This is a genomic window from Nocardioides panzhihuensis (assembly GCF_013408335.1).
Taxonomy (GTDB): domain Bacteria; phylum Actinomycetota; class Actinomycetes; order Propionibacteriales; family Nocardioidaceae; genus Nocardioides; species Nocardioides panzhihuensis.
In genome coordinates this window covers 4,239,193-4,294,465 of sequence record NZ_JACBZR010000001.1, presented here as the reverse complement: position 1 = coordinate 4,294,465, position 55,273 = coordinate 4,239,193, and the positions used below count along the sequence as shown (strand labels likewise).

The window sequence follows — 55,273 nt, the reverse complement described above, 5'->3', positions numbered from 1 at the left end:
CTGCTCAGCAAGGTCATGTTCTCGGGGGCGAGCCTGGATCCGTCAGGGGACCTCGCCATCTTCGCCGGCCTGACTGCCATTGCCGGTCTGCTCACGGGGCTCTTCGGCCGTGCGGTCACTCGTGGCGTGCGGATCCGGGCGCTGCGTACTCCTGAGACCTTCGTCTACTTTGCGGTGGCGGGAACGCTTGTGTCGGCAGCTCGATTCGTGATGGTGGAAGAATGGAACCAAGCCGGGCCGTGGATCGCCCTGCTCTGCGCGTTCGTAGGCTTCGTCGGTGGCGGCATACTCGGTCTCGTCCTGATCGGCTACAACCTGCTCGTCACCAAGGAGCCCGCCGCAGAATGAACCCCACCAAGGCCAAGCTGATGTCGGCGGTGACCGACCTGCTCAAGGAGGACGGCATCGCGGGGCTCTCGGCGCGGGCGATAGCGACCCGCGCGGACGTCAACCAGGCGCTGGTCTTCTACCACTTCGGCACCGTCACGGACCTCGTCGACCAGGCGTGCCGGGCGACGTCGGACGAGGCGGCGGCGTCCTACCGGGACGAGTTCGCGGAGGTGGCCTCGCTGAGCGAGCTGCTGGAGCTCGGCCGGGGTCTCCATGAGCGGGAGCGGGCCGCGGGCAACATCACGGTGATGGCCCAGCTCCTGGCCGGCGCGCAGCGGGACGAGACGCTGGCGGAGACGGCGCGCTACGCGTTGGGTCAGTGGAACGGCGAGATCGAGGCCGCGGTCGCACGTGCGTTGAAGGGAAGCCCGGTCGAGGACGTCGTGGACGCCCCCGGCCTCTCGCGCGCGATCAGCGCAGCATTCATCGGCCTGCTCATGTACGACGGCGTCGACCGCCCCGGCGCCGACTCGGCCTTCTCCTCACTGGAGCAGCTCGGCGCGCTCGTCGAGGTCATCGAGAACCTCGGCCCGGCCTCCCGGCTCGTCCTCCGCTCCCGGCTCAAGGGCCGCGGCTAGCGCGACTCGAGCAGGCCGGGATCCGTGAACGAGACCGGCTTGCCGGTGGCGCGGGCATAGGCGATCTCCCTGCTCGTGGAATCCCCGATGTAACCACCCGGGTTGGCCACCAGAACCCGGTCGGCCAGGTCGATCTTGCGCAGATGGAGAGCGTCCAGCAAGGACTTCTGCTCGTCGGTGATCTCTTCGCTTGCTTCGCCGGCTTCGCCGGGCGCGAGGACGATGACGCCGGCGAAGGTCAGATCACGGTTCGCCGCACGCATCTCCTCCACGAACCGCATGGCGCAGATGCAGACGATCTCAGGTCGTTCGGGCACGTTCAGTCCTTCGGTCGAACGGAAGCTGTCAGTGTGCATGCTGGCATCGCGGCCATCGGGCTGAGATCCGGCAGCCTCTACGTTCGTCTGGTGAAGCGGATGTCGCCGTTGGGTAGGCGTTCATGGAGGTAGGCGGGGTCGTGTGCGCGGTGGTGGTGATGGCTGCAGAGCAAGGCTGCGTTCTCAAGATCAGTTGCCCCGCCTTGTGCCCAGGCGAGCCAGTGGTGGGCTTCGGCCCAGGTGCCGGGGATGTCGCAGCCTTCGGCTTCACAGGTCGCTGACCTGAGCAGGAGAGCTCGGCGTTGCGCGGCGGTGAAGAAGCGTTCCTTGCGGCCGAGGTCGAGAACCTCGGAGGCACCGCCGAGCACGGCGGGGACGATGTTCGCGGTGCAGGCCAGGCGCCTGGCTTCGGCCGCGGTGATCGGGCTGCCGCCCACGATCTGGCCGATGCCGGCGTCTTTGCGGAGCTGGTCGAGTTCGATGGTCACGATCACCGTGGTCGCGTCCCCGCCGTGGATCGGGAGCCGAGTCGGGTCGAGGGTCTCGAGCATCTGGCAGAACGCTCGTCCGAGCCTGCGGTCATAGGGCAGGTAGTCGCCGGTCTCGGTGCGGGTGCCGTCATCACGGCGCGGTGAGGTGAAGGCTTCGAGGTTGGTGGCGAGCCGGTCCGCGGCCGCATCTGGGATGACGGCGGAGATGCGGGTGGTGCCGTCCCCGATCCGGCGCATGGCCAGGCGGGTCTTCTTGCGGGCGTGAGCCTCCTCGGCCGCGAGCCGCTTGGCTTCTTCGGCCTCGGCGATCTCGGGGGCGATGAGATCCAGGATCCGGCGCCCCAGGCGGCGCAGCCGGGCGGGGTCGAGCTGGGTCGCGTAGCCGACCAGAGCCTGTTCGGCTTTGGACTTGATCTCGGGGTCGAGGTCGCCCGGCAGTTCGTCGAGAGCCGCCACGATCACCTCGGCTTGGGCGAGGTTGCAATCCCCGGCGCGCATCGCCGCAGCGACCCGGCCATAGGTCCGATCCAGCGCGGCCGCGAGCCGCAGGTCGGCACGCAGGGCATCTGGGCGTTGGTGGGTGTGGTGATGCAGCCACGCGGCCACATCACGAGCAGCGCTGTCCGCCGCCACATCATCAGCAGTCGCCATCACGCGTAGCTCGAGCTCAGCCAGCTGCGCCTTCGCCCGGGCGATCTCGACGAGTGTGGCAGCCTTCTGGTCGGTGGCCATGAACGTGGGGTTCGCGTCCGCGACCTCATCGAGGGAGTCGGTGATCGCGACCACAGCCTTGAGCACAGGATGCTGTGGCTGTTGCAGCGTGGTCATGGCGATCACCTCCCGACGTACGAACTCAAAGGGCTTCCTGCTGATGCAGAATCCCTACTTGGTTCGCTGGTCCCGGAGGCCCGCCAATCACGGGCTATTACTTACCCTCGCAGCTCAGCGCTCACGCCCCTGGATCCCCTGGAATACCCCACGCCCGTTGTCTGCCGGGCGGAGAGGCACGCCTCTGTCGAGGTGGTCGGCCTTCACGTTCACGCCTACCCCCACCATAACATATTATGTGATTGGAAGCACGCGGAACCTGGAAGAAAAAAGGTCGAGAACCCAGTCAGGGACAGGTATCCCAAACCCAACCCAGACCGCTGCTGGAAGCCCGCAAGACAGGTAAATGGCACCCGCCCAGACACCCTGCTTCTAAATCTCCCAACCCAGACAACGTATTGGCCCCACCCGTGCTGGAACCAGACACGAGACCAAACGGACACACATCCAGCCGACCCACACGGAGGCGGCCAGCGAGATCCGGACCGATCCTCAGCCACCCACCACAGCCCGAGCCATCACAAGCCGATCGGCGCAACGTACAGGCATCGTCTTCCAGTAATACGGGAACGTCATCACGGCGATGAACAGCGCCCACGCACGCGCACGGAGCCAGGTGTCATCGTCGAGACCAAGGATCGTCCGGAACTCCTCGCGTCCGTCACCGTCGAGCAGCTCCCAGGCGCAGATCAGGTCGACGGTCGGGTCGCCGACGGAGAGGGCACCGAAGTCGAGTACGGCGACGAGGCTGCCGTCGCGAGAGAGGAGGTTCTCCGCAAGCAGATCACCGTGGAGCCAGCGCGGCTCGGGCAAGACCAACGGCAGCGCCATCGCCTCTTTCCAGATGCTCGCGACCGCGTCCAGGTCCAGATCGAGATCGGTGAGCTCGCGGCACTGCTGGAGCCAAGACCGGAAGTCGTTGTCGAAGGCGGCGATCGGCTTGCCGCGGTACCACCGCAGCTCGGGGTCGGCGAGAGCCTCCGGCGGGACCTCGGTCCGGCGCAGCCCGGTCACGACCTCGGCGAGATCCGCGGCGGTCACGTCCCCGCCGCCGGGGCGCGGCTTCTCGCCGTCGATCCAGCGCACGACACTCCAGCGCTCGGGGTAACCGAAGCCGGGTTCACCGACCGTCAGCACCTCGGGCGTCGACACCGGGAGCTCGGCCGCGAGGCCGGGAAGCCAGCGTGCTTCCTGCGTGATCGCGGCTGACCCGTTCGGCTGGCGGGGGAGGCGTACGAGCCGATCCTCACCCAGGCGGAAGAGCCGGTTGGTCGATCCGGTCGAGGTCAACGGGCGGAGGGGAAGGTCGGCGTACGCCGCCAGGTCCCGTCCCAGCAGGGAGCGCACCAGGTCCTCGTCGATCGTCAGCTCGTCGTCGTGCATGGGTTCGCTCATCGGACCGAGCCAACCACGCCGGTGGCCGACCGCGCGCGGGGTTTTCGCCGGCCGGGCGGGAGTCAGACGAGGGAGATCGAGACGACAGCGCGGTCGCCCACCTGGAGATCCTCCCGGCGGCGTACGTCCTTCTTGATCGGCAGTGCGTAGCCGTCCTGGCCAGGGAAGACCGAGGTCCTCCAGAGGGTCGTCCCGATCCGCGCCTCGACCTTCACCGATCCGAAGCCACGGGGCGGGCCGATCGCGATCGACGCCTCCCGGATGTCCTCGGTGACCTCGGGCGGAGCGGTCACGAACATCCAGGCGTCGGTATCGCCCTTCCACGGCCACAGCTCTGCCTCGAACTCCCAGGTCTCCACGCACTCATCCTGGCAGGAGACCGTCTGGAAATGATGGTTCGTCCCGCAGGGGCGGCGGCTAGGGTGCGGACATGGCTGACCCTCGCTCCCTGGCTCAGAGACTCGCTGACACCCGCGCCCGTCTGGAGAACGATGTCGACCTGTGGATCGCGTCGGCACACGAGGACCAGCCGTGGCTGGTGCCGATCTCGTTCGTGTGGTGGGAGGGCGAGATCTGGATCGCGAGCATGGGCGGGGCGCGTACGCAGGGCAACCTGACGGCCTCCCCGGTCGTGCGCCTGGCGCTCGGTGAGCTGCGGGACGTGGTGATCATCGACGGTCGTGCCGAGGTCGGGCCGATGGACCGTACGCCGAAGAAGGTGCTCGAGATCTATGCCGAGAAGCAGGGCGGGGATCCGAGCACGTGGGCGGACAGCCTGATCCGGGTCCGGCCGGCGAAGGTCCAGGCGTGGCGCGAGTCGAACGAGCTCGACGGCCGCCACCTGATGCGCAACGGCCGCTGGCTGGACGAGGACGAGCCGGATGGGTCCTGAGGTTCCGCTGACCGAGGACACGTTCCGTGCGCTCGCTCGCTCGTCGCCGTGGCGCTTCTCGAGCCTGCACTTCACATGGCGCACGCAGTCGTACGGTGACGTCGAATGCTGGCTGCGTAGGCCCGGCCGCCTCCGGGTGCGTGACGGCTCGGGGGACCGTGTCATCGACGACGCAGCGACGACGGATCCGGCGCCGGCGCCGGTCCTGCGCGCCGATGGTCTCGTCGCGAGCCGGCCGAGGGCCTACACCCACGACATCGACGACCCGATGTGGAACACCTACTGGTTCGTGTCGATGCTCGATCCCGAGGAGCTGTCGGCAGACGTGACGCTGAGTGAGCTGCGCTCAGGACTGCGAGCGGGCCGGGAGACCTGGTGGGCGAGGGCCGTGCCAGAGGCTGGGTACGAGCCGCGGTGCGGGTGTTGCCCGCTGCTGTGGTCCCGGGTCACCGACTGGGCTGAGTACGGCGATGACGAGCCGGGTTGGGAGCCGCCTGCGGGGACGGTCTACCCCGAGGCGTACGAGGTGGCGTTGGACGTGCTGACGGGTGTCGTGGTGCAGCTGTCTCCGGTCGGCGGCTCCCGGCCCGATCTCGCGTTCGAGACGGAGATCCACGAGGCAGAACTGTCGGTGGTCTCTGCTTAGGTGGAGCTGAGGACGACATCCGATCCAGACGGAGGAGATGTCATGACCATCAGTGCGACCATCGACGAGGAGATCGACCGGCTCGAGGAGGAGTTCACCGAGCGGCCGGCTTGCGAGTGCAGCTGCGGCAGCCCGGACAGCGACGTGGAGCCTTGCGGGGAGGTGGCGGCCTACGCCGTCACCGTGCTCTGTCCTGACGATCGCTGCACCCACACCTACCTGCTGTGCCAGGAGTGCCGGGACCAGTGGGTGCAGAACTGTCCACCACCCCACCGGCTCCGAGTCGCAGCGCTGGGCTGAGATCTCGGAGCCGGAGGGATGCTCGGTCAGGCCGTGCCTGGACGGCCGGGCCTCATCGTGTCGGCACCACCCACACGTCGGCGACCGACGGGTCGTAGTCGCCGCCGGTGTCCTGGAACCGGATCCGCGCGGAGCCGTCGGCGGTCAGGTCCGAGGGCTCCACCAGGAACTGGTGGGTCATCGTGCCCTGTCCTCCGACGGAGCGGCTCAGGTCGACGCTGTGCGCGACCTGACCGTCCAGCGTGACGTCGTAGGTCTTGCGCCTCGCGCCGTCGAACGTCTCGACGATGCGGACCACGAACGGTCGGTCCGTCGGCACCTCGGCGTCGAACTCGAACCATCCCCCGGGGTAGGAGGAGTGCGTGTACCGGCGGGTCAGCCCGGCCTCCTGGCTCGACCCTGACCGTTCGGAGGCCGTCAGCCCGTGAGCGGTCTCCGAGCTCGCGTTGCCCAGGTCGACGTGGTCGGTCGATTCGCCCGGCGGCGTCGCGAGCCCGACGGTCACGGTGGCCGTCGCTTGCTCCATGGGCGTAGCTCCGGTCGCGACGGTCAGCGCCGCGGGGCCGGCCACGACGTTCTGCGGCACGACGACCTCGACGTCGATCTCGGCGTCCTGTCCTGCCGAGATCTCGTAGCCGACCGGCTCGGTCGTCCAGCCGGTCGGGACGGTCAGCGACACCTCGCCACGCTGGGTGACGCCGCTGCGGTTGTGCAGCACGGCGGTGACGGTTGCAGTCTGGCCGCCGTCGACCGCCGCCGGGGCGCTCGAGGTCGCGGTGATCTCCACCGCGGACCCGACCATCAGGGTGCCTCCGACAGGAAGCACGGCGGTCCCGCCCGAGCGGGTGTAGGACACCTCGCCGGTCAGGTCCACGGGTCCGACCGCGGTGTCATCGGGCACCTTGACCTCGAAGACGTGCGCGACCTGCTCTTCGGCGGGCACCTCGTCGGCGGGTGTGCCGACCGGCTTCGCCGTCCAGCCTTCCGGTAGGTCGAGCGAGGAGACCACGTCGCTCAGCGGCTGCTTGCCGGTGTTGTCGACGCGCACCGACATCTCGACGACGTCGCCGGGGAGAACCTCCTCGGCCGGGAGCTGCAAGGTGGTGACCGCGCCGACCAACCGTGCCGACGCGCGCGAGAGGCTCTTCTCGACCGCCGTCAGCCGATCGCGCAGCTCGGCCGCGGTGGCCTCGGTGAGCAAACCGTTGTCCGTATACATCCGGATCGAGGTGTCCAGGCTCGCGGCCGCTGCGAGCCCGAGATGGACCGCCTCGGCGACGTCCTGCGCACCGGCGTCACCGGCCTCGAGTTCCCAGGCCGCGTCGATCTGGTCGCGCAGCGTCTCGGTCCGATTAGCGAGGTCGCGCTTGGCCGCTTTGCCGCCGGCGCCCTTCAGGGGCAGCGCGGAGACGTCCTCAGCTGTCGCGGAGGCCTCGGCCCGGGCGGCACCGAGATCACCGAGCGTCGGCGCGACCGCGAAGCTGTAGCTGCCGGAGCCGACCTCCAAGACGACCACGTCCTCGTCGTAGCGGACGAACTCGACGTGCTTCGAGTTCTCGATCGGCGAGCCGCCCTCGGTCACCGCCCACCGGTTGGCGGCCGGGATTCGCACCTCGGCGGTCGTGTTCGCGGGAACGGTGACGTCCAGGGTCATCGGCCCGTCGTCGGTGGCCCAGGCGCTCTTCACCGTGCCGTACGGGGTCTCGAGGCTGTAGTCGACGTGGTCGACGCCCTCGCCCGGCTCGGGCGCGATCCTCACCTTGCGGTAGCCCGGAGCGGCCTCCGAGACCCCGGCCATGGTGCGGTACATCCATTCACCGACCGCGCCGTAGGCGTAGTGGTTGAAGGAGTTCATGCCGACGTCGTTGAAGCTGCCGTCCGGGTTGATCGAGTTCCAGCGCTCCCAGATCGTGGTCGCGCCCTTGCCGATCTCATACCCCCACGACGGGTAGTCCTGGTGCTGCAGCAGCTTGTAGGCGATGTCGGTTCGACCGGCCTTGGTCAGCGCCGGCAGCAGTCCGTCGACACCGAGGAAGCCGGTGGAGAGGTGGTAGTCACGCCGTTCGAGCGTCTGCACGAACTGCTCATAGACCGCGTCGCGGCGGTCCTCGGGCTCGAGGTCGTTGGTCAGGGTGAGGATGTACGCCGTCTGGCTGTCGCCCTTGACCGAGCCGTCCGCGCCGATGAAGGCCTTCTGATAGGCCGCCCGGATCGCTTCGTAGCGAGCCTGGTAGGCCGCGGCGTCGCCGTCCCGGCCGACGGCCTTCGCCATCTGCGCGAACTCACGCGTGCTCTTCGCGACGAACGCCGTGTCCAAGACGTCCGCGGGCGTCGGGTCATCGAGGTTGAGCCAGTCGAGGTAGCCGCCGGCGGACCGGATGTGGCCGGTGGAGTCGGCGTCGAGGAAGTCGACGTACCGCTTCATCATGTCGTAGTTCTCCGTGATGACTCCGGTGTCGCCGTACGCCTGCCACAGGGTCCAGGGCACGTGCACGCCGGCGTCCATCCATCCCGCCGACTCGTAGCCGCCGTCGAAGCGACCCGGGACGACCGGGGCGACGCCGGGCAGCGAGCCGTTCGGGCGCTGGGTGTCGCGGAGGTCCTGCAGCCACTTGGTCAGGAACGACTCGGAGTCCATGTTGTAGACCGCCGTCCGGGCGAACACGTTGATGTCGCCGGTCCAGCCCATCCGCTCGTCGCGCGCCGGGGTGTCGGTCGGGATGGAGAGGAAGTTGCCGCGCATGCCCCAGACGATGTTGCTCTGCAGCTGGTCGACCATGTCGGAGCTGGTGTCCAAGGTGCTGGTGAGGTCACCGTCGGTGCCGACCACGACGCCCACGATGTCGTCGGCGTCGGGCGCCTCCTCCACGCCCGAGACCTCGATGTAGCGGAAGCCGTGGAAGGTGAAGGACGGTTCGAACGTCTCCGGGTCGTCGGAGCCGAAGGTGTAGGTGTCGGTCGCCTTCGCGGAGCGCAGGTTGGCGGTGTAGAGAGTGCCGTCCGGGTTGAGCACCTCGCCGTGACGGATCTTGACCGTCTGGCCCTTCTTGCCCTGCATCTTGATCCGGACGTGCCCGACCATGTTCTGGCCGAGGTCGTAGAGGTGGACACCGTCGGTCGGTGACTCGATCCGCTCGGCGGTCTCGAGCTCTTCGGTGACGCGTACGTCGACGGTCGTCTGCGGCTCGAGCACGTCGGTCGGCTCGTCCCGCACCGCGGTCGCGGCCCAGTCCTCGTCGTCGTATCCGGCCTCGTCCCAGCCGTCGACCGTGGCGGCGCGGCGGGCGTCGTACCACTCGCCGTCGAGCATGTCGGACTCGCGGGTCGGCCCGCCGGTCGTACGCCAGGTGTCGTCGGTGCGGATGACCTCGCTGGTGCCGTCGTCGTAGTCGACGACGAGCTCGGCGATCAGGGAGTTGTCGGTGCCGTAGACATCGGTGCCGAACATCGCGACCTTGCCGGTGTACCAGCCCGGGGCGATCTCGGCCCCGAGCACGTTCTCGCCCGAGGTGACCTGGTCGGTCACGTCGTAGGTCTGGTAGTCGATGCGCTTGTCGTACGCCGTCCAGCCGGGCGCGAGCTCGGCGTCGCCGACCCGCTCGCCGTTGAGGCGCAGCTCGTAGACACCGCGTGCGGAGGCGTAGATGCGGGCGCGGGTGATCTTCTTGTCGCCCAGGTCGGCCTCCTTGCGCAGCAGAGGCAGCGCGTCGTCGCGCCTCAGCCAGGCCTCGCCGCCGGAGCCGTCGACGCGGAGACCGTCGGCGGTGACGGTGCCTGCGCTGAAGGTGTGGTCGTCGGCCGGGAAGTCGGTGTCCACGAGGACCGTCCCGTCAGCACTCGTGACGGTCACGTCCTGGACCACGCCGGACTCCGCGCCGTGTGCGCGGAAACCCAGGACGCCGGGCTTCGAGAAGCTGGCGTCGGTGCGCCTATCGAGCTGCTGGCCGTCGATGGTGGTGGTAATCGTGTCGCCCGCGACGTTGATCGCGTAGTCGTGCTCGGCGGCGAAGTCGAAGCCGCCGGGGACGGGCTTCGAGGAGAGCACCGAGTATCCGCCGTTGCGCTTCACGTGCGGTCGGAGCGCATCGTCGGTCTCGCTGAGCTGCCACATGTAGGCGTTCTCCGTGTCCTGGCCACGGAAGTAGACGCCGAGGGCACCCTTGATGTCGGAGGCGGTGAACTCGATCGTGTAGTCGGTCCACTCCGCACCCAGCTCGGGTGTCTCCGGGCCGATCCAGTCGGCGGTCCAGGCCTGGTCGCCGAGTCCGGTGGCGAAGGTCGCCGGCTCGCTCCAGGCGGACGGAGCACCCTTGTCGTCCCATACTCGCACGGCCCAGGCATAGTCCGTACGAGGCTTCAGGGCCGGCCCGGCGTACGTGACGTCGACCGACTGGCTGGACTTCACCTTCGTGCTCTCCCACACGTCGGGCGAGGTGAGCTTCTCCTTCGTGGAGGCGACCCGGATCTGGTAGGCCTTCTGCGTCACGCCGCGACGGTCGGCGTCGAGCTGCCACCCGAGCTTCGGGGCGGTCGTCGGGATGCCGAGCGGATCGACCAGCGCGTTGGTGCGCAGCTCATCGACCACGGGGCGTGAGCCAGCGGCCTCCTGCGCGAGCGGCTGCGCCGCGCCGGCCATCGGCGGTGACACGGTAGGGACGAGGATGACCGCGAGACAGGTCGTTAACGACCCGGCGATGCGTCTGCGCACAGCGACTCCTGGGGGCGAGTAATTGAAACGGTTCAAGCAGTATGGCGTGCGTCACATCACTCTGCAATGAGTTTGGCTGCTTCCGGCCATGTGGGCCGGCCCAGACAGACAGAAACGATTCAACGGGCGTCGGCTGTGGCCCGGCGGACGGACCAGGCCGTGCTCAGGAGGTGAGGTCGCCGAGAGAGCCGGCGTCGACGATCCGGTACGCGTAGCCCTGCTCGGCCAGGAAGCGTTGGCGGTTCTGGGCGAAGTCGGCGTCGATGGTGTCGCGGGAGACGATCGTGTAGAAGTGGGCGGTCTTGTTGCCGTCGCCGGGACGCAGCAGCCTGCCGAGCCGCTGAGCCTCCTCCTGGCGGGAGCCGTAGGCCCCGGAGACCTGGATCGCGACCTCGGCCGAGGGCAGGTCGATGGAGAAGTTGGCGACCTTCGAGACGACCAGCAGGTCGATCTCGCCGGAGCGGAAGGCCTCGAAGAGCCGCTGCCGCTCCTTGATCGAGGTCTTGCCCTCGATCACCGGGGCGTCGAGCGAGGCGGCGATCTCGCCGAGCTGCTCGAGATATTGCCCGATCACGAGCGTCGGCTTGCCCGCGTGGGAGGCGACGATCTCCTTGACCACGTCGATCTTGTGGTGCGTGCACGAGGCGATCCGGTAGCGCTCGTCGGGCTCGGCCGTCGCGTAGACGAGCCGTTCGTCCGCGGGCAGGGTCACCCGCACCTCGACGCAGTCCGCCGGCGCGATCCAGCCCTGCGCCTCGATGTCCTTCCACGGGGCGTCGTAGCGCTTGGGGCCGATCAACGAGAAGACGTCACCCTCGCGGCCGTCCTCGCGCACCAGCGTGGCGGTCAGGCCGAGTCGGCGGCGCGCCTGCAGGTCGGCGGTCATCCGGAAGATCGGGGCGGGAAGGAGGTGGACCTCGTCGTAGACGACCAGCCCCCAGTCTCGGGCGTCTAGCAGCTCCAGGTGCGGGTAGACGCCCTTCCGCCGCGTGGTCAGCACCTGGTAGGTGGCGATCGTGACCGGCCGGATCTCCTTGACCGATCCCGAGTATTCGCCGATCTCGTCCGGGGTCAGCGAGGTGCGGCGTACGAGCTCGTCCTTCCACTGCCGTGCGGAGACGGTGTTGGTGACGAGGATCAGCGTCGTCGCCTGAGCATGTGCCATGGCGGCGGCGCCGACGAGCGTCTTGCCGGCGCCGCAGGGGAGCACGACGACCCCGGAGCCTCCGTGCCAGAACGACTCGGCCGCCTCCGACTGGTAGGGGCGGAGCGTCCAGTCGGCGGTGTCCAGCGCGATGGCGTGAGCCTCGCCGTCGACATAGCCCGCGTAGTCCTCGGCCGGCCAGCCGAGCTTGAGCAGCGCCTGCTTGAGGTTGCCGCGCTCGGAGGGATGGACGACGACGGTGTCCTCGTCGACCCGGGCCCCGAGCATCCCGGAGATCTTCTTCGCCCGGAGGACCTCCTCGAGCACCGCCCGGTCGGAGGAGACCAGCACCAGCCCGTTGACCGGGTTCTTCTCCAGTCGTAGCCGGCCGTAGCGGGCCATCGTCTCGGCGACGTCGACCAGAAGAGAGTGTGGGACGGGGTAGCGGGAGAACTCCAGCAGCGTGTCCACGACCTGCTCGGCGTCGTGGCCGGCGGCGCGCGCGTTCCACAGTCCCAGCGGGGTGAGGCGGTAGGTGTGGATGTGCTCCGGGGATCGCTCCAGCTCGGCGAACGGCGCGATCGCCTTACGGCACTCACCTGCGCGGGCATGGTCGACCTCGAGCAGCAGGGTCTTGTCCGACTGGACGATCAGGGGGCCGTCGTTCACCGCACCAGCCTACGGGCCTGCCCGCGGGCGGCGGCGAGCCTCAGCCGCCGCGGTCTCCGGCGCGCCACTCGCGCGGGGTGACGCCGTAGGCCCGGCGGAAGGCTCGCGTGAAGGTGAGCGGGTCGTTGAACCCACAGGCGTACGCGACTGCGCAGATGCCGCCCGATGGCTGACGCTCGGCGGAGAACATCTCGGCCGCGACGGCCAGGCGTACGGAGCGGAGGTAGGCGGCTGGTGAGCTGCCGGACTCCTCGAAGGCCTGGTAGAGCCGCCGCCGGGAGACACCGTGGCGACGCGCGACGTCGGCCATGGTCAGCTCGCGGTCTCGGGCATGATCGCGCAGATGCTGGCGCACGGTGTGGCGCAGCCCGGCGGTGGTGTGCGGGGTGACCGGGGCGTTGGTGAACGCGGAGTGGATCATCGCCGCGGCCAGGTCGCGCACCACGGTCGCCACCTCGGCTGAGCTCTCCGCCTCGGGGAGCGCGGCCGCGTAGGAGAAGAGCGCACGCGCGGCGGGTGCTTCCTGGAAACGGGGGAGCGCGACCCGGTCCGCGGCCTCGCCCAGCATGCCGTTCGGCAGTCGTATCGAGGAGCGGGAGACCTGGACGAGGAGCTGCTGCTGGTGCGGTGCGGAGTAGTCGACGAGATATGGGGCGTCGACCCGGTAGACCGACACCGAGCCGGGGCGTACGGCGACGGTCCGGGAACCGGAGGAGACCGTGCCGGTGCTCGAGCGCTGCAGCGACAGGTGCAGATCGTCTCCGCCGGCGCCGCGGGCGAGCCGGGCGGTGCGGGTGGAGCTGTGGCCCGAAGAGGTCGCGAGTGCCACGGCGATGCCGTCGTCGAGCTGGGTGTGCTCCATCCGGCCGGAGAACCCGGGCTCGACGTCGTTGCAGGCGAGAGGCACGAAGCAGCTGCTCACGACCGACTGCCAGGCGTCGGCGCTGTCGACCTCGACGACCGCGCTCATCTCGTCCTCCTCCCAGTCTGACAAGAGCCTACGGAACCTGCGGCCGGTCAGGCCCCGATCCGTCCGGCACCGTGCACAAATCGTCGGTTCGGACCGCGGCGGCCGACCGTAGCGTCGTGGCGGCGGCGACCAGAGACGGTCGTCGCTCGAGCCAGACGAGGAGTGGAGATGGGTTTCTTCGACCAGGACCAGTGGACCGGCAGGGCGTACGTCGGGGGCTGGGTGAGGCTGAGCGGGACGCTGGACGTGGCCGCGCCCGCGACCGGCGAGGCGATCGCTGCGGTCGCCTCCGGACAAAGGGCCGACATCGACCAAGCGGTGAGCCTGGCGGTCGAGGCCCAGCGGGAGTGGGCGAGCCGGCCGGCCGAGGCGCGCGCCGAGGTGATGCGCCGGGCCGCGGAGCTCCTGACCGAGCATCAGGACGTACTGGTCGACTGGCTCGTCCGCGAGGCCGGGTCCGGCCAGGGTAAAGCGGCCTTCGAGGCCGGCCTGGTCGCCGCCGAGCTCCACCAGGCCGCTGCGACCGCGTTGATGCCGTACGGCCAGCTGCTCCAGTCGTCGCACCCGCGACTGAGCGTCGCCCGGCGTCGCCCGGTTGGCGTCGTCGGCGTCATCTCACCGTTCAACTTCCCTGCGATCCTGGCGGCTCGCTCGATCTTTCCGGCGATCGCGCTGGGCAACGCCGTGGTCCTCAAACCCGACCCGCGCACCAGCGTCGGCGGTGGGCTGTTCCTTGCCGCGCTCCTCGAGGAGGCCGGGCTCCCGGCCGGGCTGCTGTCCGTCGTCCCCGGACGGGTCGAGGCCGGCTCGGCGCTCGTCGAGCACCCAGAGGTCCCGGTCATCTCCTTCACCGGCTCGACCGAGGCCGGCCGGATCATCGGGGAGCGCGCCGGGAGCCTGCTCAAGCGCGCCCACCTCGAGCTCGGCGGCAACAACGCCATGATCGTGCTGCCCGGCGTCGACATCGCCGCCGCAGCCTCCGCCGGCGCCTGGGGCTCCTTCCTGCACCAGGGCCAGATCTGCATGACCACAGGCCGCCACCTGGTCCACACCGACATCTACGACGAGTACGTCGCGACCTTGGCGGCGAAGGCCGCCGGCCTCACCGTGGGCGATCCGGCCGGCGGCGCACCGCTGGGGCCGATCATCGACGCCGGGCAGCGCGACAAGGTGCACGCTCTGGTCACCGCATCGATCGAGGCCGGGGCGAGGCTGGAGACGGGCGGGACGTACGAGGGCCTCTTCTACCGGCCGACGGTGCTGTCGGCGGTGGCGCCGGAGCATCCCGCGTTCGCCGACGAGATCTTCGGGCCGGTCGCCCCGGTGACCAGGTTCGAGACCGTCGACGAGGCGATCGACCTGGTGCGCCGCAGCGACTACGGCCTCTCGGTCGGGGTCCTCACCACGGATCCGTTCGCGGCCTACGAGCTCGCCGACCGGATCCCCAGCGGGATCGTGCACGTCAACGACCAGACCGTCGACGACGAGGCCCAGGCGCCCTTCGGTGGCATCGGCGCCTCCGGCACCGGCGCCCGGTTCGGCGGTCACGAGGCCAACATCGACGCCTTCACCGAGACCCAGTGGGTCACCGTGCAGTCGCGGATCCAGCCGTACCCGTTCTGAACCACCCGGGCCCACGCCGACGGCCGAGGGTCACGGCCCCGGCCGGACGCTCCTGATCCGGGAGAGGGCGAAGGAGCGTACGTCGTCCTCGACCCGGGCAGCCAGGGAGCCGCCGTCCAGGCCCAGCGGTTCGACGCGCGCCTCCCCGGCGACCCCGCGGCCGTCGACGTAGGAGATGACGACCTTCTCGCCGGCGTCGATGGCCTCGTGGAGGATCGACATCGTCGAGGCCGGTTCCGGCGGGGCCGGACGTGTGGTCGCGGTCTCGTCGCCTGCCTTGACCCTGGTCGCCACGGCGGTCGCGCGGGCGGCGAGGTGGGCCTTCTGGGCACCTGCCGGGCGCTGGCCGGTGCGAACCTTGGCGCGTTTGGCGTCGGGGCGCGCCACGTGGACCGACCCGTCCGGCGCCTCGACGACCGGCGCCAGGCCGAGCTCGCGCAGCCGGGGGAGGAGCGAGTCGAGCGCGACGGTGCTGACGACCACGGTGGGCGCCAGCCGCCGCAGGCCCAGGGACTCGGCCGCCGGATGGACCAGCAGCTCGGCCAGCGCGGACTCGTCGTCGCTGCGCAGGTAAGCGGCGGCGAACCCGACGCGGACCGTCCCGAAGGTGCGCGCCGTGTCGTCGACCAGGTAGGAGAGCGCCTGCGGCACGGGCGTGCGGGAGGCGGCGGCGAGGAGGGCGTGGATCTCGGCAGCGGTCCAGCCGCGGTCCATCGCCCTGCGTACGGACTCCTTGGTGAACCGGTAGACCATCGCCCCGCCGTGCGACTCCACCGTCGCCACCACGGCCAGCGTGCGCGCCAGCGCCGGTTCGAGCGGCCCCGGCGCGACCGCGGTCAGGTCTCCCTGGAGCAGCACGTGGTCGACCGGCTCCGGCAGCATGCCGGCCAAGGTCGCCACCGGGTCGTCGCCGGCCACCAGCAGTCGACCGTACGCCGCCAGCCCGCCGAACGCCGCCAGCCCGAGCGTCTCCGCCTCGGTGAGCGTCCAGGCGACCAGCGACTCGCGCGACTCGGTGCGGGTGCGCGGCCGGCGCGGCCGCTCCCAGGACAGCCTCGCCACGAGCGCGGCCGGCCCGGTGCCGGCGGCGAGCACCTCGCCATCAGGGAGTCCGGCCAGGAGGCGCAGGGCCAGCCGCCGTGTCTCCACCGCCGACGCGCCGGCCATGTCGGGTGCCAGCGCGTTCCAGGTCTTCCCGGCCGGGTCGCGCTGACCGACGAGCCCGGGAAGCCGAGGTGATGCCAGCCAGGCACCGACCACGTGCGCCCAGCGAGCCGCCAGCGGCTGCTGGAGCCACTGGTCGTAGAGCTCGGTCGGCATCCAGGACGGATCGCCCTCCTCGTCGGTGCCGAGCGCGAGCAGCCCCGAGGCCCAGCCGACCTCGGTCAGCAGGGCCGCGGTGGGCTCGGTGACGTGGAGCCGCTCGGCGGTGGCCCTCAGGTCCCGCACGGTCAGTCCCGTCCCGCCACGCAGCGAGCGGGGCGGCGCGGCGCCCCAGGCGTCGAGGAGCAGCTCGAGGTTGCGTACGAGCTCGAAGGCGGCGCCCGCGGCCGCCCGGTTGACCATCGCCGACGGCCGCGACGAGGTCGGCAGCGGCGGCGGGACGTCCACAGTGGAGAGCGTCGTCCACCCGCCGCGCAGCGCGATGCCGACCTCGCCGGGCAGGGTCAGCATCCCGTCGCCCGAGGACACCAGCAGACCGTGAGCGATCAGCTCCTCCGCAGGTCCGGCGGCTTCGGCCACCGAGACGCGCGGCCGCGCGCGGGAAGATGAAGCCTGCCCGCCGCCGACGTCGACGGCCTCCAGCATCGCGCGGGCTTCGGCGGAGACAGCGGCTAGGCGGCGTACGACTTCTTCCTGGTCAGACGCGAGATCGCCGGCGAACGGCTGCAGCCCGGAAAGGCCTGGTGAACCTTGTAGCACGGCTGCGACTCCGGTCACCGCCCGAAGGCCGCTGAGGGAGTGCCAGACCAAGCAGGAGTCCTCCAGATGAGAAAGTGTTCGTGTCGTGGCGCCTACTTCCGCATTCACCATGGAAGATAAGTGGGCTTTGGTGGTTTGATTCGCGAGGACAACGGCATCAAGCACGATCAGCTGGAGATGGCTAAGGTCATCCAGCGCAGAGTGCAAGGATGTGCGGGTGGCTGCTCGGGCGGCGAGTTGGCCAGAGTCATGAGGGGACGGCGTGGCGAGATCAGGACGAGCAAGAAGCAGGCGTGAGATGCGCTCTGTGGGCCAAGAGCGCAACTGGTCTGCGAGCGAGCGAAAGCCTGTGTCCATCAGCATCACGCTATCCCGGCAGGCCTAGGGGGCGAGATGTCCAGGAAAGTAGTGATCGCGCACGGGGCGGCGACCGATGTCGGCCAGGTGCGGAAGGTCAACGAGGACTCCCATGTGGCAGAGCCCCCGGTCTTCGTCGTAGCCGACGGCATGGGTGGCCACGACGGTGGTGACATCGCCAGCGAGATGGTCATCCAGGAGTTCGCCAAGCTCGGCGGGACCCATTACGTGTCCGAGTCCGGCAGCCAGGCGATGGTCGAGGCGCTCCAGGCGGCGCAGGACCGGATCGTGGCCTTCGCGCTCGAGCAGCGCTCGCGTGGAGCCTCCGACTACCAGTCCGGCACGACCTGCGCCGCGGCTCTGATCGCCGACGGCGGCAGCAGCCCGCTGTGGATCCTGCTCAACGTCGGCGACTCGCGCATCTACCGGTTCTTCGACGGTACGTTGAGCCAGCTCAGCCGCGACCACAGTCTGGTCCAGGAGCTGGTCGACGCCGGTCAGATCACGGCGGAGCAGGCCGAGCACCACCCAGAGCGCAACGTGGTGACCAGGGCGCTGGGCGGAATGGCCCCCGCGGTCCCCGACATCTTCCAGGTGACGCTGCCCGTGGGGGCCCGGCTGATGCTGTGCTCGGACGGGGTGAGCGGAATGATCTCGGATGGTGAGATCGCCGACATCCTCGCGGCGCAGGACACCGACGCCCGCGACACCGCCGAGAAGCTCGTCGCCGCCGCGGTCGCGGCCGGTGGCAGGGACAACGCCACCGCGATCGTGGTCGATGTGATGGGATTGACCGAGGAGAACCCGTATGACTCGGAGCAACAAAGGGTGAGTATGGAGCAGAAGCTAGGAGTGCTGCCATGAGCGAGCGTCAGCGAGCGACAGCAGGCCTCAGGCGGTCACGTTCGTATCCTGGCGCTTGCGCCACGAAGGTGGCCGCATGAGTGAGCCAGGAATCATCGCAAGCACGTCCTACATGCCGGGCACGTGGTTCGGCATCATCGGTGAGAGCGCCACAGTGCTGCTCCCGCCCTCGGAGAAGAGCCGTGCGGGGGCGCTGTGGGCGCTCGTCGACGACGGTGCCGGGTTCGACGAGGTGCTCGACGCGCTGGTCGCGACCGGGCTGAGCTCGTTGCCGGGCTTCGTCCTCATCTCCGGGGACGTGACGCCTGACGGCGGCAGCGTACGTACGGTCGTGCGCGGCCCGTCGGTGGTCTCGTTCGACGCCGCAGAGGGCACCGTCGAGGTCGACGGCTCGTCCTCGAAGACGTGGGTCGAGCGCACCCTCGAGGGCGTCACCCGGATGTCCGTCTCGCTCGGCGAGGAGGGTGCGACCGGTGAGCCGATGACGGCCCTCGGCGGTCTGCTGCGAGTCTCGGGCCTCGAGGTTCCGCCGCCGGTGCCGGAGTTCGCCCACGACGACTCGCCGGAGAGCCGTGCCGGTTTCGTCGGCGCCCCGGTGGCGGTCGAGGAGGGCGTGGACGACAGCGTCGACGAGCCGACTCCGGGCGACCCGCTCACCGACCCGCTCCCCGAGGATGGCTACGCAGACGCCGTCGAGGAGCAGAGCCACGCCGAGGACGAGCCGGTCGCGGCTCCGCCTTCGCTGTCGGTAGTCCCGCCGATCCCGGTCTCGGGTGACCTCCCGGGTCTCGGGGACGATGCCGACTCCAGCCCCGAACCGGACGCCGACTTCGATTCGGACTCCGACTCGGATGAGCCGGTCTCGGTCAACCGCGGTGAGGAGTCCGGCGAGGCGCCGGCGCCTCGTCACGACGATCTGACCGAGCCGACCGAGGCGTTCGAGATGCCGGCTGCGTCGCAGGACGCCGACGGCGCCGACGACCACACCGACCAGGACTATCCCGAGTCCGCCTCCGCCGACTACGAGGACGACTACGCCAGCGACGAGCACGCCGCTGCGGTGGCGTCGTCCTTCGGGCCGTCCGCGGTCTCCCCGGAGCCCGCGCCCGATGAGGAGGCTGTCTCCGACGCCGAGACCGAGGTCCTCCAGGTCGTCGACGAGCGGGGCTATGACGAGCCCCAGTCCTATGACGAGGCCCAGTCTTACGACGAGGCCCAGTCTTACGACGAGGCCCAGTCTTACGACGAGGCCCAGTCTTACGACGAGGCCCAGTCTTACGACGAGCCCCAGTCCTATGACGATCCCCAGTCATACGACGAGCCCGAGTCCGCTCCGGCGCCCGCCTTCGGGCCGCCGTCGGTGCCGCCCCCGCCGCCGCTGACGACGCCTCCGCCGCCGCCCGTCGACGCGCCGCCCGCCCCCTTCACCGAGGCGTCGGCCGACGGTCTGATCGAGTCCGCGCCGACCGACGCGCCAGTCGCCGACGGCCCGCCAGTGGCTCCGCCGGTCGCTCCGCCAGGGACCGAAATTCCTCCCGCGCCGCCGGCTCCGCCTGCGTTCCCGGCCCCGCCTGCCCCGCCGGCTCCGCCCGTGGCTCCGGTTCCGCAGACCCACGACGAGCCGGTCTGGGAGGAGCCCAACCCAGATGAGGACGACCACGACGGTCTGACCCGCATCGGTGTCGGTGAGGACCTCAACGCCGGGCTCGCCGGGATCCCCGGCCAGCCCGAGGCCCCGAAGGTGACCGCCTACCCGGTCGCGCGACTGGAGTTCTCCAGCGGTGACCGTGTCGAGGTGGACCGCGTCGTCCTCGTCGGTCGCGCCCCCGAGGCGAGCCGGTTCACGCCCACCGAGCAGCCGATGCTCGTGACCGTGCCGAGCCCGCACCAGGAGATCTCCTCGACCCACTGCGAGATCCGTCCGGGTGCCGGGGTCGACCACGGCGCAGCGGTGGTCACCGACCTCGGCTCGACCAACGGCACCGTGCTGGTCCAGCCCGGGCTCGGCCCGGAGGATCTGCGCCCCGGCGTACCGGTCCAGCTGATGCCTGGCGCCGTCATCGATCTCGGCGACAGCCTCACGATCCGGGTGACCAACCCGTGAGAGAGGGGCTCTCGCTCAGATCGGGGGCGCTGGAATGAGTGAGCGCCAGCGAGCGACTACAGGCCTCAGGCCGTCGCATCCGTATTCTTCGCTGGTTCGTACGGAGGCGACGGCATGAGTGTTGCCGGCCTCCAGGCCCCGTCGGTCGAGGCCGCGATCGCGGAGCCGGATCGCCGGTTCTACGCCTTCGCCATCGACCGGGTGATCGCCTGGACGATCTTCGCCGCAGCGGGGTTCGTCGCCTGGCTGATCTTCCTCCGCGACGGAGACACGCTGCCCGGGGTCGCACTGATCGCGGGCGTGGTGCTGGTGGTCTGGTTGGTCGGCACCGTACTCACCGGCTCCGGTGGCAAGACGCCGGGGAAGGTGGCCCTCGGCCTCCGCGTGGTCAGCGATGACTCCGGGACCGCGGGCCGCCCGATCGGCGTAGGCAAGGCGTTCGTACGCCAGGCTCTGCTCGGTCTCTGCACCATCCCGACGCTCGGCATCGGCACGGCAACCTTCGCCTGGGTCGCCGCGATGGACGAGCGCGGTCGTCGTCAGAGCTGGCACGATCGTCGTGCGGGCTCGGTCGTGGTCGACGTACGTCCTCCGGCCGTCGTCGAGACCGAGGAAGAGGCTCCGGCACCGCGTCGCATCGTGAACCTCACGACGATGCGTCTGAAGCAGGCCGAGGCGACTCCGGAGGCGGCCGAGCGGCCGCAGACCCCGTCGGCCCCGACCCAGAGCCCCGCGGAGCAAGCCGCTGCGGATCAGGCAGCGGCAGCGCAGGCCGCGGCGCGGGCCGCGGCCGAGGCTCAGGCAGCCCCGACCCAGTTCCCGGCCCCGATCGCTCGACAAGGGTCGGCTCCAGCGCTGCCGACGCCTACGCCGCCCGCACCGCCTGCGCCCGCACCCACGCCCGCACCACCTGCCCCGCCGGTCCCGGCCGCGGTGCAGCCCGCCCCACCCGCGCCCCCGGCACCCGCTCCGCAGCCCGCGGTGACGGCTCGCTGGCGGGTCACCTTCGACACCGGTCAGAGCTTCTTGGTCGAGGGCCTCGCCATCGTCGGCCGCGGCCCCGAGCCGCGACCGGGCGAGGAGGTCGCCCACCGAGTGGCTCTCTCCTCGAGCGACATGTCCTTGTCCAAGACCCACGCCCAGTTCCAGGTCGCCGCCGACGGCACCCTCGTGGTCATGGACCGCGGTTCCACCAACGGCACCACCCTGATCCGCAAGGGTGCGGCGCGAGCTCTCGGTGCCCGCCGCCCGGCCGCGCTCGTCAACGGCGACAAGGTCAAGTTCGGCGACCGCACCATGGACGTGGTCCGGGAGGCCTGACCAGCCGAGACGTCACTCCCGTCGGCCGAGAAGTCACTCCCGTGACGTCTCGGCCGACGTGCGTGACGCCTCGAGCGACGTACGTGACGCCTCGGCGAGGGTCAGTCGACGGAGTCGAAGGTCTCGGGACGGTGCTCGAGGCCGAAGCGGTCGGTGGGCCAGAAGACGACGGCTACGCGTCCGACGACGTCGGAGACGGCTACGAAGGCGCTCGCGCAGGCCTCGTCGCCAGACCTCTGGCGTTCGGGGCTGCACAGGTGGAAGGACGAGTCGGCGGAGTTGGCGCGGTTGTCGCCCATCACGAAGAGCCGGCCCTCGGGGACGACGGCCTTCCAGCCCCGGCAGCCGCCCCGGACATAGGAGCCGTTGTCCTGCGCCATCGGACCGTCGCAGGTGGCGGACGGGGCGATGAACGAGGACGCGTCCAGAGGAGTGCCGTTGACCACGATGCGACCCGACTCGCAGCACTCCACGGTGTCGCCGCCGACTCCGATGACCCGCTTCACCAGGTGGTCGCCGGACGGGTAGAGCCCGATCTTGGCGAGCACGGCCTTGAAGCCGGTCGGCGCGGGAGGGACCTGGTTGGTCGAGAGCCAGTTGCCGGGATCGGCGAAGACGACCACGTCGCCGCGCTCAGGGGCGCCGCCCATCCAGTAGGAGGGCTTCTCGACCAGCACCCGGTCGTTGACCTTCAGCCCGGGCTCCATCGACTCCGAGGGGATGTAGAACGCCTGGGCGAGGAAGGTCTTGATGACGACCGTGAGCAGGATCGCCGAGACCGCGATGATCAAGATCTCGACGAGCGAGCCCAGAGTGCCTCTCGACCGTCGGCCCGACTTCACCGACGCCTCCCGCTCTGCCCCCATGGTCAGACCCTATCCAGACGATGCCCCGCTGCTGCGATCCGGAATTCACGCGCGCGGAGTGTCCGTCCTGTCCTAGGGTTCCACTCTCGCCGGACCGAGAGGTGTCATGACCAACATGCTGGCAAAGCCGCCGACCCGTCAGCCCGCCGCGAAGGCCATATGGGCGATGCGGGTCCTCTTGGTCCTGGCGGTGCTCACCGCGATCACGGCAGGCGTTCTCGGCTACCTGGGTGTCTCCCGAGCGACCGAACAGGCGGCCGCCACCCAGCGGGCCGAGGCACTCGCTGAGGCTCTGGCGCTCACCTTCGAGCTCGCGGCCGCGTTGGGCTTCGAGCGTGATGGGGCCCTGGCCGGCGTTCCCCCGGTGGTGAGCAGACCGTTGCAGGAGACGACTGACCTCGCGGCAGAGGCCTGGCGTACCGGCGTACGGGACATCGACAGCGGTGAGGACGAGGAGCTCGACGCGACGCTCGATCAGATCGATCGGGCCCTCGTCGACATCGACGACCTGCGTACGCAGGCCCGCGAGCCCGGCGACGAGGCGCAGCAGCGATACACCGACCTGGTGAACGACCTGTTCGGCATCGCCGCCCACCTGCCGGAGGTCACGGGTGAGCAGACCGCGTCCATGATCGAGGCGCTGGGCAGCGTCCCGGAGGCATGGGAGTCGCTGAGTCAGGAGCGCCTGCTCATGACGACCTTCCTGTTCGAGGCACAGAGGCCCGGGACGCAGCGGCTCGGCGAGAAGGAGCTCGCGTCCCTGGTCGAGGCCGAGGCCGGGGTGCGGAGCTCGCTCGCAGACTTCTACGAGAAGACCTCCGACCAGCAGCGGGAGGCGCTCGACGGGCTGACCCAGGACACGGCCACCGAAGGAGCGGTCGGTGTCCCTGCGCATCAGATCGTCAACCAGGTCATCGCCGAGAGCGGCGCCGACTCGTCCGCCGCTGCTCCGGACGTCTACGTCGCGTCCAGCACGGAGTTCATGCGGGGTCTGCAGGAGGTGCTCCGGGCCTCGGTTCAGGAGATCGTCGAGGACCTACGGGTCGAGCGCGACGAGGGGACCCGAGCCGCGCTGACCGCGGTCGTCCTCACCGTCGCGGTCGTGGGTCTCCTGGTCGTGCTCAGCATCGTGCTTGCGATCGTGCTGGTCGTCCTGGCCTCGCGGCGCCGATCCGCGGTGGCCACTGGAGTACGCCGATAGGGTCGGAGCGTGTCCGACCTCGATCAACGGCTCAGCGCTCTCGAAGCGGATCTCAAGTCTCGGGGAAGCGTGCTGGTCGCCTTCTCCGGAGGCGCAGACAGCGCTTTCCTGCTGGCGGCCGCGACGAGGGCTCTGACCAGCGACAACGTCGCCGCCGCGACCGGCTACTCCCACAGTCTCCCGGTCGCGGAGCGGGACCCGGCCGCGGAGTTCGCCAGGAGCCTCGGCGTACGCCTCGTCACCCCGCAGACCCATGAGATGGAGCGGGAGGGCTATCGGGCCAACGGCACCGATCGGTGCTTCTTCTGCAAGGCGGAGCTGCTCGACACCCTGATCCCGCTGGCCGGCGAGCTCGGTCTGGCCCATGTGGCCACCGGCACCAACGCCGACGACGCGATCGAGGGGCTCAACGGTCTCCGCCCCGGCATCCGCGCGGCCGCCGAGCGTGGCGCGATCACCCCGCTCAAGGACGCCGGACTGACGAAGGCACAGATCCGCGAGGCCTCGCGTCGCTGGGGGCTGCCGACCTGGGACAAGCCGGCCGCTGCCTGTCTCTCGAGCCGGATCGCCTACGGCCTCGAGGTCACGCCACGAAGGCTCGCGCGCGTGGAGAGAGCAGAGCAGGGCGTACGCGGCGTCCTGGCCTCCCACGGCCACGACGCCGCCAGGGTGGATCTGCGAGTCCGGGACCACGGGGAGAAGGCCATGGTGGAGCTGTCGGCTAGCCTCCTGCCTCTCGAACCCCACCATGCCGACGAGGTGCTCAAGACCGTGACCGACGCAGGATTCACCGCCGTGGAGATCGACCCACGCGGTTTCCGCTCCGGATCGATGAACCAGAAGGCGGCCAAGTGAGCGAGCGTCAGCGAGTGAACCACGAGGACAACACGCTGGCGTCTTCGTATTCTGGCGCTTGCGCTACGGAGGTGGCGGCGTGAGGGAGTTCTGGGACACGATCACCGCGACCCAGACCGTCCCCGAAGCGCCTTGGCTGATCGGCGCCGGGTTCGTCGCCCTGGTGCTGGTCGTGTGGCGTGGGAGCTGGCGCACCGTACGCCTCGGCGTCACCGTCGTCCACGAGGCCGGCCACGCCGTGGTCGCGGTCCTGGCGGGAAGGCGCCTGTCCGGGATCAAGCTCCACTCCGACACCTCGGGCGTCACCCTCTCGCGAGGCAAGCCGACCGGGCCGGGGATGGTGGCGATGCTCGCCGCCGGCTATCTCGCGCCGGCACTCCTCGGTCTGCTGAGCGCGACCATGCTGGCCGCCGGCCACGCCCTGGGACTGCTGTGGCTCCTGGTGGCGGCGATGCTCGTGCTCCTGCTGTGGGTCCGCAACGGCTACGGCCTCCTCGTCCTGCTGGTGTTCGGGGCCGCGCTGGGCGCGATCAGCTGGTACGCCGACGGCCGCCTCCAGACGATCGTCGCCACCTTGGTGACCTGGCTGCTCCTGCTCGCCTCGCCGCGGCCGCTCCTCGAGCTTCTCGGCCGCGGCGAGCGAGGCCGGCGTGGCTCCGACCCCGACCAGCTCGCCGGTCTGACCGGCATCCCGTCGGTGCTCTGGATCCTCGTCCTGCTGGCCGTGAACCTCGCCGGCCTGGTGGTCGGCGTGCAGACTCTGATCCCCGACCTGAGCTGGATCTAGAGAATCAGAGCTCGAACTCGTCGGCGATCTGCCGCAGCGCGGGGGAGACCTTCTTCGCCAGCTCCCGCGTGGGCGGGCGACCTTGGGCGTAGCCGTCCCGGATGTCGTCGAGGAGCTTGATCACGTTCTCGACGATCAGCTCCATCTCCTCGGGGTTGCGGCGCTTGGCGGCCCGCTGGCGCCCGGCGACGGAAGGCGCGCGCTCCAGGACGGTCACCGAGAGCGCCTGCTCACCACGGCGCCCCTGGGCGATGCCGAACTCGACCCGAGTGCCGGCCTTCAAGGTCTTGGCAGTGCCCTCAGGGAGCGCGTCGGCGTGGACGTACACGTCCGGACCGTCGTCCTGTGACAGAAACCCGAAGCCCTTGGTGGCGTCGAACCACTTGACCTTGCCAGTAGGCACGGCAGCTTGCCCCTTCCTCGCGCATCAGCGCTTCAAACGTACGTCGTCCGGCGACTTTGACGGCCGACGCGGAAGAGCCTAGTCCTCGCCTCCCAGAGACGCGTGGGGTATTCCCCTCTCCGGTCATCGACGGCATCGACGGGCATCCGGATGGCTCGACGTATCGTCCCTCGAGCGGCTGGGGCATATACTCCGCGTGCCCCTCCATAGATTTGCAAATGATTTCGTACACCATTGGTAATCGAGACCACTTATGACGTAAGTTTACGTCGCCAAAGACTGCAGACAGGTACGCCCGGGTGCCAGCAGTCTTCGCGGCGGGGGACTGGGGTGTGCGCCACAGATGGTGCACGCCTCTCGGGATTGATGTGACATGGCCACGAGAGGGAGTAATGGCCGAGCCATACGCAAGCACAGCCCACCGTCCGGAACGTAAGCCCTGGCAGGGAATTCGAGCGCGCCTCATCTTCGTGCTGCTCGTCCCGACCATCGCGGCGATGGTGTTCGGTGGATTGAGCATTTCGCGCGCCCTCTCCGCCCAGGCGGAAGCACGCCAGGCCGAGACCGTCGCCCAGGCGCTGCCTGACACCTACAACCTCGCGATCAACGTCCTCTTCGAGCGTGATGGTGCGCTCGCGGGTGTTCCCGAGGTCGTCATGCGGCCGCTGCAGCAGACGACCGACGAGTCGATCGAGGCGTGGAGCGCCAAGGCGAAGGAGATCGACGCCGGCGACGACAAGGACCTCGAGAACAGCATCGTCGAGATCCAGCAGGCGCTGAACGGGATCGACGACCTGCGTGCGCAGATCCAGGAGAAGGACACCCAGGTCGAGGCCCAGCTGGCCTACACCGACGTGATGAACAACCTCTTCGGCATCTCGGCGCAGATGCCGACGTTGGAGGACGACGAGGTCTTCTCGAAGATCTCTGCGATCAGCAACGTGCGCTCCGCCTCAGAGGCCATGGGCGTCGAGCGCGCCATCATGATGAAGGCGCTGAACGAGAAGGCTGCTCGCGAGGCCAGGGGGGAGACCAACCCCGACGTCCTCTCCGACGCCCAGTTCGCCGACCTCGCCCGTGCCGAGGCCAAGTGGCGCCTGTCCACGGCCGACTACTACCTGAAGACGTCCGACGAGATCCGTCAGGTGCTCGACGAGCTGACGGGCGAGACGACCACCGAAGGCTCGATCGGGGCGCCCGCGCACCGAGTCGTCAACCAGGTGATCTCCAGCGGGAGCATCGACCGGGTCAAGATGACCCCGGACCAGTACACCGAGGCCAGCACGGAGTTCATCCGTGGTCTGCAGAAGCTGATCGTCCAGACCGCGGAGGAGATCAGCGCCGACGTCGCGCAGATCAAGTCCGACGCGAGCCGTGACGCCATCATCATCGGCCTGCTGGTCCTCGGCGTTCTGATCTTCGCCCTCGCCGTCGGCCTGGTCGCTGCCCGCTCCATCCTGTCGCCGCTGAGCCAGCTGCGTCGTCTGGCCTACAACCTGGCCAACCACGACCTGCCTGAGCGAGTCGCTTACATGAACCAGGCCGAAGGCCCGGTCGACACCCATGTCGAGCCCCTGGACATCGCTCGCCGAGACGAGATCGGTGACGTCGCGGACGCGTTCGACGCGGTCCACGTCGAGGCGATCCGACTGGCCGGCGAGCAGGCCGAGCTGCGTACGAACGTCGACAAGATGTTCATGAACCTCTCGCGCCGTTCGCAGAGCCTCGTCGAGCGTCAGCTCCAGCTCATCGACCAGCTCGAGGCAAACGAGCAGGACCCCGACGACCTCGCGAACCTGTTCCGCCTGGACCACCTCGCCACCCGAATGCGCCGCAACGACGAGTCCCTCCTGGTTCTCGCCGGCGGCGAGATCGGCCATGCTGCTCGTGGACCGGTCCCGGTCCTCGACGTGCTCCGCGCCGCGGCCTCCGAGATCGAGCAGTTCGCCCGGGTCGACATCGACTCCGACGAGAACGCCGAGTTCGAGGGTGCGATCGCGGGTGACCTCGTGCACCTTCTCGCGGAGCTGATCGAGAACGCCACCAACTTCTCCCCGCCCGACACCGCGGTCACGATCCGCACCTTCCGCGCCGGACCGGCCGCGCCGCTGCTGGTCGAGATCGAGGACCTCGGCATCGGCATGACGCCGGAGGAGCTCGACGCGGCCAACCTGAAGCTGCGCCGCGCGACCGGCCTCGACGCCGACGTCGCCCGGATGATGGGTCTGGTCGTGGTCGCGCGCCTGGCGGCGCGTCACGGCCTCTACATCGAGCTCGTGCCCAACCGTCCCCGCGGTGTGGTCGCACGCGTCGAGATGCCGGTCACCACCATCGTCGGCGCCCACGCCGTCGAGGCCCCGTCGGGCCAGCAGCAGGGCTTCGACGCCTACGCCTTCCAGCAGGGCGGCTACGGCCAGCAGGCCGGCGGTTACCCGGGCACCGGCGAGCTTCCCTACGAGATGCAGTACGGGATGCCGGCCTACGACGCCCAGCCGCATACCGGTGGCAACCCCTACGACGTGCCTGTCGGTGCTCTTCCGGCGCCCGAGGCGCCCATGGCCTCCGCCGCAGCGCCCCCGGCGCTGCCGAGCCGTACGCCCGGCGCCTCCAACCACCCCAACCTCTCCGGTGGCGGTTCGGCGGGTCTCGCGCAGCAGGGCGGCAACGGTCAGTCCGGCCAGCACAACGGCTTCGGTCAGACCGGCACGCAGACGGGTCAGCAGCCCGCCTACGGTGGCGTCCCGCCGATGCCGGGTGACCCGGGCTTCGAGCCGCACACCGCACGCACGGGCACCTTCCCGGCGCAGCCGCAGCAGTTCAGCGGCAGCCAGCAGCAGTTCGGTGGAGACCCGTTCGGCTCCAACCAGCCGTCGGCACCGCAGCAGAACCCGAGCGGTCCGCAGCAGAACTTCCTCTCCAACATGCTCCCGGTCCGCAAGGCCGAGGACCTGGCCGCGCGCTTCCCCGACGGTCGCTTCGACCCGAGCACCGAGACCGGCGAGCTCCCTCGCCGCGACCCGGGCGGGCAGGGTGGCAGCCCGTTCGGCACCGACACCGGTGCGTTCCGCACCTTCGAGCGTCCCAACGAGCGCACCACGCCGCGTACGCCCCCGCCGGGCTTCGGTCCCGACGACGACCCGTTCGGTCCTGCCGGTGACGCGATCGCCCCGGGACCGATGGGCCCGATGGCTCCGGAGCCGACCAACTCGCCGAACCCGCTCGACTCGACCACCGAGGTTCCGATCCTCGACGACGAGGGAAGCTCGATCTTCGACGACCTCCAGTCCGAGTGGTTCACCCGCCGTCGCCCGCTGGGCGCGCGCCGGGCGATGGAGGCCAAGGGCGACCCGCTCAGCGACCCGATCGCTGCTCCGGCCGCCAAGGCCGACACCGGTGCCAAGGCCCGCGACGCCGCTGCTGCGGCCGCCCCGGCGGCTGCGCCCGTCGAGGAGCCGGTCGCTCAGGACGACGAGCCGACCACGCCGACGAGCTGGTCCTCGCCGGGCGACGAGGGTTGGCGCCGGGCGCAGGAGCTGGAGCAGCTGCAGGAGCAGGAGCCGGCGACGGTGACCCAAGGTGGCCTCCCGGTGCGTGTCCCGGGTCAGAACCTGATCCCAGGTGCGGCCCCGGCCGTCACCCCACCGGCTTCAGGTCCGCGTAATATGGACGCTCGCCGCACCCGTGGCCTGTCCAGCTTCCAGAAGGGCGTCAGCCGCGCCCGCAACAACCCCGCTGAGGCGGAAAGCAACCCCGAAGGTGAGGAGCAGCAGTGACAACGGCCCCCGCAGGACTGGACTGGCTTGTCGACAGCCTGACCCAGCGCACCCCTGACATCGCTCACGCGATCTTGGTGTCGGCTGATGGCATGCCGATGGCCAGCTCCGTCGACTTCCCCCCGGACCGGGCCGACCAGCTCTCGGCGATCGCCTCCGGTCTCACCAGTCTTACCCAGGGAGCAGCTCGGTGCTTCGCGGCGGGTAATGTCCAGCAGATGGTCATCGAGATGGACGGTGGCTATCTGGTCCTCATGGCGGTTGGTGAGGGCTCCAGCCTTGCTGCCCTTGCCGCCCCCGACTGCGATCTGGGACAGGTTGGCTACCAGATGCAGCTGTTGATCTCGCGTGTTGCCACCGCCCTCACCCCCGATACCAGAACCGGCGCCTGATCAGTGCCCCGACCCTAGGACCGAGATCGTGAGCAACCACGCATCCGAACCGCCGCCGCTGGTCAGGCCGTATGCCCTGACCCGTGGCCGCACGCAACCCAAGCGCGTCTTCCCGATAGAAGCTCTGGTGATCACGGACCGTTACGTGATCGACGGCTACGTCCGGTCGCCCGAGGAGCGGACGATCGCAGAGCTTTGCCGCGAGAGCCGTTCCGTCGCTGAGGTGGCGGCGCTCATCCGGGTGCCCCTGGGTGTCGCCCGAGTCCTGATCGGTGACCTTGCGGAGCGCGGCGTGGTGCAGGTGCACGCCAGCAAGGTCCCGGACGCCCCGGACACCGCTCTCCTCGAGCGCGTGCTGTCCGGCCTGAGGAAGCTTTGACAGGAGTAATGCAGTGACCACCGACTCCAAGCAGGCGACAATGTCTGCGAAGATCGTCATCGCCGGCGGGTTCGGCGTTGGTAAGACGACCTTCGTGGGTTCCGTCTCGGAGATCGTTCCGCTGACGACCGAGGCTGTGATGACGCAGGCGACCGCCGGCGTCGACGACCTCTCCGCAGTGCCGAACAAGAAGACCACCACGGTCGCGATGGACTTCGGCCGGGTCTCCCTCGACTCCGATCTGATCCTCTACCTGTTCGGGACCCCCGGTCAGAACCGGTTCTGGTTCATGTGGGACGACCTGACCCAGGGTGCCATCGGCGCTGTGGTGCTCATCGACACCCGTCGTCTCGCCGACTCTTTCGGTGCTATCGACTACTTCGAGTCCCGCAACGTGCCGTTCGTCGTCGCCCACAACGTCTTCGGCGCCAACCAGGCCTACAAGCCGGAGCAGATCCGTGAGGCTCTGGCTCTGCGCCCGGACATCCCGATCGTCACCTGTGACGCCCGCGACCGCCAGTCGACCAAGGCGACGCTGATCTCGCTCGTCGAGTACGTCCTCTCCATGGTCTCCACGCGCGCTCTGCAGTAACCAGCAACAGCCAACACCCGCCGTAGCCAAGCTTCGGCGGGTGTTGTCGTCTGATGAGATCGCGCGAGCAGGGCCGCCTGCTGCGCGGCGCGATACGGGCGCGCTGGCGGCGTTGTCGCCTCTCAATGGTGCAACCAGACCGCCTTCGAGGCTCCGCCTTGCCAGCACACCCGTCTCGCGCCGCTCGCGACGGCGCCCCTGCTCGCGCGATCTCAATACCTGCCGTGACTGTGCAGTAGCGGCGTACTTCTGGGAGGATCACGCGTTGTGCGGAAGTTCAGGTTGTGGTGGCGCAAGGTGACCCCGAAGTGGAACCTGAGACGCCTGTGGGCGAAGATGTGGATCGTGATCACGACCCCGTACGCCGATGCGACGGCCGTCGCTGCCGTCGACGAGGCCCGCGCCGCGCTCCTGTCCGACGTGCCAGCCGGTGACGTCGGAGAACACCTCGGCCATGTGGTCGAGGAGGGTGCCGGCTCAGGCGTCGTGACCCACCAGTTCGCCTGCGCCCGCAAGGGTTACGTGGGTTGGCACTGGTCGGTCACTCTCGTCACCGTGCCCACACTGGACGGTCCGGGATTCGGTGTCGACGCGCCGGTGACGATCAACGAGATCGTCCTGGTCCCCGGTGACGCTGCGATCGTCGCGCCGGCCTGGGTGCCCTACCGTGAGCGGATCAAGCCCGGCGATCTCTCGCCCGGGGATCTCCTCCCGGTCGAGGACGACGACGCTCGACTGGTCCCGACGTATGCCTTCGGTGACGACCCGCTCGACGCCGACGAGAAGGCCCAGGTGCGCGAGGTCGCCAAGGACCTCGGCCTCGGTCGTGTCCGGACCCTGTCCACCTCCGGCTTCGACGCCGCCGCGGAGCGTTGGTACGCCGGTGACGGCGGTCCCGAGGCGCCGCTCGCGCAGGCCGCCCCCGACCAGTGCCACAGCTGTGGCTTCCTGGTCCGGCTGACCGGCCATCTCGCGTCGAGCTTCGGTGTCTGCGCAAACGGCGACGCCAACGACGACGGCAAGGTGGTCAGCCTCAACCACGGGTGCGGCGCGCACTCGGAGGTGCGGCTGGCGAAGAAGCACGAGCCGCTGCCGCTGCCGGACCCGGTCTTCGACACCATCAGCGGCGACGTCGAGGCCTTCTAGGCCTTAGAGCTGCAGCCCCTCGGCGCGCAGCCGGCGCATCTTGCGGCGCCGGGTCAGCTCGATGCCGATCGCGCCGATGCCGAAGGCCGCCAGGCAGGTCCAGATCCACCAGGTCCAGCCGCGGTCGTTGAGCAGGCCCCAGAACGGGAGCAGGGCGACGAACCCGACGAGCCAGCCGAGCGTGGCGAGCTCGAACGCCCGGATGCCGTCCTCGTCGACCAGCTCGATCTTCGGCTCCGGTCGTTCCGTGGCGGGCTCCTCGACAGGCGGCTCCTCATAGCCGTAGTCCTGCGGGTAGCCGCCGTCCTCGGCGTAGTGGTCGCCGTCGTACCCGTCGTAGTTCTGCTCCGGGTAGGCGCCAGGGTAGTCCTCGTCGCGGTACTGGTCGTTCATGCGGCCGCCTCCGTCAAGCCGGACGAAGAACACGGACGCGGCGGCCTGAGGCCTATGGTCCCTCGCTGGCGCTCGCTCATGCCTCCCAACCTTAGTGGGCCTTGGGTGGGCGATAGTCTGGGGCTGCCGAGCACGTCTCGGCATGGCCCGACGACCTGGGAGGTTCCTGATGGCTTCGCTTCGCTGCCCCTGTGGCACCAACTTCCGCACGGAGACCGACGACGAGCTGGTCGAGAAGGTGCAGGAGCACCTCGCCGAGGCTCACCCCGGCCGCACCTACAGCCGCGACGACATCCTGATGCTCGCCGCGATGTCCTGACCGACCCGTCCTGACCGACCGGCCCTGACTGACCGGCCCTGCGCCGGGCGCCAGCGGACACCCATCCCTGAGTTCTAGGGAATAGTTAGTTCCGGTAAGTAGTTATGCTTACCGACATGCCTACCGCACAGCCCGTTCCCGCGCCCGACGCGACCTCTGACATCCCCGAGGTCGCGTCGGTGCTGCGCACCTCCGTCATGCGGATGCGCCGCCGTCTCGCCAACGAGCGCCACCCCGACAACGACCTCTCCCTGGGGTCGATGGCGGTGCTCGGGGCGTTGTACGCCAACGACGAGATGACGCTCGGCGCTCTCGCCGGACGTGAGCGGGTCCAGCCGCCGAGCATGACCAGGATGGTCAACTTCCTCGAGGAGGGCGGCTACGTCGTACGCCGCCAGGGCGAGACCGACCGCCGTCAGGTGCTGGTCTCGATCACCAGCAAGGGTCGCCGGACCGTACGCAAGGACCGGCTCAGCCGGGACGCCTGGCTTGCCCAGCAGCTCGTCGGCCTCGACGCCGACGAGCTCGCCGCCATCCGCACTGCCGCTTCGATCATGGAGAGAATAGCTACCAGTTGAGCCCCACGTTCCGTTCCCTGCGCAGTCACAACTACCGCCTGTACCTAGCCGGCAGCGTCGTCTCCAACGTCGGCACCTGGATGCAACGCATCGCCCAGGACTGGTTGGTCCTGAGTCTGGGCGGCGGGGGAGCGGCGCTCGGTATCACCACCGGCCTGCAGTTCCTGCCCATCCTCCTGCTGAGCCCCTACGCCGGGGTCATCGCGGACCGCTTCCCGAAGCGCCGCCTGCTGCAGGTGGCCCAGGCCTGGATGGCGCTGATGTCGCTGCTCCTCGGTGTGCTCGCGGTGAGCGGCAACGCCGAGGTGTGGATGGTCTACCTGGTCGCCTTCCTCTTCGGCATCGGTGCCGCCTTCGACGGCCCCGGCCGGCAGTCGTTCGTCTCGGAGATGGTCCACCCCGACGACGTCACCAACGCCGTCGGCCTCAACTCGGCCTCCTTCAACCTCGCCCGCCTGGTCGGGCCGGCGCTGGCCGGACTGCTCATCGGCTGGCTGGGCGGCGGTCCCGAGGCGACCGGCTGGGTCATCCTCATCAACGCCGTCTCCTACCTCGCCGTCATCGGGCAGCTGCAGCGGATGGACACCGGCGAGCTCCGCTCGCCCGACCCGGTCGCCCGTCGGCGCGGGATGCTGCGGGAAGGGGTCGGCTACATCCGTACGCAGCCCAAGATGCTGATGGTGCTCGTCATCGTCTTCTTCGTCGGCACGTTCGGGGCGAACTTCCCGATCACCTCGGCGCTGATGGCGACCGAGGAGTTCGGCAAGGGAGCCAGCGAGTACGGCCTCCTCGGCACCGTCCTGGCCGTCGGCTCGCTCTCGGGCGCTCTGCTCGGCGCCCGCCGCACCCGGATCCCGCTCAGGCTGATCGTGGCGGCGGCGACCGGGTTCGGACTGTCCATCATCGTGTCCGGGTTCATGCCGACGTACGCATTGTTCGCCCTGACCGGCCCGATCGTCGGGTTCTGCACCATCACGGTGCTCAACGCCTGCAACGCCACCATGCAGACCGAGGCGGCGCCTGAGTTCCGCGGCCGGGTGATGGCGATCTACATGACCGTCCTGATGGGCGGCACCCCGCTGGGGGCCCCGCTCATCGGCTTCATCGGCGAGCACTTCGGCGCCCGCACGACCTTGTACGCCAGTGGCACCATGGTCCTGTTCGGCACGCTTGCGGGGGTCCTGCTCCTGGTCGCGCTCCGAGGTGGTATCCGGGCCGTTTTGACCCCCTCTCAGGCTGCCGGGTAGCCTCTGAAGCGTGTCTGGGACAACCAGGCCGTCGCGCGTGCCCGGAACAAGCTCGAGAAAAGGTCTCGGACCCGGGTTCGGCGCCCTCTAGTGGGGATTCGGTTCGAGAGATCCGTCTTCATGCTGTTGAGGTATGGGCGACACGCCCGACCTCGGGGGCGAGGCGGGACCAGTTGGTATCGCACCACCTGGACGCACAACATTTGATCCTTCGCGGCAGAGCGCCGCGTAGTGAGAGCAGAAAAGAAGGGGAACCACCGAGGTGCCCACAATCAACCAGCTGGTCCGCAAGGGCCGCGAGGACAAGGCGACTAAGTCGAAGACGCCTGCCCTCAAGGGATCGCCGCAGCGCCGTGGCGTCTGCACGCGCGTCTACACCACCACCCCGAAGAAGCCGAACTCCGCCCTCCGGAAGGTCGCCCGCGTGCGCCTCTCCTCCGGCGTCGAGGTCACCGCTTACATCCCGGGCGTGGGTCACAACCTTCAGGAGCACTCCATCGTGCTCGTCCGCGGCGGTCGTGTGAAGGACCTCCCCGGTGTGCGTTACAAGATCATCCGCGGCACGCTCGACACCCAGGGTGTCAAGAACCGCAAGCAGGCCCGTTCGCGCTACGGCGCGAAGAAGGAGAAGTGACATGCCTCGTAAGGGTCCCGCTCCCAAGCGTCCGCTCGTCGTCGACCCCGTCTACGGCTCGCAGCTCGTAACCCAGCTCGTCAGCAAGGTCCTGCAGGACGGCAAGAAGCAGGTCGCGCAGCGCATCGTCTACACCGCGCTCGAGGGCTGCCGCGAGAAGACCGGCACCGACCCCGTGGTCACGCTCAAGCGTGCGATGGACAACGTGAAGCCGGCCATCGAGGTCAAGTCCCGCCGTGTCGGTGGCGCGACCTACCAGGTCCCGATCGAGGTCAAGGGCACGCGTGGCACCACGCTCGCGCTGCGCTGGCTCGTCGGCTACGCCCAGGACCGTCGTGAGAAGACGATGGCCGAGCGTCTGATGAACGAGATCCTCGACGCGAGCAACGGCCTCGGTGCCGCTGTGAAGAAGCGCGAGGACACTCACAAGATGGCCGAGTCCAACAAGGCCTTCGCGCACTACCGCTGGTGACGTATGGCGGGGTGCTCACAGCACAATGTGGGCACCCCGCCAATCCAGACCGAAGACAATCTCTTTAAGGAACGCTGAAGACAGTGGCCGTCGACATCACCACGGACCTCAATGTGGTCCGCAACATCGGCATCATGGCGCACATCGATGCCGGTAAGACCACCACCACCGAGCGCATCCTGTTCTACACCGGAATCTCGTACAAGATCGGTGAGGTCCACGAAGGCGCAGCCACGATGGACTGGATGGAGCAGGAGCAGGAGCGCGGCATCACGATCACGTCCGCCGCGACGACCTGCTGGTGGAAGGACCACCAGATCAACATCATCGACACCCCCGGGCACGTCGACTTCACGGTCGAGGTGGAGCGCTCGCTGCGCGTCCTCGACGGTGCTGTCGCCGTCTTCGACGGTGTCGCCGGTGTCGAGCCGCAGTCGCAGACCGTGTGGCGTCAGGCGAACAAGTACGCCGTCCCGCGGATGTGCTTCGTCAACAAGCTCGACCGCACCGGTGCCGACTTCTACATGGTCGTCGACTCGATCGTCGACAAGCTGCACGCCACCCCGCTGATCCTGCAGCTGCCGATCGGTGCCGAGTCCGACTTCATCGGTGTCGTCGACCTGGTCGAGATGCACGCCAAGGTCTGGCGCGGCGAGACCGAGATGGGTGAGGACTACGAGGTCGAGGAGATCCCCGCCGACCTCGCCGACAAGGCTGCGGAATACCGCGAGAAGCTGGTCGAGACCCTCGCCGAGGCCGACGACGACATCATGGAGGTCTACCTCGAGGAGGGCGACGTCTTCGACGTCCCCACCCTGAAGGCCGCCATCCGTCGCGCGACCCTGGCCGACAAGCTCAACCCGATCCTCACCGGCACCGCGTTCAAGAACAAGGGCGTCCAGCCCCTGCTCGACGCGGTCGTCGACTACCTGCCCTCGCCGCTCGATGTCGAGTCGATCATCGGCCACGACGTCAAGGACGAGGAGGTCGAGGTCACTCGCCAGCCTTCCGAGTCCGAGCCGTTCTCCGGTCTGGTCTTCAAGATCGCCTCCGACCCGCACCTGGGCAAGCTGTTCTACCTGCGCGTCTACTCCGGCAAGGTCGAGGCGGGTGCGACCGTGGTCAACCCGATCAACGGCCGCAAGGAGCGCATCGGCAAGATCTACCAGATGCACGCGAACAAGCGTGAGGAGATCGCGTCGGTGGGCGCCGGCCAGATCGTGGCCGTCATGGGTCTGAAGGACACCAAGACCGGTCACACCCTGTGCGACCCGTCCAACCCGGTCGTGCTCGAGTCGATGTCCTTCCCGGCTCCGGTGATCGAGGTCGCCATCGAGCCGAAGACCAAGAGCGACCAGCAGAAGCTCGGCACGGCGATCCAGCGGCTCACCGAGGAGGACCCGACCTTCACGGTCAAGTCCGACGAGCAGACCGGCCAGACGATCATCGCCGGTATGGGCGAGCTCCACCTGGAGGTCTTCGTCGACCGGATGAAGCGCGAGTTCAAGGTCGAGGCCACCGTCGGCAAGCCGCAGGTCGCCTACCGCGAGACGCTTCGCAAGAAGGTCACGAACCACAGCTACACCCACAAGAAGCAGACCGGTGGTTCGGGTCAGTTCGCGAAGGTCGTCATCTCCGTCGAGCCCAACATCGACGAGGAGACGGGCCAGGGCGCGGGCTACGAGTTCGCCAACAACGTCACCGGTGGTCGCGTGCCGAAGGAGTACATCCCTTCGGTCGACCAGGGTGCTCAGGACGCCATGGAGTTCGGCATCCTCGCCGGCTTCCCCATGGTCGATGTGAAGGTCTCGCTCGAGGACGGCGCCTACCACGACGTCGACTCCTCCGAGCTCGCCTTCAAGATCGCCGGCAACCAGGCCTTCAAGGAGGCCGCCCGCATGGCGAAGGCCGTTCTGCTGGAGCCGATGTTCGCCGTCGAGGTCACCACCCCGGACACTTTCCTGGGCACCGTGATCGGCGACATCAACTCCCGCCGCGGCCAGGTTTCCTCGCAGGAGGAGCGTCACGGCGACATGGTCGTCAACGCGCTCGTCCCGCTTTCCGAGATGTTCGGGTACGTCGGTGACCTCCGGTCCAAGACCAGTGGTCAGGCGTCGTACTCGATGGAGTTCGACTCGTACGCCGAGGTTCCCACGAACGTCGCCGACGAGATCATCAAGAAGGCCCGTGGCGAGTGACCTTCGGGTCGCCCGTCCAGGGACTTCGGCAGCAACACCTTTCAGTACGAGTCAGTAAGAAAATCACACCAGGAGGAGCCCACAGTGGCTAAGGCGAAGTTCGAGCGGACGAAGCCGCACGTCAACATCGGCACCATCGGTCACATCGACCACGGTAAGACCACCCTTACCGCGGCGATCTCGAAGGTGCTGCACGCGAAGTACCCGGACCTGAACCCGGAGTTCGCGTTCGAGGACATCGACAAGGCCCCCGAGGAGCGCCAGCGGGGTATCACGATCTCGATCGCGCACATCGAGTACCAGACCGAGGTGCGCCACTACGCGCACGTCGACTGCCCCGGTCACGCGGACTACATCAAGAACATGATCACCGGTGCCGCGCAGATGGACGGCGCGATCCTCGTGGTCGCCGCCACCGACGGCCCGATGCCGCAGACCAAGGAGCACGTGCTCCTGGCCCGCCAGGTCGGCGTGCCGTCGATCGTCGTCGCGCTCAACAAGTGCGACATGGTCGACGACGAGGAGCTCATCGAGCTCGTCGAGATGGAGGTGCGCGAGCTCCTCAGCGAGTACGAGTTCCCGGGTGACGACCTGCCGGTCGTCCGCGTTGCCGCTTACCCCGCCCTGCAGGGCGAGGAGAAGTGGATGGACTCCGTCGCCGAGCTCATGCAGGCCGTCGACGACTACATCCCGACCCCGGCTCGCGAGACCGAGAAGCCGTTCCTGATGCCCGTTGAGGACGTCTTCACGATCACCGGTCGTGGCACCGTCATCACCGGTCGTATCGAGCGCGGCATCGTCAAGGTCGGCGAAGAGGTCGAGATCGTCGGCATCCGCGAGAACTCGCAGAAGTCGACCGTCACCGGCGTCGAGATGTTCCGCAAGCTTCTTGACGAGGGCCAGGCCGGCGAGAACGTCGGGCTGCTGCTCCGCGGCACCAAGCGCGAGGACGTCGAGCGCGGCATGGTTGTCATCAAGCCGGGCACCACCACCCCGCACACCAACTTCGAGGGCTCTGTCTACATCCTCTCGAAGGAGGAGGGTGGCCGTCACACGCCGTTCTTCAACAACTACCGTCCGCAGTTCTACTTCCGGACCACGGACGTGACCGGCGTTGTGACCCTCCCCGAGGGCACCGAGATGGTCATGCCGGGTGACAACACCGAGATGTCGGTCGAGCTCATCCAGCCCATCGCGATGGACGAGGGTCTGAAGTTCGCTATCCGTGAGGGCGGTCGCACCGTCGGCGCGGGTCGCGTCACCAAGATCATCAAGTGATCTCAGCGGCGTAAGCCGCGATCAGAAGGGCACCCGAGCCTGGCTCGGGTGCCCTTCGCCTTTCGTGAGGGCGGTCTTACCTGCGTTGGGTGGCGGGTCGCGTCACCAAGATCATCAAGTGATCTCAGCGGCGTAAGCCGCGATCAGAAGGGCACCCGAGCCTGGCTCGGGTGCCCTTCGCCTTTCGTGAGGGCGGTCTTACCTGCGTTGGGTGGCGGGTCGCGTCACCAAGATCGTCAAGTGATCTCAGCGGCGTAAGCCGCGATCAGAAGGGCGTCCAGGCTTCGGCCTGGGCGCCCTTCGCCTTTTACGAGGTCGGCGAGGCGCGATCGTAGAATCGCGGCATCATGAACGAGTCCGTACGCCCCGCCCGACCGCACCAGAAGCTGCTCGACGACGGCCGCACCGTCCGGGAGGTGGTCACCTACACCCGACGCGGTAGCCGGCTGGACACGAAGCAGCAGCGTGCCTGGGATGCCTATGCCGAAGAGTGGGTGATTCCGGACGAGGCAGTCGACGAGCCCGGGTTCTCCCTGGACAGCTGGTTCGGTCGTGAGGCTCCGCTGATCGTCGACATCGGCGGCGGCGTGGGGGAAGCGACCGCCGTGCTCGCGGCGGCCCGGCCTGCGTACGACATCCTGGCCCTGGAGGTCTGGCGGCCCGGCGTAGCGGAGAGCCTCGCCCGGGTGGGCGCCGCGGGGGCGACCAACGTACGGTTCTGCAGCGTCGATGCGCTCTGGACCCTAGAGCACCTCGTCGCCCCGGAGTCGGTCAGCGAGTTCTGGACGTTCTTCCCTGACCCGTGGCACAAGACCCGCCACCACAAGCGACGCCTGGTCACGCCCACCAATGCGCGGATGATCGCCGAACGGCTCCACGCAGGTGGCACCTGGCGCCTGGCGACCGACTGGGTCGAGTACGCCGAGCAGATGGTCGAGGTCCTCGGCGCCGAGCCGCTGCTGAGCGGTGGCGTGGTCGATCGCTGGGAAGAGCGTCCGGTGACCAAGTTCGAGCGCAAGGGACTGGCCAAGGACCGGGTCATCACCGATCTGCTCTACCGGAGGCGTTGACCCGAACTGCCCGTGTCGTCACTGATCTGTGGGGTCGGAGCCGCAAGGATCAGTGCCATGAAGTGGTACGCCGATACGCCCACGCGCCGCGTTGCCCAACTGTTCGCCGACCTGCTGACGGTGGTGTGGGTCGTCGGGTGGGTTCTCATCGGCAGGTTCGTCCACGAGATGGTCTCGGCGCTCGCCCTGCCCGGCGAGAAGATGGACGCCGCCGGCACCTCGCTCTCCGAGAGGATGCTCGAGGCGGCCGGCCGAGTCGATGACCTGCCACTCGTCGAGGACGGGATCGCGGCGCCGTTCACGGGGGCCGCGAAGGCGGCCGACCAGCTCGCCGCGGCCGGCGAGGCGCAGGTCGAGGCCGTCGCCGGCATTGCGATCGGGCTGGCGATCGCGGTCGTGGTCGTTCCGGTGCTGATGTGGATGCTGGTCTACGTACCTCTGCGGTGGCGCTTCATCCGAAAGGCGACCTCGACCCAGCGGTTCCTGGAGGCCGGTACCGGCGGTGACCTGCTTGCTCTCCGGGCGATGTCGACCCAACCGCTGCACAAGCTGGTGAAGATCAGCGACGACCCGGTCAGGGCCTGGCGCGACGGCGATCCCGACGTGGTGGCGAAACTGGCCGCGCTGGAACTGAGGTCCGTCGGACTGAAGGGGTAGTCCGGTAGCGAACTGCCCATATACCGGCGAGTAATAGGCAGTTCGCTACCGGACTACCCCGTCGACCCCTAGCTTCGCGACGTCAGACGAGTACGAAGGTCGTTGTCGCGGGCCAGGCGGGCGGCGTCCCGGTCGCGGCGGGACGCGAGCACTGCGGCCAGGTAGGCCTCGGGCGGCGTGCCCGGGGGCGGGCCAGGGGCGACGTAGGTCTGCACCTGGGTCGCCAGGCGCTCGGCGAGCGCGTGGCGGCGCTCCGGGTCGGTGTACGTGCCGACCTCGCCGGAGAGGAACCGGCGCACCGCCAGGCTCAGGCCGACAGGGAGCGCGGCAACGTCTGCCCGGGAGGCCCAGGCGGCGAGCGGGGGAGGCATCTGGACCGGGGCCGGAGGGCTCAGTGGAACCCGGACACGGATGACGTAGGTCCCGGCTGCGATGTCGCCGAGGCGCTTGCCGCGGGGGTGGATCATCGCCGTGATCAGGGCAGCGGCACCGCTGGTGCCGTAGATCTCGACGACGCCGACCAAGGCGCGAACGAACGCATGGTGGAAGCTGATCGCGCCGCCGTCGTCCCGCACCGTGCGCAGCCCGAGCGTCAGCTTGCCGAGTGATCGGCCGCGGGTGAGCGTCTCGATGGCCGTCGGGAGGACGACCAGGACCGCGGCGGTCGCCGCGATGTAGGCGGCCCAGGCGAGCGCCTCGTCGGTGTCGAACGTCGCGGTCATGAAGAGGATCAGGAAGACCACCAGCAGGACGCAGGTCACCAGCACGTCGATGAGGCCTGAGAGCAGCCGCATCCCCAGCCCGGCCGCCGGCAGGTCGAGGGCGACCGCGTCGCCGGTGACGAGGTCGTCGTCGGTCAGCAGCTCACGTTCTTGGGGGAGGCGCTGCTCCTGGGGACGTCGCTCGGGCGATTGCGGCGCGAGGGTCATGGCGGTCAGCGTACGCTGCGGGCGTGGATCTCGATGCGTATCTGGCCGCGACCGCGGCCGACCGGACCAGGCTCGAGGAGCTGTTGGCCGAGCGCCGGCTGAGCGGTGCTCAGGCCGACGAGCTGGTCGAGCTCTATCAACGGGTGAGCACCCAGCTCTCGGTCGTACGCAGCAACGCCCCCGACCCGACGGTGGTCCAGCATCTCTCGGTGCTGCTCGCAGCGGCGCGCAACCGCACCACCGGCACCCGGACCAGCACATGGTCCGGCTTCCTGCGGTTCTTCACCCATCGGTTCCCGGCCGCGCTCTACCGGCTGCGCTGGTGGTGGCTGGGGATGTTGGTGGCCAACGCGGTCGTCACCGCGGTGATGATCTGGTGGCTGCTGCGCCACCCGGAGGTCGAGCAGTCGCTGCTCGGCCCGGAGCAGGTCAGGCAGCTCGTCGAGCACGACATCGAGGGCTACTACAGCGAGCACGCGGCCTCGTCGTTCGCCACCCAGGTCTGGGTCAACAACGTCTGGGTCTCGTTCATCTGCATCGCCCTGGGCGTGCTCGGGCTGCCGGTGATCTACTCGATGTTCCAGAACATCGCCAACCTGGCGATCCTCGGCACCCTGATGCACCGCCACGACCGTGGCGGCCAGTTCTGGGGCCTGATCCTGCCCCACGGACTGCTGGAGCTGACCGCCGTCTTCGTCGCCGGCGCGGTCGGGCTGCGGATCTTCTGGTCCTGGATCGACCCCGGGCCGCTGACCCGCGGTCAGTCGATGGCCCGGGAGGGCCGCACCGCCGGAGGCATCGCCCTCGGGCTCATCGTCGTGCTGCTGATCTCCGGCATCATCGAAGCCTTCGTCACCCCATCGCCCCTGCCCACCTGGGCCCGCGTCGGCATCGGCATCCTCGCCGAGCTCGCGTTCTTCGCGTACGTCTTCATCGTCGGCTGCGCCGCCGCCTCTCGCGGCGAGACGGGCGACATCGACGAGCGGCTGCTCGAGGATCGCGTCGCCACCCAGGCGTGAATGTTCCCAGTCGGGAACATCTGAGCGTACGCTGGACGCATGGCAACCATGTCCCCGGGCGAGATCGGCGAGCTGGTGCGCGGTGTGCGCAAGAGTCTCGGTCTGACCCAGGCCGAGCTCGCGGAGCTGGCCGGTGTGGGGCGACGGTTCGTCATCGAGCTCGAGGCCGGCCATGGCAGAGCCGAGCTCCGCAAGGTCGCCGACGTGATGCGAGCCGTCGGACTCGAGGTCTCCGACGAACCCGACCCGATCGAGATGGTGCGTACGCCGAGCGGGTTGGTCTCGTTCCGGACCGTGATGAGCCGGATCGGCCGACCGATGGCGGTACCAAACCGGCTGTGGCGCCTCGAACCCGAACGCGCCACTGCGACGGTGACCTTGCCGCACAGCGTCCACTGGTCTGATGGAGGCGGAACGTTCGACCTGGCCGACTGGAACGACCGGGCCCTCGCCTATCGAATGCTCATGCTCGAGGCGACCCCTTCGGTCCTTGTCGACTATGTCGACGGCGGCCAGCTCGTCGAGATGTGGGATGACATGTTCGTGCCGCCCGAGATCCGTCAGGCCTGGCAGGGCGCGGTCTCGGACTTCCGGGATGTTGCGTAGACGTGGGCGCGACAGGATTCATCACCGCGTTCCAGGAAGATGTTGCCCGCACCTTCTTCGATCTCCCCGAGTCCGAAGGATTTCTGCTCGCGGGCGGTGCCGCGCTCATCGCGTTGGGGCGGTTGAGCGTGTGACCGACGAGTTCGTACGACTCTCTGTGATCGCCGCCGTCGACAAGATCGAGGTCGACCTCGGCATCGATGCCAGCCTCCTGCTTCCCCCTACGGTGACGTTCTTGGGGCCCACGATCGGCCTCGAGGAGAACGCTGGACGTAAGACGCTGGCACTCTTCGGCCGTGCGGCGCCGCGTGACTTCGTCGACGTGTTCACCCTGGCTCGACGGTTCGGAAGGCCGAAACTGCTTGAGCTGGCGGCCGAGCGGGATCTAGGGTTCGACCGCGACGTATTCGGTCAAATGGCGCGCATGGTGAACCAGATCAACGCTCGGCAATTTCCGATCGATGAGGAATCCGTTCCCGACCTGGTGGCGTTCTTCGACGAATGGTCCGAAGAGCTTCGAGGCGAGTGAGGGATCCAGTGGCGCTGTGGCGCAGATCGAGAGCGGACAGGCCCAAGGCGTACGTGGTCGAGTACCCGCCAGATGCGCCTGATGACGAGCAGCGAGACCGGGTTCGCATGCTGCTAAACCTGCTTAGACCGTATGGATCTGAGTTCCAGACCGACATGCCGGCCCTCGTGGAGGCGCCGCCTGAAGTCGTCGATTGCCGAGCCTTCCTGCGATCGCTCAAGGGAACAAAAGTGGAGTCTGAGGACTATGCGACGACCAACCTTGTGGACTCGGCGGACGACCGCCTATGGGAGAGCTTCGTCCAGGTCGCGCCGTATGCCTTTTCGGCTGAGTTCTGGCAGGGGAGTCGATATCTCGTCTCCCTCGCGGACGAATGCCAGAGCGTCGTCGTCTACCTCATCCCTGGCTTCGACCTTCACGCAGCAGTTGCTGACCGGTTCGACCTCCGTCTGCTCGACTGATCAGAGCTGACCGGTGGCCTTGAGCTGCAGGTAGTGGTCGGCGAGAGCAGGCGGGAGGGACTCGGCGTCGGCGTCGACGATGTCGACGCCCAGGGTGCGGAGCATGGCGGCGGTGTGCTCGCGGCGGCGGAGGGTCTGCTCGGCGGCGGCCGCGGCGTAGACATCTTCGAGGGTGTCCCGCGCGGCCGCGGTTGCCTCGAGCTCGGGGTCGCGGACGGAGGCGAGGACGACGCGGTGATGCTGGGTCAGGACCGGCAGGACGGGCAGGAGCGACTCCTCGATCGCGTGCGGGTCGAGGGGAGTCAGCAGGGCCACGAGCGCGCGGTGGCGACCGAGGCCCGCGACCGCGCCGGCGAGGTTGGACCAGTCGGCCTCGGCGATGACCGGCTCGAGGTCGGCCATCGCCTCCTGCAGACGCTGGGTGACGTCGCGCTGTCCGGCGAGCCGGACCCGGGAGCGGACGCGCAGGTCACCGGCGATGAAGTCGATCCGGTCGCCGGCCCGGGAGGCGATGGCGGCGAGCAGGAGCCCGGCATCCATCGCCGAGTCGAGCCGCGGCACCCCGCCGGCGGCGCCCTCGACCCGGGCGGCCGAGGTGCGGGACGTGTCGAGCACCAGCACGACGCGGCGGTCGCGCTCCGGCTGCCAGGTGCGGACCACGACGGTGCGGGAGCGGGCGGTGGTGCGCCAGTCGATGGAGCGTACGTCGTCGCCTCGGACATACTCCCGCAGCGAATCGAACTCCGTCCCCTGCCCGCGCACCCGCACCGCGGCCCGGCCGTCGAGCTCACGAAGACGCTGAAGCCGGGACGGGAGGTGCTTGCGAGACTCGAACGCCGGCAGGACCCGAACCGAGCCGTCGACCGGGCGCGTGCTCTGCCGTGCGCCCAGGCCGAGCGGCCCGAAACATCTGACCGTCACACCCAGTGCGCGCAGGTCTCCGCGGCGGCGCGGCCGCAGCGGCGTACGCAGCCTGGTGCTGTCGCCTCGATCGAGCCGGATCCGGTGCCGGTTGCCAGTCGCGCCGGCGGTGGGCTGCCACGCGTCGCGCACCACTGCTCTGACGCGCCGATCGGGGGAGCGGATAACCAGCTCCGAGGCCGTCGAGTCGCCCAGCCGGATCCCGCCGAGCGGCTTCCGGCTGATCTCCAGGGCCGTCGGCTTCGGGGCCAGGAGCACATCGGCCAGCACCAGCACGACCACGAGCACGATCCAGATCGCAGCGGTGCCCGCCGCCGGGCGCAGGACGACCGGGATGATGCCGGCCAGCATGAGCAGCGCGACGCGCCAGGTGATCGCCATCAGCGCCGCCTCGACCCGGAAGAACTGACGTCTCGAGCCCAGAGACCGACTTCTCGGCGCCAGAAGATGACTTCTCGGGGCATGGTCATCGGGGGACGGGGACGGCGCCGATGGCGGAGGAGAGGACCTGGGACACCTGGACGCCCTCGAGCTCGGCCTCGGGGCGCAGGGCCAGACGATGGGCGAGGGCTGCGTGGGACAGCGACTTCACGTCGTCGGGGGTGACGAAGTCACGACCCGCGAGCCATGCCCAGGCACGCGCTGCGCGGAGCAGCGCGGTGGCGCCACGCGGCGACACCCCGGCCGACAGCGACGGGGACTCCCGGGTCGCCCGGGCGATGTCGACGATGTAGCCGGTGACCTCGGGGGAGACCTGGACCGACCCGACCAGCTGGCGGGCGGCCTCGATGTCGGCGCCTGAGGCCACTGCCGTGACCCCGGCCGCGGCGACGTCGCGCGGGTCGAAGCCGGAAGCGTGGCGGGTGAGGATCTGCACCTCGTCGGAGCGCTCGGGCACCGGCAGGACGACCTTGAGCAGGAACCGGTCCAGCTGCGCCTCGGGGAGCGGGTAGACGCCCTCGTACTCGATGGGGTTCTGGGTCGCGGCCACCAGGAACGGCTTCGGCAGCGGCCGGGTGACCCCGTCGACCGAGACCTGCCCCTCCTCCATCGCCTCGAGCAGCGCCGACTGTGTCTTCGGCGGGGTGCGGTTGATCTCGTCGGCGAGGAGCAGGTTGGTGAAAACCGGTCCTTCCCGGAACGTCAGCGAGCCGTGGGAGGACTCGACCACCATCGAACCGGTGATGTCACCGGGCATCAGGTCGGGGGTGAACTGCACCCGCCGGGTCTCCACGGAGAGCGCCGCCGACAGCGACCGCACCAGCAGGGTCTTGGCGGTGCCGGGCACGCCCTCCATGAGCACGTGGCCGCCGCACACCAGCGCGACCAGCAGCCCGGAGACCGCGGCGTCCTGCCCGACGACCGCCTTGGCGACCTCGGCCCGGACCGCGGTGAGGCGCTCGCGCGCGGCGTCGGGCGACACGTAGGGGATGGTCTCGGATTGGGTCATGGGTGTCGTACCTCTTCCTCAAGGGCAGCCAGCGCGTTGGCCAGCGTGATCAGGTCCTGGTCGTTCTCGATCGGAGAGCCGGTGAGCAGCGCGGAGACCTCGAGGTCGGGCCGTCCGGTGCGATGGACGACGGCGCGTACGACGGCCTCCGTGGTGGCATCCCGGTCCAGCCGCAGCCGCCGGGCGAGGCGGGCGCGGGCGGCGTGCCGCAGCGTCGTCGCTGCGTGGGTGCGGTCGCCGGAGCGGCGGTAGAGCCGGCCCAGGCTGCGGGTCGTCTCCGCGGCGCGGACATGGACCGGCAGCGGCTCCACCGCCAGCGGTCCCAGCCGTCGCCCGCGGGCGAGCGCGAAGGCCACGACCGCGAGCAGCAGGATCCACAGGGCCGGTTTGATCCAGGGCGGCAGCAGCGACCCGGCGGAGTGGGTCTCGTCGGGGGCGAGGTCGTCGAAGGAGGGGATGTACCAGACCAGGCGGTCGCTGCCGCCCAGCAGCCGAAGCGCCACCGCGGCGTTGTCCGCCCGCAGGATCTGGTCGTTGGTCAGCACCTGCGGTGCACCCCAGACGGTGAGCCCGTCGGCGGGAGCGAGCACCGCACCGGTCTCGTGCGGGAAGCAGGAGCCGGCGTCGTACGCGGTGACCGCGTCGGCCTGGATGCTGAGCCCCTCCCAGCGCGGGTCGTCGCAGTCCGCCTCGATCGTCTCGGGCGTCTGGGAGAGCGCGTAGGGGATGTCGAGCATCGCCGAGACGTAGGGCGGCGGGTCGGAGAGGATCAGGTCGGCGTCGTCGGTGCGCTCCCGCAGCCTGGAGGCGGTGTCCTCGCCGAGCGCGTCGGTCCCGGTCACGAGGACCGTCGTGTCCTGCCCGATCTCGGCGCTCTCCAGGCGCTCGGCGGACCGGACGACGTCGACCTCGACCCCGTGCTCCTCGAGCACCCGGACCAGCGCCCGGGTGCCGTCGGGATCGGGGCTCTCCGGGTCGTAGGGCGCATAGGACTCCTGGCCCTTCGGAGTCGCGAGGTATGCCAGCGTGACCGCGACCACGAAGGCCAGCGCGACAGCCAGCAACGGACGGTGCCGGCGGAACCAGCCGGCCGAGCCCGTGGCCGGGCCGGTGGTCGGGCCGGTAACCGGGTCTGTCGAGACCTCGTCGTCGGTCGGGATGCTCATCGGCTCACCGCCAGCTCCTGCTCGAGATTCAGCACGCCCTCGGCCTGCTCACGTGTGGCGGGGTGGTTGCCGTAGAGCACCTCGTTGAACAGCTCCGCGGCGCTGCCGGCCCGGCCCTCGAGCGACATCTCCCGCTCCAGGCTCGCCGCGACCTCGGCGGCGGTCAGCCCGAGGTCCTCCGCGAGCCGGCCGCGCTCGACCTGACGCCTGGCCAGCGCCCGGAAGCCGTCGATCACCGCGGCGCCATGGTCCCCCGAGGCGTACGCAGCCTCGGCCCGCTCCCGGAGGGCGGCCGCCGACAGCGACTCGTCGGTGAGCACGTCCCCGTTGCGGTCGCGGGCCGCCCGGGGACTGCGCCGGGCACGAGAGACCAGCAGGCCGAGCCCGATCAGGATCGCCGCGAAGACGACCATGGCGGCGACGGTCTGCGCCCACGGCACGTCCCCGGCGGACGGGATGCCGTCGGACAGGGCGCGCTCGATCCAGCGCATGATCCGCTCGACGAGGTCGAGCTCGTGGTACTCCGGGTCGGCCAGCTCGCGCCGGAGCCAGGAGCGACCCTCCTCGGGTGACGGTTCCAGCGGAGGAGCCAGTTGGAAGAGGATCATCTGCTCAGCAGCCCGGCCTGCTCCATCAGCTCGACCTCGTAGGACTCCTTGCGGATGCGCTGGTCGAGATACTGCAGGTTGGTCACCGCGCCGCTGAACGGAGCCACGATCGCGGCCGCGACGACGGTCGAGACGGCGCTGCCGGCGATGGTCGCGAAGAAGTAGAGGTCCGGCTGCACGATGCCGACCACGCTGGCGACCATGCTGATCGGGAAGGCGACGATCTGGGAGACGAAGCCGACGATGATGGTGGCCAGCAGCCAGATCCCGAAGAGCCGCCAGAACTGGCGGGCCGACAGCCGCCAGGCACGGCCGATGGCGCCGAAGACGCCGGTGTTCTCGAGCATCAGCGACGGCACCGAGAGCAGGTAGAGCCGCACCGTCAGGAAGAGGGAGGCCGCGATCAGCAGCAGGAACATCAGGATCCCGACCAGGATGGCCGGGACGGGGCTGTCGACGACGATCGCGAGCACCACCACGGGCGTCACCGCGACCCCCAGGACCAGGACGAAGACCAGCGTGGTCAGCAGCGCGAGCCCGATCAGCCGCCAGCGGTTGCCGTAGGTGGCTGCCCAGGCCTGGCTGAGCGTGAGCTTGCGGCCGATCGCGGCGGCGTGGGCCACGTGGGAGATCATCCCGGCCACCAGGATCGCGCCGATCGCCTGCAGGATCGTGCCGAGGACGAGCGAGCCGACGGCCGCCACGATGCTGAGGATCTCGGAGCTGCTGGGCGCGTAGTCGGGGTCCTCGAGGGTGGCCCCGAACCATTCCAGGCTGTCGCCGGAGAAGGTCATCGCCGCGGTCACCCCGAGCGGGATGGCCATCGCGACCGCGGCCACGAGGACCGAGGCGCCGACGGTGGCGCCCGGGTTGAAGCGGACCAGCCGGAAGGCGCCGTCGAGGATGTCACCGAGGCCCAGCGGGCGCAGCGGGATCGCTCCCGGCTTGTGGGCCGGTGGCAGCGGTTGTGCCCACGTCGGTTGGGCGGGGTGAGGATGCACCTGTTGAGGGTGCACCGGCTGGCCCGGCGGGGGAGGGGTGGACGGGTCGGCCGCACCCTGCTGAGGTTGCTCACCCGGTGGGGGTGGCCACGCTCCTGACATCCTGATGCTCCTCGTCACGACGACCGGCGAACTCGCTCGGTTGAGGGCATCCTCTCAGAGCGACCCAGAGGGCATCGTTGATTTGGAGCCACCTGCGTACGCGTGCCAAGATTCTCTGGTTGCTCCAGTGAACGTTCGCTGGGGTGCGCACACCTTGACTACTGAATCGCGTCACCTGAGCAGGCTGTCAGTCTGTCCGGATGTGGTCTGTGGTCGCCGTGTGCCCATCCCGAAGGCGTGGTTCCAGTGAAGCTGATGGTGAAAGTCCCGACGTGACGTCGGCGTTGTTTGCATTGGTGTTCCTCTGAACATCATCCGCGACACGCCCGACCGCGGGGGTCGGAGCCAGAGGTGAGCAACCGGGCCGACTCAGCCGGAGGAAGCCTGTAGCACGCGGCACGCTGACCAAGAAGGACGAGAGAGACAGATGGCGGGACAGAAGATCCGCATCAGGCTCAAGGCCTATGACCACGAGGTGATCGACACCTCGGCGCGAAAGATCGTGGACACGGTCACCCGTACGGGTGCCAAGGTCGCCGGCCCGGTGCCGCTGCCGACCGAGAAGAACGTGTACTGCGTCATCCGCTCGCCCCACAAGTACAAGGACTCGCGCGAGCACTTCGAGATGCGCACCCACAAGCGCCTCATCGACATCATCGACCCGACCCCGAAGACTGTTGACTCCCTCATGCGGCTCGATCTGCCTGCTGGTGTCGACATCGAGATCAAGCTCTGAGGTTGACGACATGACGATCGAACGCAACGTGAAGGGTCTCCTGGGCACCAAGCTCGGCATGACCCAGCTGTGGGACGAGAACAACATCGTCGTCCCCGTGACCGTCATCGCGGCGAACACCAACGTCGTGACCCAGGTCCGCACCCCCGAGGTCGACGGCTACAACGCCGTGCAGATCGGCTACGGCGAGATCGACGGCCGCAAGGTGAACAAGCCGGGCGCCGGCCAGTTCGAGAAGGCCGGCACCACGCCGCGCCGTCACCTGGCTGAGATCCGCACCGCCGACGCCGCGTCCTACGCCGCCGGCCAGGAGCTCCCCGTCGACACCTTTGCCATCGGCGAGGAGATCGACGTGACGGGCACCTCGAAGGGCAAGGGTTTCGCGGGTGTCATGAAGCGTCACGGCTTCCACGGTGTCGGTGCCTCCCACGGTGCTCACCGCAACCACCGCAAGCCGGGATCGATCGGCGCTTGCGCCACGCCCGGTCGCGTCTTCAAGGGCGTCCGCATGGCCGGTCACATGGGTACTGACACCGTCACCACCCAGAACCTGACCGTGCACGCCGTCGACACCGAGAAGGGCCTCATCCTGGTCAAGGGCGCCATTCCTGGCCCCAAGGGTGGTCTCGTGGTCCTCCGCTCGGCTGCTAAGAAGCTGGAGGCCTGATCATGGCTATCAAGACCGTCAAGGTCGACTTCCCGGCTGAGATCTTCGATGTTGAGGTCAACATCCCGCTGATCCACCAGGTCGTCGTCGCGCAGCAGGCTGCTGCGCGCCAGGGCACGCACTCCACCAAGACCCGCGGCGAAGTCCGCGGCGGTGGCCGCAAGCCCTACAAGCAGAAGGGCACCGGTCGCGCCCGCCAGGGTTCGACCCGTGCGCCGCAGTTCGCCGGTGGTGGCATCGTCCACGGCCCGCAGCCGCGTGACTACAGCCAGCGCACCCCCAAGAAGATGAAGGCCGCGGCTCTCCGCGGAGCCCTCTCCGACCGGGCCCGCGCCGGCCAGATCCACGTGGTCGAGCTCTCCCTCGAGGCTCCCTCGACCAAGACTGCGCTGACCGCTCTCAAGTCGATCTCCGACGCCAAGCGCTTCCTCGTCGTGCTGGACCGTTCCGAGTCCATCGCCGCGCTGAGCCTGCGCAACGTGCCTGAGGTTCACCTGCTCTGGGCCGACCAGCTCAACACCTACGACGTCCTCGTCTCCGACGATGTCGTCTTCTCCAGGCCGGCCTACGAGATCTTCGTCTCGGACAAGCCGGTCGTCGCTGCCAAGGAGACCGTCACCATCGGTGAGGTCGAGAAGGACGCGATCAAGGAAGCCGCCGTCGAGCCCGCCAAGGAGAACGACCTCCCCGAGGGCGCTGTCGCGCCGCTCGAGGACGGCTCGGCTCCTGAGGGCTTCGAGATCAAGGGCAACGTCAAGGGCAAGGACAAGAAGTTCCACGCCCCGGGCGGCCGTTGGTACGAGTCCACCAAGGCGGAGTTCTACTTCAAGTCCGCTGAGGACGCCATTGCCGCTGGCTTCGTCGAGGCCGGCAAGAAGGCTGCTTCTGAGAAGGCTGCGTCTGATGAGGAGGCTAACAAGTGAGCACGCTGCACTACGACCCCCGCGACATTCTGATCGCGCCGGTGGTCTCCGAGAAGAGCTACGGCCTCCTCGACCAGAACAAGTACACCTTCATCGTTCGCCCCGACGCGAACAAGACCGAGATCAAGATCGCGGTCGAGAAGGTGTTCGACGTCAAGGTGACCTCGGTCAACACGATCAACCGCAAGGGCAAGGCCCGTCGTACGAAGTACGGCATGGGCAAGCGCTCTGACACCAAGCGCGCGATCGTCTCCCTGGCTGAGGGCGACCGCATCGACATCTTCGGCGCGTGAGAAGGACTGACTGAACATGGCTATTCGTAAGTACAAGCCGACTACCCCGGGCCGTCGTGGCTCGTCGGTGGCCGACTTCGCCGAGATCACTCGGACCACGCCGGAGAAGTCGCTGACGGTGCCCCTTCCCAAGAAGGGCGGCCGCAACAACCAGGGCCGTATCACCACCCGCCACAAGGGTGGTGGCCACAAGCGTGCCTACCGGATCATCGACTTCCGTCGCTACGACAAGGACGGCGTGCCGGCCAAGGTCGCTCACATCGAGTACGACCCGAACCGCACCGCCCGCATCGCCCTGCTGCACTACTTCGACGGCGAGAAGCGCTACATCCTCGCGCCCGTCGGCGTATCGCAGGGCACCGTCGTGGAGTCCGGTCCCACTGCCGACATCAAGCCCGGCAACAACCTCCCGCTGCGCAACATCCCGGTTGGTACCACCATCCACAACGTTGAGCTGCGTCCGGGTGGCGGCGCGAAGATCGCCCGCTCCGCCGGCATGCGCGCCCAGCTGGTCGCCCGTGAGGGCTCCAAGGCCACGCTGCGTATGCCTTCGGGCGAGATGCGGTTCGTCGACGTGCGCTGCCGCGCCACCGTCGGTGAGGTCGGTAACGCCGAGCAGTCGAACATCAACTGGGGCAAGGCCGGCCGTATGCGGTGGAAGGGCGTTCGCCCGACCGTCCGTGGTGTCGTCATGAACCCGGTCGACCACCCGCACGGTGGCGGTGAGGGTAAGACCTCCGGTGGCCGTCACCCGGTCAGCCCCTGGGGTAAGGCCGAGGGCCGCACGCGTAAGCGCAAGGCCTCTGACTCGCAGATCATCCGCCGCCGTAAGAGCGGGAAGGGTAGGAAGTAAGCAATGCCTCGCAGCCTTAAGAAGGGCCCCTTCATCGACGACCACCTTCAGAAGAAGGTGGACGCCGAGAACGAGAAGGGCTCCCACAACGTGATCAAGACCTGGTCGCGCCGCTCGATGATCGTGCCCGAGATGATCGGTCACACCATCGCGGTGCACGACGGTCGCAAGCATGTCCCGGTCTTCGTCTCCGACTCGATGGTCGGTCACAAGCTGGGCGAGTTCGCCCCGACCCGCACTTTCAAGGGTCACATCAAGGACGATCGGAAGGGACGGCGTCGATGAGCACCACCGAGCGTGTGCGCGTAAGCGCCCGCCGCGAGTCCCTGCTCGGCGACCAGCCGGGTGCCTTCGCGAGTGCCCGCTTCGTGCGGATCACTCCGATGAAGGCACGCCGGGTCGTCGACATGGTTCGCGGTCTGCCCGTCGACGAGGCCCTCTCCCTGCTGCAGTTCGCGCCGCAGGCAGCCTCTGAGACTGTCTACAAGGTCCTCGAGAGCGCCATCGCCAACGCGGTGTCGGCCGAGGGTCTGGACCGCGACGACCTCGTCGTCTCGGTCGCCATGGTCGACGGAGGTCCGACCATGAAGCGCTGGCGTCCCCGCGCCCAGGGTCGTGCGACCCGCATCAACAAGCGGACCTCGCACATCACCCTGGTCGTGCAGCCGGCCGCCGAGCTGAACAAGCGCAGTGTCGCGAAGGGCGGTAAGAACTAATGGGTCAGAAGATCAACCCGAACGGCTTCCGCCTGGGCATCTCGACCGACCACAAGTCGCGTTGGTACGCCGACAAGCAGTACAAGGAGTACGTCGGCGAGGACGTCAAGATCCGCAAGCTGCTCAGCAAGGGCATGGAGCGGGCCGGCATCGCCAAGGTCGAGATCGAGCGCACCCGTGACCGCGTCCGTGTGGACATCCACACCGCGCGTCCCGGGATCGTCATCGGCCGCCGCGGCGCCGAGGCCGACCGCCTCCGCACCGAGCTGGAGAAGCTCACCGGCAAGCAGGTGCAGCTGAACATCCTCGAGGTCAAGAACCCCGAGGTCGACGCTCAGCTGGTCGCCCAGGGTGTAGCCGAGCAGCTCAGCGGTCGCGTGCAGTTCCGTCGCGCGATGCGCAAGGCCATGCAGACCACCATGCGCTCCGGTGCCAAGGGCATCCGGATCCAGTGCTCGGGTCGTCTGAACGGCGCCGAGATGTCGCGTACCGAGTTCTACCGCGAGGGCCGCGTTCCGCTGCACACGCTGCGTGCCGACATCGACTACGGCTTCTACGAGGCCCGCACGACCTTCGGCCGCATCGGCGTGAAGGTCTGGATCTACAAGGGCGAGGTCTCCGGCTCGCGCGCTGAGCGTCAGGCCGCCCAGGCCGCCCGTGCGGGCGTCCCGGGTCGCGGTGGCAACGACCGTCGCGGTGGCCGCAACGACCGTCCGTCGCGTGGCACCCGTGGTGACCGCCCGAACCGCGCTGACCGCGCGGCGAAGACTGAGGCGCCGGCTGCCGCTGAGGCTCCCGCCGCCGAGACCACGACCCAGGAGGGCTGACCCATGCTGATGCCCCGTCGAGTCAAGCACCGCAAGCAGCACCACCCGAAGCGCACTGGTATGGCCAAGGGTGGCACGAAGCTCGCGTTTGGTGAGTACGGCATCCAGGCGATCGAGGGTCACTACGTGACCAACCGCCAGATCGAGGCAGCGCGTATCGCGATGACTCGCCACATCAAGCGAGGCGGCAAGGTGTGGATCAACATCTACCCCGACGTCCCGCTGACCAAGAAGCCCGCCGAGACCCGCATGGGTTCCGGTAAGGGTTCGCCGGAGTGGTGGGTGGCCAACGTCAAGCCGGGCCGCGTCATGTTCGAGCTCTCCGGAGTCGACGAGAACACGGCTCGCGAGGCGATGCGCCGCGCGATCCACAAGCTGCCCATGAAGTGCCGTTTCATCACGCGAGAGGCTGGTGAGTTCTGATGGCCAACTCCCTGCAGGCGTTCGAGCTGGACGAGCTCACCGACGTCGACCTCGAGGCGAAGCTGCGCGAGGCGAAGGAGGAGCTGTTCAACCTCCGGTTCCAGGCGGCCACCGGCCAGCTGGAGAGCCACGGTCGGCTCAACACCGTCAAGAAGGACATCGCCCGGATCTACACCGTGGTGCGTGAGCGCGAGCTCGGCATCCGCGTGGCCCCGGGCACCGAGACCACCGAGGAGGCCTGAGATGGCTACCACTGAGTCCGATTCAGGGGCAACCCAGGACAC

59 protein-coding genes (2 of these 59 running past the window's edge) are annotated in these 55,273 nt (G+C 68.9%); 42 read left to right on the top strand and 17 right to left on the bottom strand.

The window, feature by feature from the left end; translation table 11 throughout:
- Both BJ988_RS20375 and BJ988_RS20370 read left to right on the top strand, forming a co-directional pair.
- Positions 1 to 348, top strand: the 3' portion of a protein-coding gene (locus tag BJ988_RS20375) for a hypothetical protein (protein WP_179659740.1). The gene continues 267 nt to the left of window position 1, outside the view; only the last 348 of its 615 coding nucleotides appear in the window; its start codon lies off the left edge, out of view; it ends in the stop codon at positions 346 to 348.
- Complete coding sequence (locus BJ988_RS20370) at positions 345 to 968, top strand: TetR/AcrR family transcriptional regulator (RefSeq protein WP_179659739.1); 624 nt, start codon at positions 345 to 347, stop codon at positions 966 to 968. The genes BJ988_RS20375 and BJ988_RS20370 overlap by 4 nt, the downstream gene beginning before the upstream one ends.
- Here BJ988_RS20370 and BJ988_RS20365 read toward each other — a convergent pair.
- The 4 genes from BJ988_RS20365 to BJ988_RS20350 all read right to left on the bottom strand — a co-directional run bounded on the left by BJ988_RS20365 (position 965) and on the right by BJ988_RS20350 (position 4,358).
- Entirely contained in the window at positions 965 to 1,285 is a 321-nt protein-coding gene (locus tag BJ988_RS20365; RefSeq protein WP_179659738.1) for a hypothetical protein, read from the bottom strand. The two genes, BJ988_RS20370 and BJ988_RS20365, sit on opposite strands and share 4 nt — an antisense overlap.
- A gap of 77 nt (positions 1,286 to 1,362) precedes the next feature.
- Positions 1,363 to 2,604: an HNH endonuclease signature motif containing protein gene (locus BJ988_RS20360; RefSeq protein ID WP_179659737.1), complete on the bottom strand. Its 1,242-nt coding sequence runs from the start codon at positions 2,602 to 2,604 to the stop codon at positions 1,363 to 1,365.
- A gap of 492 nt (positions 2,605 to 3,096) precedes the next feature.
- Positions 3,097 to 3,999, bottom strand: coding sequence for an aminoglycoside phosphotransferase family protein (locus tag BJ988_RS20355; RefSeq protein WP_179659736.1), 903 nt, complete (start codon positions 3,997 to 3,999; stop codon positions 3,097 to 3,099).
- 62 nt (positions 4,000 to 4,061) lie between these two features.
- On the bottom strand, positions 4,062 to 4,358 hold the full coding sequence (locus tag BJ988_RS20350; protein ID WP_179659735.1) for a DUF1905 domain-containing protein: 297 nt from the start codon (positions 4,356 to 4,358) through the stop codon (positions 4,062 to 4,064).
- 71 nt (positions 4,359 to 4,429) lie between these two features.
- Between BJ988_RS20350 and BJ988_RS20345 the strand changes: the two genes are divergently transcribed.
- The 3 genes from BJ988_RS20345 to BJ988_RS20335 are packed head-to-tail and all read left to right on the top strand — an operon-like array spanning position 4,430 to position 5,837.
- Positions 4,430 to 4,891: a pyridoxamine 5'-phosphate oxidase family protein gene (locus BJ988_RS20345; protein ID WP_179659734.1), complete on the top strand. Its 462-nt coding sequence runs from the start codon at positions 4,430 to 4,432 to the stop codon at positions 4,889 to 4,891.
- Entirely contained in the window at positions 4,881 to 5,537 is a 657-nt protein-coding gene (locus tag BJ988_RS20340; protein ID WP_179659733.1) for a hypothetical protein, read from the top strand. Before BJ988_RS20345 ends, BJ988_RS20340 begins: the two co-directional genes overlap by 11 nt.
- A 42-nt stretch (positions 5,538 to 5,579) precedes the next feature.
- Complete coding sequence (locus tag BJ988_RS20335; protein ID WP_179659732.1) at positions 5,580 to 5,837, top strand: hypothetical protein; 258 nt, start codon at positions 5,580 to 5,582, stop codon at positions 5,835 to 5,837.
- A 52-nt stretch (positions 5,838 to 5,889) separates the two neighbouring features.
- Here BJ988_RS20335 and BJ988_RS20330 read toward each other — a convergent pair whose 3' ends face one another.
- The 3 genes from BJ988_RS20330 to BJ988_RS20320 all read right to left on the bottom strand — a co-directional run bounded on the left by BJ988_RS20330 (position 5,890) and on the right by BJ988_RS20320 (position 13,328).
- Positions 5,890 to 10,545, bottom strand: coding sequence for a family 78 glycoside hydrolase catalytic domain (locus BJ988_RS20330; protein WP_343051704.1), 4,656 nt, complete (start codon positions 10,543 to 10,545; stop codon positions 5,890 to 5,892).
- A 163-nt stretch (positions 10,546 to 10,708) separates the two neighbouring features.
- Positions 10,709 to 12,358: a DNA repair helicase XPB gene (locus tag BJ988_RS20325; protein WP_179659731.1), complete on the bottom strand. Its 1,650-nt coding sequence runs from the start codon at positions 12,356 to 12,358 to the stop codon at positions 10,709 to 10,711.
- 40 nt (positions 12,359 to 12,398) lie between these two features.
- Complete coding sequence (locus tag BJ988_RS20320; RefSeq protein ID WP_179659730.1) at positions 12,399 to 13,328, bottom strand: helix-turn-helix transcriptional regulator; 930 nt, start codon at positions 13,326 to 13,328, stop codon at positions 12,399 to 12,401.
- A gap of 168 nt (positions 13,329 to 13,496) precedes the next feature.
- Here BJ988_RS20320 and BJ988_RS20315 point away from each other — a divergent pair, with 168 nt between their 5' ends.
- The gene (locus tag BJ988_RS20315) at positions 13,497 to 14,951 is read left to right on the top strand and encodes an aldehyde dehydrogenase family protein (protein ID WP_179659729.1); all 1,455 of its coding nucleotides are present in this window, start codon (positions 13,497 to 13,499) and stop codon (positions 14,949 to 14,951) included.
- 30 nt (positions 14,952 to 14,981) lie between these two features.
- Here the strand turns inward: BJ988_RS20315 and BJ988_RS20310 are convergent, their stop codons facing one another.
- Positions 14,982 to 16,925 carry a helicase-associated domain-containing protein gene (locus BJ988_RS20310; RefSeq protein WP_246321536.1) on the bottom strand — a complete coding sequence of 648 codons (1,944 nt, stop codon included), beginning with the start codon at positions 16,923 to 16,925 and terminating at the stop codon, positions 14,982 to 14,984.
- A gap of 342 nt (positions 16,926 to 17,267) precedes the next feature.
- Here BJ988_RS20310 and BJ988_RS20305 point away from each other — a divergent pair, with 342 nt between their 5' ends.
- From BJ988_RS20305 to BJ988_RS20295, 3 genes are all read left to right on the top strand, one after another.
- The gene (locus BJ988_RS20305) at positions 17,268 to 18,095 is read left to right on the top strand and encodes a PP2C family protein-serine/threonine phosphatase (protein WP_179659728.1); all 828 of its coding nucleotides are present in this window, start codon (positions 17,268 to 17,270) and stop codon (positions 18,093 to 18,095) included.
- A 76-nt stretch (positions 18,096 to 18,171) separates the two neighbouring features.
- A complete protein-coding gene (locus tag BJ988_RS20300) occupies positions 18,172 to 20,199 on the top strand; it encodes an FHA domain-containing protein (protein WP_179659727.1) in 2,028 nt (675 codons plus the stop codon).
- Positions 20,200 to 20,313: 114 nt separating this feature from the next.
- Entirely contained in the window at positions 20,314 to 21,519 is a 1,206-nt protein-coding gene (locus BJ988_RS20295; RefSeq protein ID WP_179659726.1) for an RDD family protein, read from the top strand.
- A gap of 101 nt (positions 21,520 to 21,620) precedes the next feature.
- On the opposite strand, the gene lepB is transcribed toward BJ988_RS20295, so the two are convergent.
- Positions 21,621 to 22,385, bottom strand: coding sequence for a signal peptidase I (gene lepB / locus BJ988_RS20290; RefSeq protein WP_179659725.1), 765 nt, complete (start codon positions 22,383 to 22,385; stop codon positions 21,621 to 21,623).
- A 106-nt stretch (positions 22,386 to 22,491) separates the two neighbouring features.
- Here lepB and BJ988_RS20285 point away from each other — a divergent pair, with 106 nt between their 5' ends.
- The 3 genes from BJ988_RS20285 (at position 22,492) to BJ988_RS20275 (ending at position 25,228) form a co-directional block, all read left to right on the top strand.
- A complete protein-coding gene (locus tag BJ988_RS20285) occupies positions 22,492 to 23,586 on the top strand; it encodes a nitrate- and nitrite sensing domain-containing protein (RefSeq protein ID WP_179659724.1) in 1,095 nt (364 codons plus the stop codon).
- Positions 23,587 to 23,595: 9 nt separating this feature from the next.
- The gene (gene larE, locus BJ988_RS20280) at positions 23,596 to 24,441 is read left to right on the top strand and encodes an ATP-dependent sacrificial sulfur transferase LarE (RefSeq protein ID WP_179659723.1); all 846 of its coding nucleotides are present in this window, start codon (positions 23,596 to 23,598) and stop codon (positions 24,439 to 24,441) included.
- A gap of 79 nt (positions 24,442 to 24,520) precedes the next feature.
- The gene (locus BJ988_RS20275; protein WP_179659722.1) at positions 24,521 to 25,228 is read left to right on the top strand and encodes a M50 family metallopeptidase; all 708 of its coding nucleotides are present in this window, start codon (positions 24,521 to 24,523) and stop codon (positions 25,226 to 25,228) included.
- A gap of 4 nt (positions 25,229 to 25,232) precedes the next feature.
- Here BJ988_RS20275 and BJ988_RS20270 read toward each other — a convergent pair whose 3' ends face one another.
- Positions 25,233 to 25,631, bottom strand: a complete 399-nt coding sequence (locus tag BJ988_RS20270) for a cold shock domain-containing protein (protein ID WP_179659721.1) — start codon at positions 25,629 to 25,631, stop codon at positions 25,233 to 25,235.
- A 470-nt stretch (positions 25,632 to 26,101) separates the two neighbouring features.
- Between BJ988_RS20270 and BJ988_RS20265 the strand changes: the two genes are divergently transcribed.
- From BJ988_RS20265 to BJ988_RS20245, 5 genes are all read left to right on the top strand, one after another.
- Positions 26,102 to 29,404 carry a nitrate- and nitrite sensing domain-containing protein gene (locus BJ988_RS20265; RefSeq protein WP_179659720.1) on the top strand — a complete coding sequence of 1,101 codons (3,303 nt, stop codon included), beginning with the start codon at positions 26,102 to 26,104 and terminating at the stop codon, positions 29,402 to 29,404.
- Positions 29,401 to 29,796 carry a roadblock/LC7 domain-containing protein gene (locus BJ988_RS20260; protein WP_008360946.1) on the top strand — a complete coding sequence of 132 codons (396 nt, stop codon included), beginning with the start codon at positions 29,401 to 29,403 and terminating at the stop codon, positions 29,794 to 29,796. The genes BJ988_RS20265 and BJ988_RS20260 overlap by 4 nt, the downstream gene beginning before the upstream one ends.
- A 28-nt stretch (positions 29,797 to 29,824) precedes the next feature.
- Complete coding sequence (locus BJ988_RS20255; RefSeq protein ID WP_179659719.1) at positions 29,825 to 30,175, top strand: DUF742 domain-containing protein; 351 nt, start codon at positions 29,825 to 29,827, stop codon at positions 30,173 to 30,175.
- A gap of 13 nt (positions 30,176 to 30,188) precedes the next feature.
- On the top strand, positions 30,189 to 30,767 hold the full coding sequence (locus BJ988_RS20250; protein WP_008360949.1) for a GTP-binding protein: 579 nt from the start codon (positions 30,189 to 30,191) through the stop codon (positions 30,765 to 30,767).
- A 336-nt stretch (positions 30,768 to 31,103) separates the two neighbouring features.
- Positions 31,104 to 31,913: a DUF3027 domain-containing protein gene (locus BJ988_RS20245; protein WP_179661605.1), complete on the top strand. Its 810-nt coding sequence runs from the start codon at positions 31,104 to 31,106 to the stop codon at positions 31,911 to 31,913.
- A 3-nt stretch (positions 31,914 to 31,916) separates the two neighbouring features.
- Here BJ988_RS20245 and BJ988_RS20240 read toward each other — a convergent pair whose 3' ends face one another.
- Positions 31,917 to 32,306, bottom strand: coding sequence for a DUF2530 domain-containing protein (locus BJ988_RS20240; RefSeq protein WP_179659718.1), 390 nt, complete (start codon positions 32,304 to 32,306; stop codon positions 31,917 to 31,919).
- A gap of 169 nt (positions 32,307 to 32,475) precedes the next feature.
- Between BJ988_RS20240 and BJ988_RS20235 the strand changes: the two genes are divergently transcribed.
- From BJ988_RS20235 to BJ988_RS20195, 9 genes are all read left to right on the top strand, one after another.
- Positions 32,476 to 32,625, top strand: coding sequence for a DUF1059 domain-containing protein (locus tag BJ988_RS20235; RefSeq protein ID WP_091052351.1), 150 nt, complete (start codon positions 32,476 to 32,478; stop codon positions 32,623 to 32,625).
- Positions 32,626 to 32,741: 116 nt separating this feature from the next.
- Complete coding sequence (locus BJ988_RS20230) at positions 32,742 to 33,203, top strand: MarR family winged helix-turn-helix transcriptional regulator (protein ID WP_246321535.1); 462 nt, start codon at positions 32,742 to 32,744, stop codon at positions 33,201 to 33,203.
- Positions 33,200 to 34,450 carry an MFS transporter gene (locus BJ988_RS20225; RefSeq protein ID WP_179659716.1) on the top strand — a complete coding sequence of 417 codons (1,251 nt, stop codon included), beginning with the start codon at positions 33,200 to 33,202 and terminating at the stop codon, positions 34,448 to 34,450. Before BJ988_RS20230 ends, BJ988_RS20225 begins: the two co-directional genes overlap by 4 nt.
- A gap of 262 nt (positions 34,451 to 34,712) precedes the next feature.
- Positions 34,713 to 35,084, top strand: coding sequence for a 30S ribosomal protein S12 (gene rpsL / locus BJ988_RS20220; RefSeq protein WP_091052356.1), 372 nt, complete (start codon positions 34,713 to 34,715; stop codon positions 35,082 to 35,084).
- Position 35,085: 1 nt separating this feature from the next.
- Positions 35,086 to 35,556 (top strand): 30S ribosomal protein S7, encoded by a 471-nt coding sequence (gene rpsG, locus BJ988_RS20215; protein WP_141806234.1) that lies wholly within the window; start codon positions 35,086 to 35,088, stop codon positions 35,554 to 35,556.
- A gap of 83 nt (positions 35,557 to 35,639) precedes the next feature.
- A complete protein-coding gene (gene fusA / locus BJ988_RS20210; RefSeq protein WP_179659715.1) occupies positions 35,640 to 37,754 on the top strand; it encodes an elongation factor G in 2,115 nt (704 codons plus the stop codon).
- Positions 37,755 to 37,838: 84 nt separating this feature from the next.
- Complete coding sequence (gene tuf, locus BJ988_RS20205; RefSeq protein ID WP_179659714.1) at positions 37,839 to 39,032, top strand: elongation factor Tu; 1,194 nt, start codon at positions 37,839 to 37,841, stop codon at positions 39,030 to 39,032.
- A 347-nt stretch (positions 39,033 to 39,379) separates the two neighbouring features.
- Positions 39,380 to 40,102, top strand: a complete 723-nt coding sequence (gene trmB, locus BJ988_RS20200; RefSeq protein ID WP_179659713.1) for a tRNA (guanine(46)-N(7))-methyltransferase TrmB — start codon at positions 39,380 to 39,382, stop codon at positions 40,100 to 40,102.
- A 57-nt stretch (positions 40,103 to 40,159) separates the two neighbouring features.
- Positions 40,160 to 40,759: a hypothetical protein gene (locus tag BJ988_RS20195; RefSeq protein ID WP_179659712.1), complete on the top strand. Its 600-nt coding sequence runs from the start codon at positions 40,160 to 40,162 to the stop codon at positions 40,757 to 40,759.
- Between the two features lie 68 nt (positions 40,760 to 40,827).
- Here the strand turns inward: BJ988_RS20195 and BJ988_RS20190 are convergent, their stop codons facing one another.
- Complete coding sequence (locus BJ988_RS20190; protein WP_179659711.1) at positions 40,828 to 41,688, bottom strand: RDD family protein; 861 nt, start codon at positions 41,686 to 41,688, stop codon at positions 40,828 to 40,830.
- Positions 41,689 to 41,711: 23 nt separating this feature from the next.
- On the opposite strand from BJ988_RS20190, the gene BJ988_RS20185 reads away from it, so the two are divergent.
- From BJ988_RS20185 to BJ988_RS20170, 5 genes are read left to right on the top strand one after another with little or no spacing between them, the layout of a single operon-like run.
- Positions 41,712 to 42,707 carry a stage II sporulation protein M gene (locus BJ988_RS20185; RefSeq protein WP_179659710.1) on the top strand — a complete coding sequence of 332 codons (996 nt, stop codon included), beginning with the start codon at positions 41,712 to 41,714 and terminating at the stop codon, positions 42,705 to 42,707.
- A gap of 39 nt (positions 42,708 to 42,746) precedes the next feature.
- Positions 42,747 to 43,313, top strand: coding sequence for a helix-turn-helix transcriptional regulator (locus BJ988_RS20180; protein ID WP_179659709.1), 567 nt, complete (start codon positions 42,747 to 42,749; stop codon positions 43,311 to 43,313).
- 2 nt (positions 43,314 to 43,315) lie between these two features.
- Positions 43,316 to 43,447 (top strand): hypothetical protein, encoded by a 132-nt coding sequence (locus tag BJ988_RS31070; protein WP_281365488.1) that lies wholly within the window; start codon positions 43,316 to 43,318, stop codon positions 43,445 to 43,447.
- Entirely contained in the window at positions 43,444 to 43,842 is a 399-nt protein-coding gene (locus BJ988_RS20175) for a nucleotidyl transferase AbiEii/AbiGii toxin family protein (RefSeq protein ID WP_179659708.1), read from the top strand. The genes BJ988_RS31070 and BJ988_RS20175 overlap by 4 nt, the downstream gene beginning before the upstream one ends.
- Positions 43,839 to 44,303 carry a hypothetical protein gene (locus BJ988_RS20170; RefSeq protein WP_179659707.1) on the top strand — a complete coding sequence of 155 codons (465 nt, stop codon included), beginning with the start codon at positions 43,839 to 43,841 and terminating at the stop codon, positions 44,301 to 44,303. Before BJ988_RS20175 ends, BJ988_RS20170 begins: the two co-directional genes overlap by 4 nt.
- On the opposite strand, the gene BJ988_RS20165 is transcribed toward BJ988_RS20170, so the two are convergent.
- From BJ988_RS20165 to BJ988_RS20145, 5 genes are all read right to left on the bottom strand, one after another.
- Positions 44,304 to 45,605 (bottom strand): DUF58 domain-containing protein, encoded by a 1,302-nt coding sequence (locus BJ988_RS20165; RefSeq protein WP_179659706.1) that lies wholly within the window; start codon positions 45,603 to 45,605, stop codon positions 44,304 to 44,306. It lies immediately after the preceding gene.
- Between the two features lie 85 nt (positions 45,606 to 45,690).
- A complete protein-coding gene (locus tag BJ988_RS20160) occupies positions 45,691 to 46,674 on the bottom strand; it encodes an AAA family ATPase (RefSeq protein ID WP_179659705.1) in 984 nt (327 codons plus the stop codon).
- Positions 46,671 to 47,840 carry a DUF4350 domain-containing protein gene (locus tag BJ988_RS20155; RefSeq protein WP_179659704.1) on the bottom strand — a complete coding sequence of 390 codons (1,170 nt, stop codon included), beginning with the start codon at positions 47,838 to 47,840 and terminating at the stop codon, positions 46,671 to 46,673. Before BJ988_RS20155 ends, BJ988_RS20160 begins: the two co-directional genes overlap by 4 nt.
- On the bottom strand, positions 47,837 to 48,448 hold the full coding sequence (locus tag BJ988_RS20150; RefSeq protein ID WP_179659703.1) for a DUF4129 domain-containing protein: 612 nt from the start codon (positions 48,446 to 48,448) through the stop codon (positions 47,837 to 47,839). The genes BJ988_RS20155 and BJ988_RS20150 overlap by 4 nt, the downstream gene beginning before the upstream one ends.
- Complete coding sequence (locus BJ988_RS20145; protein ID WP_179659702.1) at positions 48,445 to 49,449, bottom strand: DUF7544 domain-containing protein; 1,005 nt, start codon at positions 49,447 to 49,449, stop codon at positions 48,445 to 48,447. Before BJ988_RS20145 ends, BJ988_RS20150 begins: the two co-directional genes overlap by 4 nt.
- Before the next feature lie 529 nt (positions 49,450 to 49,978).
- Between BJ988_RS20145 and rpsJ the strand changes: the two genes are divergently transcribed.
- The 11 genes in view from rpsJ to rpsQ are tightly spaced (at most 16 nt apart) and all read left to right on the top strand, a layout consistent with a single transcriptional unit that may run on beyond the window.
- A complete protein-coding gene (gene rpsJ / locus BJ988_RS20140; RefSeq protein ID WP_008360994.1) occupies positions 49,979 to 50,287 on the top strand; it encodes a 30S ribosomal protein S10 in 309 nt (102 codons plus the stop codon).
- 10 nt (positions 50,288 to 50,297) lie between these two features.
- Positions 50,298 to 50,954 carry a 50S ribosomal protein L3 gene (gene rplC / locus BJ988_RS20135; protein WP_179659701.1) on the top strand — a complete coding sequence of 219 codons (657 nt, stop codon included), beginning with the start codon at positions 50,298 to 50,300 and terminating at the stop codon, positions 50,952 to 50,954.
- 2 nt (positions 50,955 to 50,956) lie between these two features.
- Positions 50,957 to 51,877, top strand: coding sequence for a 50S ribosomal protein L4, sunset domain variant (gene rplD, locus BJ988_RS20130; protein WP_179659700.1), 921 nt, complete (start codon positions 50,957 to 50,959; stop codon positions 51,875 to 51,877).
- Positions 51,874 to 52,170: a 50S ribosomal protein L23 gene (gene rplW, locus BJ988_RS20125; RefSeq protein ID WP_179659699.1), complete on the top strand. Its 297-nt coding sequence runs from the start codon at positions 51,874 to 51,876 to the stop codon at positions 52,168 to 52,170. Before rplD ends, rplW begins: the two co-directional genes overlap by 4 nt.
- 16 nt (positions 52,171 to 52,186) lie before the next feature.
- Complete coding sequence (gene rplB / locus BJ988_RS20120; RefSeq protein ID WP_179659698.1) at positions 52,187 to 53,023, top strand: 50S ribosomal protein L2; 837 nt, start codon at positions 52,187 to 52,189, stop codon at positions 53,021 to 53,023.
- A 3-nt stretch (positions 53,024 to 53,026) separates the two neighbouring features.
- Complete coding sequence (gene rpsS, locus BJ988_RS20115; RefSeq protein ID WP_179659697.1) at positions 53,027 to 53,308, top strand: 30S ribosomal protein S19; 282 nt, start codon at positions 53,027 to 53,029, stop codon at positions 53,306 to 53,308.
- Entirely contained in the window at positions 53,305 to 53,739 is a 435-nt protein-coding gene (gene rplV, locus BJ988_RS20110) for a 50S ribosomal protein L22 (protein ID WP_179659696.1), read from the top strand. The genes rpsS and rplV overlap by 4 nt, the downstream gene beginning before the upstream one ends.
- Complete coding sequence (gene rpsC, locus BJ988_RS20105) at positions 53,739 to 54,566, top strand: 30S ribosomal protein S3 (protein ID WP_179659695.1); 828 nt, start codon at positions 53,739 to 53,741, stop codon at positions 54,564 to 54,566. The genes rplV and rpsC overlap by 1 nt, the downstream gene beginning before the upstream one ends.
- A gap of 3 nt (positions 54,567 to 54,569) precedes the next feature.
- Positions 54,570 to 54,989 (top strand): 50S ribosomal protein L16, encoded by a 420-nt coding sequence (rplP, locus tag BJ988_RS20100; RefSeq protein WP_179659694.1) that lies wholly within the window; start codon positions 54,570 to 54,572, stop codon positions 54,987 to 54,989.
- On the top strand, positions 54,989 to 55,231 hold the full coding sequence (gene rpmC / locus BJ988_RS20095; protein WP_179659693.1) for a 50S ribosomal protein L29: 243 nt from the start codon (positions 54,989 to 54,991) through the stop codon (positions 55,229 to 55,231). Before rplP ends, rpmC begins: the two co-directional genes overlap by 1 nt.
- Position 55,232: 1 nt before the next feature.
- Positions 55,233 to 55,273, top strand: the beginning of a protein-coding gene (gene rpsQ / locus BJ988_RS20090) for a 30S ribosomal protein S17 (protein ID WP_179659692.1). It continues 256 nt past the right edge of the window; 41 of the gene's 297 nt are visible here — the first part of the coding sequence; it begins with the start codon at positions 55,233 to 55,235; its stop codon lies beyond the right edge, outside the window.

Bases quoted from the DNA above. Each gene is read 5' to 3' on its own strand.
- BJ988_RS20370 (WP_179659739.1), top strand. From the start codon at position 345: ATGAACCCCACCAAGGCCAAGCTGATGTCGGCGGTGACCGACCTGCTC.
- BJ988_RS20360 (WP_179659737.1), bottom strand. From the start codon at position 2,604: ATGACCACGCTGCAACAGCCACAGCATCCTGTGCTCAAGGCTGTGGTC.
- BJ988_RS20355 (WP_179659736.1), bottom strand. From the start codon at position 3,999: ATGAGCGAACCCATGCACGACGACGAGCTGACGATCGACGAGGACCTG.
- BJ988_RS20345 (WP_179659734.1), top strand. From the start codon at position 4,430: ATGGCTGACCCTCGCTCCCTGGCTCAGAGACTCGCTGACACCCGCGCC.
- BJ988_RS20340 (WP_179659733.1), top strand. From the start codon at position 4,881: ATGGGTCCTGAGGTTCCGCTGACCGAGGACACGTTCCGTGCGCTCGCT.
- BJ988_RS20335 (WP_179659732.1), top strand. From the start codon at position 5,580: ATGACCATCAGTGCGACCATCGACGAGGAGATCGACCGGCTCGAGGAG.
- BJ988_RS20320 (WP_179659730.1), bottom strand. From the start codon at position 13,328: ATGAGCGCGGTCGTCGAGGTCGACAGCGCCGACGCCTGGCAGTCGGTC.
- BJ988_RS20315 (WP_179659729.1), top strand. From the start codon at position 13,497: ATGGGTTTCTTCGACCAGGACCAGTGGACCGGCAGGGCGTACGTCGGG.
- BJ988_RS20305 (WP_179659728.1), top strand. From the start codon at position 17,268: ATGTCCAGGAAAGTAGTGATCGCGCACGGGGCGGCGACCGATGTCGGC.
- BJ988_RS20300 (WP_179659727.1), top strand. From the start codon at position 18,172: ATGAGTGAGCCAGGAATCATCGCAAGCACGTCCTACATGCCGGGCACG.
- BJ988_RS20295 (WP_179659726.1), top strand. From the start codon at position 20,314: ATGAGTGTTGCCGGCCTCCAGGCCCCGTCGGTCGAGGCCGCGATCGCG.
- lepB (WP_179659725.1), bottom strand. From the start codon at position 22,385: ATGGGGGCAGAGCGGGAGGCGTCGGTGAAGTCGGGCCGACGGTCGAGA.
- BJ988_RS20285 (WP_179659724.1), top strand. From the start codon at position 22,492: ATGACCAACATGCTGGCAAAGCCGCCGACCCGTCAGCCCGCCGCGAAG.
- BJ988_RS20245 (WP_179661605.1), top strand. From the start codon at position 31,104: ATGTGGATCGTGATCACGACCCCGTACGCCGATGCGACGGCCGTCGCT.
- BJ988_RS20240 (WP_179659718.1), bottom strand. From the start codon at position 32,306: ATGAACGACCAGTACCGCGACGAGGACTACCCTGGCGCCTACCCGGAG.
- BJ988_RS20235 (WP_091052351.1), top strand. From the start codon at position 32,476: ATGGCTTCGCTTCGCTGCCCCTGTGGCACCAACTTCCGCACGGAGACC.
- BJ988_RS20230 (WP_246321535.1), top strand. From the start codon at position 32,742: ATGCCTACCGCACAGCCCGTTCCCGCGCCCGACGCGACCTCTGACATC.
- rpsG (WP_141806234.1), top strand. From the start codon at position 35,086: ATGCCTCGTAAGGGTCCCGCTCCCAAGCGTCCGCTCGTCGTCGACCCC.
- trmB (WP_179659713.1), top strand. From the start codon at position 39,380: ATGAACGAGTCCGTACGCCCCGCCCGACCGCACCAGAAGCTGCTCGAC.
- BJ988_RS20195 (WP_179659712.1), top strand. From the start codon at position 40,160: ATGAAGTGGTACGCCGATACGCCCACGCGCCGCGTTGCCCAACTGTTC.
- BJ988_RS20190 (WP_179659711.1), bottom strand. From the start codon at position 41,688: ATGACCCTCGCGCCGCAATCGCCCGAGCGACGTCCCCAGGAGCAGCGC.
- BJ988_RS20180 (WP_179659709.1), top strand. From the start codon at position 42,747: ATGGCAACCATGTCCCCGGGCGAGATCGGCGAGCTGGTGCGCGGTGTG.
- BJ988_RS20165 (WP_179659706.1), bottom strand. From the start codon at position 45,605: ATGGCGATCACCTGGCGCGTCGCGCTGCTCATGCTGGCCGGCATCATC.
- BJ988_RS20160 (WP_179659705.1), bottom strand. From the start codon at position 46,674: ATGACCCAATCCGAGACCATCCCCTACGTGTCGCCCGACGCCGCGCGC.
- BJ988_RS20155 (WP_179659704.1), bottom strand. From the start codon at position 47,840: ATGAGCATCCCGACCGACGACGAGGTCTCGACAGACCCGGTTACCGGC.
- BJ988_RS20150 (WP_179659703.1), bottom strand. From the start codon at position 48,448: ATGATCCTCTTCCAACTGGCTCCTCCGCTGGAACCGTCACCCGAGGAG.
- rpsJ (WP_008360994.1), top strand. From the start codon at position 49,979: ATGGCGGGACAGAAGATCCGCATCAGGCTCAAGGCCTATGACCACGAG.
- rplC (WP_179659701.1), top strand. From the start codon at position 50,298: ATGACGATCGAACGCAACGTGAAGGGTCTCCTGGGCACCAAGCTCGGC.
- rplD (WP_179659700.1), top strand. From the start codon at position 50,957: ATGGCTATCAAGACCGTCAAGGTCGACTTCCCGGCTGAGATCTTCGAT.
- rplB (WP_179659698.1), top strand. From the start codon at position 52,187: ATGGCTATTCGTAAGTACAAGCCGACTACCCCGGGCCGTCGTGGCTCG.
- rpsS (WP_179659697.1), top strand. From the start codon at position 53,027: ATGCCTCGCAGCCTTAAGAAGGGCCCCTTCATCGACGACCACCTTCAG.
- rplV (WP_179659696.1), top strand. From the start codon at position 53,305: ATGAGCACCACCGAGCGTGTGCGCGTAAGCGCCCGCCGCGAGTCCCTG.
- rpsC (WP_179659695.1), top strand. From the start codon at position 53,739: ATGGGTCAGAAGATCAACCCGAACGGCTTCCGCCTGGGCATCTCGACC.
- rplP (WP_179659694.1), top strand. From the start codon at position 54,570: ATGCTGATGCCCCGTCGAGTCAAGCACCGCAAGCAGCACCACCCGAAG.
- rpmC (WP_179659693.1), top strand. From the start codon at position 54,989: ATGGCCAACTCCCTGCAGGCGTTCGAGCTGGACGAGCTCACCGACGTC.